Origin of the sequence: Mycetohabitans endofungorum (genome assembly GCF_002927045.1) — a bacterium.
Taxonomy (GTDB): domain Bacteria; phylum Pseudomonadota; class Gammaproteobacteria; order Burkholderiales; family Burkholderiaceae; genus Mycetohabitans; species Mycetohabitans endofungorum.
This window is the reverse complement of record NZ_PRDW01000005.1, coordinates 115,344-171,935: the sequence shown is the minus strand read 5'-3', so window position 1 is coordinate 171,935 and position 56,592 is coordinate 115,344. Positions and strand designations below refer to the sequence as shown.

51 protein-coding genes, 1 tRNA gene and 5 pseudogenes (2 of these 57 running past the window's edge) are annotated in these 56,592 nt (G+C 62.2%); 32 read left to right on the top strand and 25 right to left on the bottom strand.

Translation table 11 applies throughout. The annotated features are described in order from the left end of the window. Positions 1 to 443: the 5' portion of a gamma carbonic anhydrase family protein gene (locus B0O95_RS06865; protein WP_076795579.1), read on the bottom strand. It extends 82 nt beyond the left edge of the window; only the first 443 of its 525 coding nucleotides appear in the window; the start codon lies at positions 441 to 443; the stop codon falls past the left edge of the window. Between the two features lie 191 nt (positions 444 to 634). Here B0O95_RS06865 and B0O95_RS06860 point away from each other — a divergent pair, with 191 nt between their 5' ends. From B0O95_RS06860 to B0O95_RS06815, 10 genes are all read left to right on the top strand, one after another. Then, positions 635 to 1,462: a ferritin-like domain-containing protein gene (locus B0O95_RS06860; RefSeq protein WP_104077228.1), complete on the top strand. Its 828-nt coding sequence runs from the start codon at positions 635 to 637 to the stop codon at positions 1,460 to 1,462. Positions 1,463 to 1,618: 156 nt separating this feature from the next. After that, positions 1,619 to 2,500, top strand: coding sequence for an alpha/beta fold hydrolase (locus B0O95_RS06855; RefSeq protein WP_199180447.1), 882 nt, complete (start codon positions 1,619 to 1,621; stop codon positions 2,498 to 2,500). A gap of 88 nt (positions 2,501 to 2,588) precedes the next feature. After that, on the top strand, positions 2,589 to 3,419 hold the full coding sequence (locus tag B0O95_RS06850) for a 3',5'-nucleoside bisphosphate phosphatase (RefSeq protein ID WP_076786729.1): 831 nt from the start codon (positions 2,589 to 2,591) through the stop codon (positions 3,417 to 3,419). A gap of 7 nt (positions 3,420 to 3,426) precedes the next feature. Further along, positions 3,427 to 4,056 carry an L-threonylcarbamoyladenylate synthase gene (locus tag B0O95_RS06845; RefSeq protein WP_104077226.1) on the top strand — a complete coding sequence of 210 codons (630 nt, stop codon included), beginning with the start codon at positions 3,427 to 3,429 and terminating at the stop codon, positions 4,054 to 4,056. 72 nt (positions 4,057 to 4,128) lie between these two features. Next, positions 4,129 to 4,797: a site-2 protease family protein gene (locus B0O95_RS06840; protein WP_076786733.1), complete on the top strand. Its 669-nt coding sequence runs from the start codon at positions 4,129 to 4,131 to the stop codon at positions 4,795 to 4,797. A 52-nt stretch (positions 4,798 to 4,849) separates the two neighbouring features. Continuing rightward, a complete protein-coding gene (locus tag B0O95_RS06835) occupies positions 4,850 to 6,052 on the top strand; it encodes a tryptophan--tRNA ligase (RefSeq protein WP_104077225.1) in 1,203 nt (400 codons plus the stop codon). Then, complete coding sequence (locus B0O95_RS06830) at positions 6,052 to 6,672, top strand: class I SAM-dependent methyltransferase (RefSeq protein ID WP_104077224.1); 621 nt, start codon at positions 6,052 to 6,054, stop codon at positions 6,670 to 6,672. The genes B0O95_RS06835 and B0O95_RS06830 overlap by 1 nt, the downstream gene beginning before the upstream one ends. A gap of 23 nt (positions 6,673 to 6,695) precedes the next feature. Further along, positions 6,696 to 7,598, top strand: coding sequence for a 4-hydroxy-tetrahydrodipicolinate synthase (gene dapA / locus B0O95_RS06825; RefSeq protein WP_104077223.1), 903 nt, complete (start codon positions 6,696 to 6,698; stop codon positions 7,596 to 7,598). A 65-nt stretch (positions 7,599 to 7,663) separates the two neighbouring features. Further along, on the top strand, positions 7,664 to 8,806 hold the full coding sequence (gene bamC / locus B0O95_RS06820) for an outer membrane protein assembly factor BamC (RefSeq protein WP_104077302.1): 1,143 nt from the start codon (positions 7,664 to 7,666) through the stop codon (positions 8,804 to 8,806). Between the two features lie 37 nt (positions 8,807 to 8,843). Then, on the top strand, positions 8,844 to 9,620 hold the full coding sequence (locus B0O95_RS06815) for an MBL fold metallo-hydrolase (protein ID WP_104077222.1): 777 nt from the start codon (positions 8,844 to 8,846) through the stop codon (positions 9,618 to 9,620). 80 nt (positions 9,621 to 9,700) lie between these two features. Here the strand turns inward: B0O95_RS06815 and B0O95_RS15815 are convergent, their stop codons facing one another. Then, complete coding sequence (locus tag B0O95_RS15815; protein ID WP_158249455.1) at positions 9,701 to 9,961, bottom strand: hypothetical protein; 261 nt, start codon at positions 9,959 to 9,961, stop codon at positions 9,701 to 9,703. 231 nt (positions 9,962 to 10,192) lie between these two features. Beyond that, positions 10,193 to 11,455, bottom strand: a complete 1,263-nt coding sequence (locus B0O95_RS06800; protein ID WP_104077221.1) for a cupin domain-containing protein — start codon at positions 11,453 to 11,455, stop codon at positions 10,193 to 10,195. 32 nt (positions 11,456 to 11,487) lie between these two features. On the opposite strand from B0O95_RS06800, the gene B0O95_RS06795 reads away from it, so the two are divergent. Next, positions 11,488 to 12,033 (top strand): FKBP-type peptidyl-prolyl cis-trans isomerase, encoded by a 546-nt coding sequence (locus B0O95_RS06795; RefSeq protein ID WP_104077220.1) that lies wholly within the window; start codon positions 11,488 to 11,490, stop codon positions 12,031 to 12,033. Between the two features lie 158 nt (positions 12,034 to 12,191). Here B0O95_RS06795 and B0O95_RS06790 read toward each other — a convergent pair whose 3' ends face one another. From B0O95_RS06790 to B0O95_RS06780, 3 genes are all read right to left on the bottom strand, one after another. Further along, positions 12,192 to 13,511 (bottom strand): hypothetical protein, encoded by a 1,320-nt coding sequence (locus B0O95_RS06790; protein ID WP_158249454.1) that lies wholly within the window; start codon positions 13,509 to 13,511, stop codon positions 12,192 to 12,194. Positions 13,512 to 13,566: 55 nt separating this feature from the next. Further along, entirely contained in the window at positions 13,567 to 16,287 is a 2,721-nt protein-coding gene (gene mutS, locus B0O95_RS06785; RefSeq protein WP_104077300.1) for a DNA mismatch repair protein MutS, read from the bottom strand. A 307-nt stretch (positions 16,288 to 16,594) separates the two neighbouring features. Further along, on the bottom strand, positions 16,595 to 19,096 hold the full coding sequence (locus B0O95_RS06780) for a hypothetical protein (RefSeq protein ID WP_146064012.1): 2,502 nt from the start codon (positions 19,094 to 19,096) through the stop codon (positions 16,595 to 16,597). 79 nt (positions 19,097 to 19,175) lie between these two features. Here B0O95_RS06780 and B0O95_RS15435 point away from each other — a divergent pair, with 79 nt between their 5' ends. Beyond that, positions 19,176 to 19,379: a hypothetical protein gene (locus B0O95_RS15435; protein ID WP_146064011.1), complete on the top strand. Its 204-nt coding sequence runs from the start codon at positions 19,176 to 19,178 to the stop codon at positions 19,377 to 19,379. 269 nt (positions 19,380 to 19,648) lie between these two features. On the opposite strand, the gene B0O95_RS06775 is transcribed toward B0O95_RS15435, so the two are convergent. Then, on the bottom strand, positions 19,649 to 20,449 hold the full coding sequence (locus tag B0O95_RS06775; protein WP_104077217.1) for an inositol monophosphatase family protein: 801 nt from the start codon (positions 20,447 to 20,449) through the stop codon (positions 19,649 to 19,651). A gap of 388 nt (positions 20,450 to 20,837) precedes the next feature. Between B0O95_RS06775 and B0O95_RS06770 the strand changes: the two genes are divergently transcribed. Together B0O95_RS06770 and cysE are read left to right on the top strand one after the other, a co-directional pair. Then, the gene (locus B0O95_RS06770; RefSeq protein WP_104077216.1) at positions 20,838 to 21,620 is read left to right on the top strand and encodes an RNA methyltransferase; all 783 of its coding nucleotides are present in this window, start codon (positions 20,838 to 20,840) and stop codon (positions 21,618 to 21,620) included. A 76-nt stretch (positions 21,621 to 21,696) separates the two neighbouring features. After that, a complete protein-coding gene (gene cysE / locus B0O95_RS06765; protein WP_104077215.1) occupies positions 21,697 to 22,494 on the top strand; it encodes a serine O-acetyltransferase in 798 nt (265 codons plus the stop codon). On the opposite strand, the gene B0O95_RS06760 is transcribed toward cysE, so the two are convergent. The 4 genes from B0O95_RS06760 to B0O95_RS06745 all read right to left on the bottom strand — a co-directional run bounded on the left by B0O95_RS06760 (position 22,478) and on the right by B0O95_RS06745 (position 25,271). Next, a complete protein-coding gene (locus tag B0O95_RS06760; protein ID WP_104077214.1) occupies positions 22,478 to 23,266 on the bottom strand; it encodes a UDP-2,3-diacylglucosamine diphosphatase in 789 nt (262 codons plus the stop codon). The two genes, cysE and B0O95_RS06760, sit on opposite strands and share 17 nt — an antisense overlap. Positions 23,267 to 23,282: 16 nt before the next feature. After that, positions 23,283 to 23,774, bottom strand: coding sequence for a peptidylprolyl isomerase (locus B0O95_RS06755; RefSeq protein WP_104077213.1), 492 nt, complete (start codon positions 23,772 to 23,774; stop codon positions 23,283 to 23,285). A gap of 63 nt (positions 23,775 to 23,837) precedes the next feature. Then, positions 23,838 to 24,434 carry a peptidylprolyl isomerase gene (locus tag B0O95_RS06750; protein WP_104077212.1) on the bottom strand — a complete coding sequence of 199 codons (597 nt, stop codon included), beginning with the start codon at positions 24,432 to 24,434 and terminating at the stop codon, positions 23,838 to 23,840. Between the two features lie 87 nt (positions 24,435 to 24,521). Beyond that, positions 24,522 to 25,271 (bottom strand): tetratricopeptide repeat protein, encoded by a 750-nt coding sequence (locus B0O95_RS06745; RefSeq protein ID WP_104077211.1) that lies wholly within the window; start codon positions 25,269 to 25,271, stop codon positions 24,522 to 24,524. 234 nt (positions 25,272 to 25,505) lie between these two features. Between B0O95_RS06745 and cysS the strand changes: the two genes are divergently transcribed. The 8 genes from cysS (at position 25,506) to B0O95_RS16060 (ending at position 34,960) form a co-directional block, all read left to right on the top strand. After that, positions 25,506 to 26,906 carry a cysteine--tRNA ligase gene (cysS, locus tag B0O95_RS06740; RefSeq protein ID WP_104077210.1) on the top strand — a complete coding sequence of 467 codons (1,401 nt, stop codon included), beginning with the start codon at positions 25,506 to 25,508 and terminating at the stop codon, positions 26,904 to 26,906. A 41-nt stretch (positions 26,907 to 26,947) separates the two neighbouring features. Then, complete coding sequence (locus B0O95_RS06735) at positions 26,948 to 27,808, top strand: DNA-3-methyladenine glycosylase family protein (protein ID WP_233203189.1); 861 nt, start codon at positions 26,948 to 26,950, stop codon at positions 27,806 to 27,808. A gap of 160 nt (positions 27,809 to 27,968) precedes the next feature. After that, entirely contained in the window at positions 27,969 to 28,940 is a 972-nt protein-coding gene (locus B0O95_RS06730) for an acetyl-CoA carboxylase carboxyltransferase subunit alpha (protein ID WP_013435654.1), read from the top strand. A gap of 46 nt (positions 28,941 to 28,986) precedes the next feature. Then, positions 28,987 to 30,417: a tRNA lysidine(34) synthetase TilS gene (tilS, locus tag B0O95_RS06725; protein ID WP_104077208.1), complete on the top strand. Its 1,431-nt coding sequence runs from the start codon at positions 28,987 to 28,989 to the stop codon at positions 30,415 to 30,417. Positions 30,418 to 30,636: 219 nt separating this feature from the next. Next, positions 30,637 to 31,887, top strand: a complete 1,251-nt coding sequence (locus B0O95_RS06720; protein WP_104077207.1) for an aspartate kinase — start codon at positions 30,637 to 30,639, stop codon at positions 31,885 to 31,887. Between the two features lie 135 nt (positions 31,888 to 32,022). Next, positions 32,023 to 32,116 (top strand) — tRNA-Ser (locus tag B0O95_RS06715). Positions 32,117 to 32,960: 844 nt separating this feature from the next. Continuing rightward, positions 32,961 to 34,232 (top strand): F-box domain-containing protein, encoded by a 1,272-nt coding sequence (locus B0O95_RS06710; protein ID WP_233203187.1) that lies wholly within the window; start codon positions 32,961 to 32,963, stop codon positions 34,230 to 34,232. Positions 34,233 to 34,762: 530 nt separating this feature from the next. Then, positions 34,763 to 34,960, top strand: a complete 198-nt coding sequence (locus B0O95_RS16060; protein ID WP_199180446.1) for a hypothetical protein — start codon at positions 34,763 to 34,765, stop codon at positions 34,958 to 34,960. Between the two features lie 19 nt (positions 34,961 to 34,979). Here the strand turns inward: B0O95_RS16060 and B0O95_RS06700 are convergent, their stop codons facing one another. Further along, positions 34,980 to 35,567, bottom strand: coding sequence for a hemerythrin domain-containing protein (locus B0O95_RS06700; RefSeq protein WP_233203185.1), 588 nt, complete (start codon positions 35,565 to 35,567; stop codon positions 34,980 to 34,982). A 555-nt stretch (positions 35,568 to 36,122) separates the two neighbouring features. On the opposite strand from B0O95_RS06700, the pseudogene B0O95_RS06695 reads away from it, so the two are divergent. The 4 genes and pseudogenes from B0O95_RS06695 to B0O95_RS17015 all read left to right on the top strand — a co-directional run. Next, positions 36,123 to 36,248, top strand: a pseudogene (locus B0O95_RS06695) (transposase); the annotation flags it as partial. Positions 36,249 to 36,272: 24 nt separating this feature from the next. After that, positions 36,273 to 36,383 (top strand): annotated as a pseudogene (locus B0O95_RS16915) (IS3 family transposase); the annotation flags it as partial. 721 nt (positions 36,384 to 37,104) lie between these two features. Beyond that, positions 37,105 to 38,337 carry an RICIN domain-containing protein gene (locus B0O95_RS15420; RefSeq protein WP_146064008.1) on the top strand — a complete coding sequence of 411 codons (1,233 nt, stop codon included), beginning with the start codon at positions 37,105 to 37,107 and terminating at the stop codon, positions 38,335 to 38,337. A gap of 166 nt (positions 38,338 to 38,503) precedes the next feature. After that, positions 38,504 to 38,737, top strand: a pseudogene (locus B0O95_RS17015) (DDE-type integrase/transposase/recombinase); the annotation flags it as partial. 246 nt (positions 38,738 to 38,983) lie between these two features. Here the strand turns inward: B0O95_RS17015 and B0O95_RS06685 are convergent. Next, a pseudogene (locus tag B0O95_RS06685) lies at positions 38,984 to 39,240 on the bottom strand (FdhF/YdeP family oxidoreductase); the annotation flags it as partial. A gap of 397 nt (positions 39,241 to 39,637) precedes the next feature. On the opposite strand from B0O95_RS06685, the gene B0O95_RS06680 reads away from it, so the two are divergent. After that, positions 39,638 to 40,132 carry a YciE/YciF ferroxidase family protein gene (locus tag B0O95_RS06680; protein WP_104077204.1) on the top strand — a complete coding sequence of 165 codons (495 nt, stop codon included), beginning with the start codon at positions 39,638 to 39,640 and terminating at the stop codon, positions 40,130 to 40,132. Between the two features lie 203 nt (positions 40,133 to 40,335). Here the strand turns inward: B0O95_RS06680 and B0O95_RS06675 are convergent, their stop codons facing one another. Further along, entirely contained in the window at positions 40,336 to 41,535 is a 1,200-nt protein-coding gene (locus B0O95_RS06675) for an SIR2 family protein (protein ID WP_104077203.1), read from the bottom strand. Positions 41,536 to 41,851: 316 nt separating this feature from the next. Between B0O95_RS06675 and B0O95_RS06670 the strand changes: the two genes are divergently transcribed. Beyond that, positions 41,852 to 43,282, top strand: a complete 1,431-nt coding sequence (locus tag B0O95_RS06670; protein ID WP_104077202.1) for a saccharopine dehydrogenase C-terminal domain-containing protein — start codon at positions 41,852 to 41,854, stop codon at positions 43,280 to 43,282. A 43-nt stretch (positions 43,283 to 43,325) separates the two neighbouring features. Here B0O95_RS06670 and B0O95_RS06665 read toward each other — a convergent pair whose 3' ends face one another. Genes B0O95_RS06665 through B0O95_RS06650 form a run of 4 tightly spaced genes read right to left on the bottom strand, consistent with a single transcriptional unit; the run spans position 43,326 to position 47,445 of the window. Further along, complete coding sequence (locus tag B0O95_RS06665; protein WP_104077201.1) at positions 43,326 to 43,985, bottom strand: DUF2894 domain-containing protein; 660 nt, start codon at positions 43,983 to 43,985, stop codon at positions 43,326 to 43,328. Next, positions 43,966 to 44,634, bottom strand: coding sequence for an OmpA family protein (locus B0O95_RS06660; protein ID WP_104077200.1), 669 nt, complete (start codon positions 44,632 to 44,634; stop codon positions 43,966 to 43,968). The genes B0O95_RS06665 and B0O95_RS06660 overlap by 20 nt, the downstream gene beginning before the upstream one ends. Further along, positions 44,631 to 46,715 (bottom strand): DUF802 domain-containing protein, encoded by a 2,085-nt coding sequence (locus B0O95_RS06655; protein WP_104077199.1) that lies wholly within the window; start codon positions 46,713 to 46,715, stop codon positions 44,631 to 44,633. The genes B0O95_RS06660 and B0O95_RS06655 overlap by 4 nt, the downstream gene beginning before the upstream one ends. A gap of 10 nt (positions 46,716 to 46,725) precedes the next feature. Beyond that, positions 46,726 to 47,445 (bottom strand): DUF3348 domain-containing protein, encoded by a 720-nt coding sequence (locus tag B0O95_RS06650; RefSeq protein ID WP_104077198.1) that lies wholly within the window; start codon positions 47,443 to 47,445, stop codon positions 46,726 to 46,728. A gap of 484 nt (positions 47,446 to 47,929) precedes the next feature. Between B0O95_RS06650 and B0O95_RS06645 the strand changes: the two are divergent. From B0O95_RS06645 to B0O95_RS06630, 4 genes and pseudogenes are all read left to right on the top strand, one after another. Beyond that, positions 47,930 to 48,076, top strand: a pseudogene (locus B0O95_RS06645) (transposase); the annotation flags it as partial. A 65-nt stretch (positions 48,077 to 48,141) separates the two neighbouring features. Further along, complete coding sequence (locus tag B0O95_RS06640) at positions 48,142 to 48,387, top strand: AbrB/MazE/SpoVT family DNA-binding domain-containing protein (RefSeq protein WP_104077197.1); 246 nt, start codon at positions 48,142 to 48,144, stop codon at positions 48,385 to 48,387. Continuing rightward, positions 48,384 to 48,779, top strand: a complete 396-nt coding sequence (locus tag B0O95_RS06635; protein WP_104077196.1) for a PIN domain-containing protein — start codon at positions 48,384 to 48,386, stop codon at positions 48,777 to 48,779. Before B0O95_RS06640 ends, B0O95_RS06635 begins: the two co-directional genes overlap by 4 nt. Positions 48,780 to 49,565: 786 nt before the next feature. Then, positions 49,566 to 51,740 (top strand): M1 family metallopeptidase, encoded by a 2,175-nt coding sequence (locus B0O95_RS06630; RefSeq protein WP_104077195.1) that lies wholly within the window; start codon positions 49,566 to 49,568, stop codon positions 51,738 to 51,740. Between the two features lie 157 nt (positions 51,741 to 51,897). On the opposite strand, the gene B0O95_RS06625 is transcribed toward B0O95_RS06630, so the two are convergent. The 7 genes from B0O95_RS06625 to B0O95_RS06595 all read right to left on the bottom strand — a co-directional run. Further along, a complete protein-coding gene (locus B0O95_RS06625; RefSeq protein WP_104077194.1) occupies positions 51,898 to 52,317 on the bottom strand; it encodes an ExbD/TolR family protein in 420 nt (139 codons plus the stop codon). A gap of 13 nt (positions 52,318 to 52,330) precedes the next feature. Beyond that, on the bottom strand, positions 52,331 to 53,065 hold the full coding sequence (locus tag B0O95_RS06620) for a MotA/TolQ/ExbB proton channel family protein (RefSeq protein WP_104077193.1): 735 nt from the start codon (positions 53,063 to 53,065) through the stop codon (positions 52,331 to 52,333). Between the two features lie 97 nt (positions 53,066 to 53,162). Continuing rightward, complete coding sequence (locus B0O95_RS06615) at positions 53,163 to 53,915, bottom strand: energy transducer TonB (RefSeq protein WP_104077192.1); 753 nt, start codon at positions 53,913 to 53,915, stop codon at positions 53,163 to 53,165. 272 nt (positions 53,916 to 54,187) lie between these two features. Then, positions 54,188 to 54,436: a (2Fe-2S)-binding protein gene (locus B0O95_RS06610; protein WP_104077191.1), complete on the bottom strand. Its 249-nt coding sequence runs from the start codon at positions 54,434 to 54,436 to the stop codon at positions 54,188 to 54,190. 104 nt (positions 54,437 to 54,540) lie between these two features. Then, positions 54,541 to 55,404, bottom strand: coding sequence for a glutamate racemase (gene murI / locus B0O95_RS06605; protein ID WP_104077190.1), 864 nt, complete (start codon positions 55,402 to 55,404; stop codon positions 54,541 to 54,543). Between the two features lie 27 nt (positions 55,405 to 55,431). Further along, positions 55,432 to 55,911 carry a bacterioferritin gene (gene bfr, locus B0O95_RS06600; protein WP_104077298.1) on the bottom strand — a complete coding sequence of 160 codons (480 nt, stop codon included), beginning with the start codon at positions 55,909 to 55,911 and terminating at the stop codon, positions 55,432 to 55,434. 110 nt (positions 55,912 to 56,021) lie between these two features. Then, positions 56,022 to 56,592, bottom strand: partial view of a fumarate hydratase gene (locus tag B0O95_RS06595; RefSeq protein ID WP_104077189.1) — the 3' end only. 953 nt of this gene lie beyond the right edge of the window; 571 of the gene's 1,524 nt are visible here — the last part of the coding sequence; its start codon lies off the right edge, out of view; its stop codon occupies positions 56,022 to 56,024.

Here is a 56,592-nt window from a genome sequence, read left to right as displayed (position 1 = left end):
TCGTCATCGTCGAGCTGACGTACCACGCGCGCCGGCGCACCGAGGATCAGCGAATTGTCCGCAAACGTCTTGCCCTCGGTGACCACCGCGCCGGCGCCCACTAGGCAATGGCGGCCGATCACCGCGCCGTTCATCACCACGGCTTGGATGCCGATCAACGTGTTGTCATGGACCGTGCATCCGTGCAACATCGCCTGGTGCCCAATCGATACGTTCGTGCCGATGGTCAGCGCAAAGCCCGGATCCGTATGCATTACCACGCCGTCCTGCACGTTGCTGCCGGCGCCGATCGTCAACGGCTCGTTGTCGCCACGCAACACCGCCGAGAACCATACGCTGGTGTTTTCGGCGAGCACGACCTGGCCAATCACCGTTGCGCTGTCGGCGACGAATGCAGATTCATGGATCGTCGGCGCGTCCTCGCCGAGCTTGTAGATCGCCACACTGCCTCCTTGTCGAAGTCCGGCCCCGCCGGCCAGACCGTCCGTGACGCGCGAGCGCGCCGGTAAAATGCATGCCACGGGACATTGCCCAAAACGATATTGTACCGGCGCGTCAGCGGCGGCGTCCGGGCTGCGCGCGGCCCGTTACCGCGGTTGCCGTCTGAGCGCCGCCAGCATGAGGAAACATCAATATGGTCGAGTCGCTCGTTCAGTCCTGCTTGCGCCAGCGTGCACTGGAGACGCTCCTGCTCACCGATCCGCGCCGCAAGGTCGATGCAGTGGCTGCGCTCGGCACGCATTGGCGCTCGGGCGGGGTTGTCATCGATGCGAATCGCACGCTCGGCGAGCCGCCGGGCGTGCCGGGCCGCCCGGCGCGTCCGCAGCGCGTCGCGCCCGAGCGCCTGGAGCGGCGCAGCATGCATACGGAGCAGGGACGAGCGGCGCTGCTGCACGCGCTGGCGCATATCGAGTTCAACGCGATCAATCTCGCACTTGATGCGATCTGGCGATTTCCGGCGTTGCCCGAGGCGTTCTATCGCGATTGGCTGACCGTGGCCGAAGAGGAAGCGTATCACTTCACGCTGTTGTCCGATCATCTGGGCACGCTCGGGTATGCGTACGGAGACTTTCCGGCGCACGACGGGCTGTGGGAGATGGCCGAGCGCACGCGTGCGGACGTGCTCGCGCGTATCGCGCTGGTGCCGCGCACGCTGGAGGCACGCGGACTCGATGCGTCGCCGCCGATTCGCCGCAAGCTCGAGCAGGCTGGCGACCTTGCCGCCGCGCGCATCCTCGACGTCATTCTGCGCGATGAGATCGGGCATGTGCGGATCGGCAACCATTGGTTCCGTTGGTTGTGCGAGCGCGCCGGCATCGCGCCGCTGCCCACCTACGCCCGGCTTGCGCGTGCATATCGCGCGCCGCGGCTGAAGGGCCCATTCAATGTCGATGCACGTCGCGCGGCGGGCTTTGACGACGCGGAGCTTGCCGCACTGAACCATCCCGACGCGTTTTTGTGACATGAGCCGAGCCAACGCGACGAACCGACGAGCCGATGAGCTGAGCCGACGCGTGACGGAGCGGGACAGCATCATGCCACATGAGTCAGCATCACGATGCACTGCAGCGTAGGCGCCGCTATAATCGAACGATCATTCGTTTTTTGGGGCGGTCAGATGAATGCTTCAACCTCCAAGTTCTTCACGGTGCGCGGCGTGAATCTGCATGTGCGTTGCTGGGGCCCGGATGACGCGCCGGTATTGTTCATGCTGCACGGCTGGATGGACGTATCGGCATCGTTCCAGTTTGTCGTCGACGCGCTAGGCGGGAACTGGCGCGTGATCGCACCCGACGCACGGGGATTCGGATTGTCGGACTGGCCCGTGCAGCAGCACGGCGGACATTATGGGTTCCATGACTACCTGGCGGATCTTGACGCGTTGCTGGATTGGTACGCTCCTGAAAGGCCGGTGAACCTGGTCGGCCATAGCATGGGGGCGAATCTGGCTTGCCTGTACGCCGGCGTGCGGCCGCACCGGGTGCGTCGCGTCGTGGACCTGGAGGGATTCGGCCTGCCGGCGTCCAACCCCGCCCATGCTGGCGCGCGTATCGAGCACTGGCTCGATGAATTGCGTCAGCCGCCCACGCTGAAGACCTATGCGTCATTGGATGAGGTGGCGGCACGGCTGACCAAGACTAACCCGCGCCTGGCGCCGTCGCGTGCCGCATTCCTGGCGACACACTGGTCGCGCCAGCGCACGGATGGGCGCTTCGAGTTACTGGCGGATCCCGCGCACAAGCTGCGGGGGCCGCTGCCGTACCGCCTCGACGAGGTGATGGCGGTGTGGGCGCGCGTGAGCGCGAAGGTGTTGCATGTCGAGGCTGTCGATTCGCCGACATTGCACGCGCTGGCCGGCGATGTGCCGATCCCGGTGTTCAAGGCGCGGTTCCGGGCGTTCACGCACTGGCAGCAGAAGACCATCGCGGACGCGGGCCATATGCTGCATCATGACCAGCCGGAGCAGGTGGCGGCGTTGATCGACGCGTTTTGCGCCTGATCCGTCACGGCGCTGCACCATGGCGCGCGGTGGCGCGGACCGCTGCGCCGCGCTTGCAGTAGAATGGTCGGACCTGCCGTGAACGACCATGAATGCTGATCTACATTGCCACTCGACCCTTTCTGACGGACGCCTGTCGCCCGCCGACGTTGCGCGCCGCGCGGCTGACGGCGGCGTGCAGTTGTGGGCGCTGACCGACCACGACGAGGTGCGCGGCATCGCGCAGGCGCGCGCGGCCGCCGCGGCGCTGCAGATGCGCTATGTGACCGGTGTCGAGATTTCGGTGACGTGGGCGTCGCGTACTATCCACGTGGTGGGGCTGGGCATCGATGAAGGCAACCGCGCGCTGGTCGATGGGCTGGCGGTGACGCGCAGTGGCCGGCAGGCAAGGGCGGTCGAGATCGGCCGGCGGCTCGCCGAGGTCGGCATCGATCACGCGTACGAAGGCGCGCTGCGCTATGTATCGAATCCGGACTTGATCTCGCGCACGCACTTTGCGCGCTTTCTCGTCGACGCGGGCTATGCGGTGTCCACCGCCGACGTATTCACCCGTTACCTTGCTGAGAGCAAGCCGGGGTATGTGCCACATCGCTGGGCCACGCTCGAGGATGCAATGGGATGGATTCTCGGCGCGGGCGGCGTGGCAGTGCTCGCGCATCCGGGGCGCTACCAGTACACGCCGTTAGAATTTGACACGTTGCTCTCGACGTTCAAGCAACTCGGTGGCGAGGCGATCGAGGTGGTGACCGGCAGCCATACGCCGGACCAGTACCGCGAATATGCGCAAGTGGCACGGCGCTTCGGCTTGCAGGCCTCGCGCGGTTCCGATTTCCATGCGCCTAGCGACGGCGCAACCGAGCTCGGCACTCTGCCGCCCTTGCCGTCGGACCTGACGCCGGTGTGGACCCGCTGGCTCTAACCGATCAATGTCCCAATACTTCCGCATCCACCCGGACAACCCGCAACCGAGGCTGATCAAACAGGCCGCGCAGATCATCGACGGCGGCGGCGTTGTCGCGTTGCCGACCGATTCGAGTTATGCGCTTGCCTGCCATCTCGACGACAAGGCTGCCGTCGAGCAGTTGCGACGCATACGCGGTCTTGACGAGCGCCGGCATTTGTCGCTGATGGTACGCGACCTGTCCGAATTGGCGACGTTCGCGATGGTAGACAACCGACAGTATCGTCTGATCAAGTCCGTCACGCCGGGCCCCTACGTGTTCATCTTGCAGGCGACCAAGGAAGTGCCGCGGCGCCTGTCGCATCCGTCGCGTAAGACCATCGGGCTGCGCGTGCCGGATCACGCGATCACACTTGCGCTGCTCGAGGCGCTTGGGCAGCCGGTGATCGCGTCAACGTTGATCTTGCCCGGCGACGATGAGCCGCAGAACGAACCCGAAGCGATCCGCGCGCGGCTGGAAAAACAACTCGACCTTGTGATCGACGGGGGCGCGTGCGCGGTCGAGCCGTCGAGCGTGATCGACTTGACCGGGGACGAGCCAGTGCTCGTGCGGGCCGGCCGCGGCCCGTTGGAGCCTTTCGGGCTCGTGCGGTGAGTCCTGGCCGGCACGGCGTGCGGCACGTCGCGTGCGCGCGGTTGGCTATCAGCGCCTTGTTACAATAGCGTGATGGACTCTCTCGTACAGACAATCTTGGTCAGCGCGTTGCCGCTGCTCTTCGCGATCACGTTGCATGAAGCGGCGCATGGCATCGTCGCCCGCCGCTTCGGTGACAATACCGCGTACCTAATGGGGCGTATCTCACTCAATCCGATGCGTCACATCGATCCGATGGGTACGATCTTGATCCCGCTGATGATGTTGTTTGCGACCAGCGGTGCGTTCATTTTCGGCTATGCGAAACCGGTGCCAGTCGATTTTGGTCGCTTGCGTAATCCTCGCTGGGACAGCCTCTGGGTCGCGCTCGCGGGTCCCGCATGCAACTTGCTGCAAGCGCTCGCGTGGGCCTGTATTGCGATCGGACTGCGCGGCTTCGGCGTCGAGGAGCCGTTTTTTGTGCGCATGGCGTCAGCCGGTGTCGCGGTGAACCTGGTGCTATGCGCGCTGAACCTGTTTCCGCTGCTGCCGCTCGATGGGGGCCGCGTGCTCGCCGCGCTGTTGCCGGTGCGCGCCGCGTACCGCTTCGCGAAGATCGAGCCTTACGGCTTTTTCATCGTGATGGCGCTAGTGATGACGCGTGTGCTCGATACATTGTGGCTGCGTCCGCTGGTGAACGTGGGCTACGATGTCGTGTTTGGCCTATTGCGTCCGATCGTTTCTTTGTTCAGCCACGTCTGAGCGGGCATTGGCCAGACTCCGACGATTTCCTCACATTCGACCTCTCGATACCATGTTCCCCGACCGTATCTTCTCCGGCATGCGCCCGACCGGCTCACTGCACCTTGGCCATTACCACGGTGTGCTGAAGAACTGGATCAAGCTGCAATCCGAGTATCCGTGCTTTTTCTGCGTGGTCGATCTGCATGCGCTGACGACGCACTATGAAACACCGGATGTGATTGAGAACAATGTGTGGGAAGTGCTGATCGACTGGCTCGCGTCTGGCATTGACCCGGCGCAGGCCACGCTGTTTATTCAGAGCCGCGTGCAGGAGCACGCGGAGTTGTCACTGCTGCTGGGCATGAGCACGCCGCTTGGCTGGCTCGAGCGGGTGCCCACCTACAAGGAGCAGATCGAGAAGCTGCGCGACAAGGATCTGGGCACGTACGGCTTTCTCGGCTATCCGGTGCTGATGGCCGCGGACATCCTGCTGTACCGCGCGTCGCTGGTGCCGGTGGGCGAGGACCAGGTGCCGCACGTGGAAATGACGCGCGAGATCGCGCGCCGCTTCAATTACCTATATGGGCGCGAACCGGGCTTTGAGGACAAGGCCAACGAGGCAGCGCGCAAACTCGGCGGCAAGCGCTCCAAGCTGTACCACGAGTTGCGCAATGCTTATCAGCAGGAGGGCGACGAAGAGGCGCTGGAGCAGGCGCGCGCGCTGCTGCAGGAGTCGCAAAGCCTGTCGATGAGTGACCGTGAGCGGCTGTTTGGCTATCTCGAAGGCTCGCGCAAGATCATTCTGGTCGAGCCACAGGTACTGCTGACCGAGGCATCGCGGATGCCGGGGCTCGATGGACAGAAGATGTCCAAGTCGTACGGCAATACGATCAGGCTGCGGGAAGACAAGGTGTCGATCGAGAAAAAGGTCCGCACGATGCCGACCGACCCGGCGCGCGTGCGCCGCAGCGATCCGGGCGATCCGGACAAATGTCCGGTATGGCAGTTGCATCAGGTCTATACGGATCAACCGACGCACGAATGGGTGCAGCGCGGTTGCCGCAGCGCCGGGATCGGCTGCTTAGAGTGCAAGCAGCCGGTGATCGACGGCATTCTGCGCGAGCAGCAGCCGATGCTCGAGCGGGCACAGAAGTATATGGACGACCCGTCACTGCTGCGCGCGATTGTCGCGGACGGCTGCGACAAGGCGCGCAAATTGGCTCATGAGACGATGCGCGACGTGCGCGAGGCAATGGGGCTGTCGTACAGCTGATGGCGATCCCCGCTGCCTCCGAGTGGGTCCGCCGATGGGCCCATCTGGTGCCGCGCGATGGCGTTGTGCTTGACGTGGCGTGCGGCAGCGGCCGGCATGTGCGCTGGTTTGCCCAGCGCAACCATTCGGTCGTCGCGCTGGATCGCGATGCGCAGGCATTGGCCGCGCTGGCCGAATTGCCGACGGTGCGCATCGTGCATGCCGACCTGGAGCCGGATGAGGATAGCGCGGCATGGCCCTTCGAGGCGCACCAGCGCTTCGCGGCTGTCGTCGTCACGCAGTATCTGCATCGCCCGCTGTTCGATGACTTGACCGAGGCGCTGGCGCCGGGTGGCGTGCTGCTGTACGAGACGTTCGCGCAGGGCCACGAAACGCTGGGGCGGCCCTCGAACCCGCGCTTCCTGTTACGCTCGGGCGAGCTGCTGGAAGTGGCGCGGCACGCTGCGTTGCGCGTCGTTGCGTTTGAGGACGGCTTTGTTGCCGGGCCCAAGCCCGCGTTTGTGCAGCGGCTATGCGCCGTTCGAGAAAGCGGCGGTGACGTGCGTGACCGCGAAACGGGGTCATATGACGGGCCAACGAGATACGATTTGCCCGGTCAATCCGCTACAATCCCAGTTTAACGATTGATTTTTCAGACAGTTTCATGAGCCAAGCAACGCAAGCAACATCGATTGGCGGTAGCATCCCGGCGATCGTCACGCCGATGCTCGATGACGGGGCGCTGGACCTTGCGGCGCTGCGCGCGCTGATCGACTGGCATATCGAAGAGGGTAGCGATGCACTGGTCGTGGTCGGCACGAGCGGCGAGTCGGCGACGGTATCGGTCCCGGAGCATGTGTTGCTGGTCGAGACGGCGGTCAAGCATGCGGCGCGCCGCATCCCGATTATCGCCGGCGCGGGCGGCAACTCGACTGCCGAAGCGATCGAGTTGACCCGGGCGGCCAAGGAGGTCGGCGCCGACGCGTCGCTGCAGGTTGTGCCGTACTACAACAAGCCGACGCAGGAAGGGATGTACCGGCATTTCAGGTCGATCGCCGAGGCGGTAGACCTGCCGGTGATCCTGTACAACGTGCCGGGCCGTACCGTCGCCGACATGAGCAACGAGACGATCCTGCGGCTCGCTCAGGTGCCGGGCATTGTGGGCGTGAAGGATGCGACCGGCAATATCGATCGCGCGGCGCATTTGATCAACGCAGCACCGGCCGATTTCTCGATTTTCAGCGGCGACGATCCGACCGCGATCGCATTGATGCTGCTGGGCGGACACGGCAATATCTCGGTCACAGCCAACGTGGCGCCGCGCGCGATGAGCGAGCTGTGCCGCGCCGCGATCGCCGGTGATGCGAAGACCGCGCGGGCAATCCACCTGAAGCTGTTGTCGCTGCACAAGCACCTGTTCGCCGAGTCGAACCCGATTCCGGTCAAGTGGGCATTGCAGCAGATGGGCAAAATCCGCGGCGGCATCCGCCTGCCGCTGACACCGCTGGCCGATCAACATCATGAAACGGTACGCGCCGCGCTGCGCGACGCGGGGCTGGCCAGTTGACCGCGCCCTGCCGGGACGGTTGCATGGCCGGGTCAGCAGATATCGTTCGCATCACGAAGGATTTCATGGAACGTTTTGATTTCTCCGCGCGCAGGTTGCGCGTGACGGTATGGGCGGTTGCTGTGTTGTCGCTGGCAGGTTGCGACACGCTCAATGACGTGCTCGCTCCGGATCGCGTCGACTACCAGAACACGACTTCCGCGCCGCGGCTCGAGGTGCCGGCGGATTTGAAGGCTGCGCCGCTGGACCAGCGTTATGTCGCTCCGTCCACGACCGCGAGCCTGGGCGGGCAGCCAACGCGGGCCACGACGCCGGCCGGCAATACGACCGAGGGCCTGCCCACCGCGCAGGATCCCTATGGGATGCACGTGGAGCAGGATGGCACGCGCCGCTGGCTAGTGGTCAACGGGCGCACGCCGGACGAATTGTGGCCGCAACTCAAGGCGTTCTGGGAGCAGAATGGCTTCGTGCTGAAAACGGATTCGCCGGCAACGGGGATCATCGAGACGGACTGGGCCGAGAACCGCGCGCAGATCCCGGGCGACTGGTTCCGCAACTCGGTGGGCAAGCTATTGGACTTCGTGTACTCGTCGGGCACGCGCGATCGCTTCCGCATGCTGGTCGAGCGCAATGCGAACAGCAACGCCACCGTGATCACGATATCGCACACCGCGAGGGAAGAAGTGCTGACCGGACGGGACAAGACGTCGTCGCGCTGGGTCGAGCGGCCGCGTGATCCGAAGCTGGAGGCGGCGATCTATGCGCAACTGATGCAGAAGTTTGGGTTGACTGACAAGCAAGCCCAGCAGTTGATCGACGGCGCGCGGCATACCGGCCCGAAGGTGGAGGTGGCGGTCGGCAGCGCAGGCGCATCGATGCTCGACTTGGCCGAGTCGTTCGATCGCGCGTGGTTGCGCGTCGGCCTGGCGCTCGATCGCACGGACTTTGCCGTCGACAACCGCGATCGTGAACGCGGCATCTATTACGTCCGTTTTAATGATCCAGTGCAGGAGATCAAGCGGGAGGGTTTGCTTGGCAAGTTGATCTATGGCGGCAAGCCGAATGTCATCGCTAAGGAGTACCTGGTCAACGTGCGCCCGAAAGGCGACGGCGCCACGCAGGTCGCGGTGATCGACTCGAGCGGTCAACTTGATACGTCCAGCGATGCACAGCGGCTGGTGGCGGCCTTGCATCAGCAGTTGAATTGAGCCCGTCCGGATTGCAACCTACTGATCGCGTGATGCCGTGCGTTTTGCGAGCCTAGGCAGCGGCAGTGACGGCAACTCGCTGCTCGTCGAGGCGCAAGACGGCGCCACGACGACTCGCGTGCTGCTCGATTGCGGGTTTTCCGCGCGTGAACTCGAGCGGCGACTCGCCCGCTTGGATGTCACGCTCGATGCGTTGCACGCGATCGTGATCACACATGAGCACGCTGACCACATCGGCAGCGCGCTGACCGTTGCTCGGCGGGCTTCGATTCCGCTCTACATGAGTTGGGGCACGGCGCTGGCGGTCGGCGCAGACGATGCTAGGGGCGTCGAATGGCGAGTGTTGTGGGGCGGGGAGACAGTTGGCATCGGCGACTTGGAATTGCTGCCGTACACTGTGCCGCATGACGCGCGCGAGCCGCTGCAGTTCGTGTTCGGCGATGGACAGCAGCGCGTTGGCGTGCTGACTGACGTGGGCACGTCGACGCCGCACATTATCCAGATGCTGGATGGCTGCGACGGCTTGGTACTGGAATGTAACCACGACGTGCGCATGCTCGCGCAAAGCCGCTATCCGCCATCGCTGAAGGCCCGGATCGGCGGCATGCACGGACACTTAAACAATGACGAAGCGGCGGCGATCTTGGCGGCGATCGACCGCTCGAAGCTGCGCTGCATTGTCGCCGCCCACCTGTCGCAGCAGAACAATTTACCCGAGCTTGCGCGCGATGCGTTGGCGACGGTCCTCGGTGCGTCCTCGGCCGATGTGATCGTCGCGACACAAGATGACGGATTCGGCTGGCAAGCGCTTTAAGTGCGGTGCGTGTGCCGCTGCCGTGCGGCGCCAAGACAAAAAAAAACCGGCCCGCAGGCCGGTTTTTTCGCTGACGGCGATTACTGGCTTGCGCCCGAAGCCGCGGCAGCAGCCGAAGCAGCGTCGATCGCAGCAGCCGCAGCGCCCGAAGCAGCGTCGACGGCCGCAGCAGCAGCGCCCGAAGCGGCAGCGGCCGCGTCCGAAGCAGCCGAAGCAGCAGCCGGAGCCGATGCGGCAGCAGCGTCGCTCGCAGCAACCGGACCTGCGCTTTCGTCCTTCTTGCCGCAAGCCGCCAGAGCCATCACTGCCAACAGAGATGCTACGAGGAGGGATTTCTTCATGATCACGTCCTTTTATGGTTACAGGTAAGCAACAGCGCGAATAATACCGGTATTGTGTGCTTCAACACCCACCTATGGCCGCTGGTGGGTCGCATGCTTGTCGCATCCCTCACACCTACGGCTTGGGCAGGAATTATATGCACTTTCATATCGACCGTCGATAAATCTAGGGCCGGTTCGTTGTCTTTTCCAGACAAAATTTCACATCGCGGAATACCGAAGGCCAGCCGCCTATGGCCTGCCAATCCGTATCCAGCCCGCACGATACCATTCGTACAACAACTGTGTCATGGACGAATGGTGAGAGAGTGTTACAAATTTTTTCCCTGGAAGAGCTCGCTGATCGGCTAACGTGGTAATGGTTTTACGTAAGCTTCGTACCAGCGTCGCTGATTCCCCGTTCAAGTAATAGCGCGTGTCGTCGTATAGCAAAATCGTTTTCGGATCGAGTTCGATGCCGTTTTCGATGATGCGCGAAACAAACGCATGACGCGACAGTAAGCGCACCGGTGGATCAAAAAAAACACTCGACTTCGGGTCGCTCAGGTAGCTGCCGACAAATTCCGCGATGTCCGCACGCGACCAACGCATCCGCTCGACCAGTTCCACGACGTGGTCGACCAGCGCCGGGGGCAGCGCGGCCGGATGCTCGCTCACGGGCGGCTGATTCGGATCCGCGTAGCGGCGCGATGCGCCACGTGCCTGCGCTGCGCGTTCAGCAGCATGATACAGGAATTGCTCAGATAGCTCGCCGTTAAGTGGCGCGCGAAAGCCGATTGAACAGGTCATGCACTCGCCCAGCGCGATACCATCGTGCGCGATGTGTGGCGGCAGATAAAGCATGTCACCTGGCTCAAGGATCCAGTCCTCGCTTGGCTCAAAATGCTGCAGCACTTTCAGCGGCAAGCCCGGGCGCAGCGAAAGGTCCCGCTGCGTGCCGATACGCCAGCGTCGTCGGCCGTGCAGCTGAAGCAAGAACACGTCGTACGAGTCGAAATGCGGTCCTACGCCACCGCCATCGGTCGCATACGAAATCATCACATCGTCCAGCCGCGCATCCGGCAGGAAGCGGAACCGGCTCATCAGCGCGTGCGCGGCCGGCACGTGCAGGTTCACGCCCTGCACGAGCAGCGTCCATTGACGCTGACGCGTGGACGGCAAGCGTTCGAATGGCCCATGTTCGAGCTGCCAGCGCACCTCGCCGCGCAACGCACGCTGCCGGATCATGCGTGACTCGACATCGTCACGTTGCGCGAGGTCAAATAGGCACTGCCGGGTGATCGGAGAATGGATGTCGAGCAGCGCCTGTCGAACCAGCAACGGCTTTTTCTGCCAGTAGCGGCGCATGAACTGTGCCGGTGTCAGGCCGCCAAGCAGTGGAATTGGCACGTCGGGGCGGGGTGGGGGGACAAACGCGGGCGGGGTGGCCGGCATACGCGTCGAAACGGCGCGCGACAACATCCGCGGCGCCGGTGGGGAGGGCCGCACAGGCATCGTATAATGGAGCTTGTATTCTGGAGAGTCGAATGAAAATCGCGAAGAACACCGTCGTTTCTGTCGCCTACAAGCTGTCGGATGCGCAGGGCAACCTGATCGAGGAAAGCGACGAGCCGATGGTTTATCTGCACGGCGGCTATGATGGCACGTTCCCGAAGATCGAGGAAGTGCTAGAAGGCCACGAGGCGGGATTTTCGACGCAGATCCAGCTCGAGCCTGCCGACGCGTTCGGCGACTACGATCCTGAACTGGTCAAGATTGAGCCTCGAGAACGCTTTCCTGAGCCGCTCGAAGTCGGCATGCAGTTCGAGGGCACGCCCGAAGGCGGGGACGACGACGTCGATACACTGATCTACACGGTGACTGATCTCGCCGAGGACAAGGTCGTGCTCGATGGCAATCATCCGTTGGCCGGCATGGCTTTGCGCTTTTCGCTGACGGTCAGAGACGTGCGCGAGGCCACTGCCGATGAGGTCGAGCATGAGCACGCGCATGGCGCCGATGGACTGGAAGTCATCGACCCGGACGCGGATGACGACCAGGACGATGATGGCTCGTCGCCGACGCTGCATTGACCGTCGAGTGTTTGCCCCGGTGCGAGGCGGGCCGTCAGCCGGCGTCCTGACACGCCTAAGGGCGGATGGGATCGGGGTCGGGTCGCGGCGCGCCGGCTGATGTGCGTCCTGAAGGTTCGGTGCGGGGCCGAGCTGAGGGCTTCTCGTCTGGCGTGTCGTCATTCGATGAGCCGGCTGGCGCCGCGCCGGATGTTGGTATGGCCGGAGCGCGCGGAGCCGGTGCGCTGCGCAGGTACTGGCCAGAGTCCGGTGGGCGGCGCCGTGGTTCTGCCCGGCGTCCATAGCCCATTGGCCGGCGTCGTGGTTCTGCCCGGCATCCACAGTCCGTTGGCCGGTGCCGCGTCCGATCCTCGTTCGGGTGCGGTGATCGCGGAGCCCGGCGTCGGCGCCGCCGCGGTGGCGCCGACGTCGCCGGGTGGCGATACGGTGCCCGGCAGGCAAGAGGCGGGCGGTATTGCCGCGAACCGGGCTGCATCAGGCCATGCACGTTCGCTGACGTGGAACACCGGCCAATGTGCCGGTTCGGCCCGGATATCGAGCCACTGTGGATGACGGCCGGCTCGCGCGATCGCAATTCGGGTGAAGTTCTTGACACGCTTGCCGCGGTCATCGTGCAATGGCTGGTCGATTTGCACGCACGGCAACGTGTCATGGCTCGCGTTGTGAATCAGCACGACCGCGCCGCTGAAGCTGCGCGACAGCTCGACCAGCGTCCGCTTGAACTCGACATACCCATCGCGCGGCAAGCCGCGACCCCATCTCAGCCAGGCAAAGCGCTCGCGTTGCTCGTAGCGCTCAAAGTGGGGATCGGCGTCGATCAATACGCCGATCGCCTTAAGCTTGCGGCGCTTTGCATATTCCCCGGCGTGTCGCAACCAGAACGCATTGGCGACCGCCCGATCCTCGAATTCGCCGTTGCGTCCGCCGGCACTCGAATAGTGATTGTTGCCGTCCGGCACGTTCAGTGTCACGAAGGCGATCCTACCTGTTTCCCAGCGCAGGTTCTCGCGATACTGTCGGAAACGCGGCAGGTCGCTTTGCCGCACGACATGCATCGCCCTGTTGCCGAGCGAGTGCGGTTGGTCGAAGAACGTTTGACGCACGAAGTCGAGTCGCTCGACCGGATCAAAGCCTCCGGCAGGCTGGCTGTCGCAGTCCTCCCAGTCGTGGCGGCCCGGTATCACGACGAGGGGTATCGGAGACGTGTCGAGCAGCGTGCGGCGCGCGGCGAACAGCGCGTCGACGCACGGCTCGCCTGACCGGCGCAGCGCGCCGTCCCATACCGCGAACTGCAGCCTCGGGGTGCGTCGCAGCATGTCGAGTAGCGCCCGTGTGGCCGCGTCGCTCGACAGCGACGGCGGCAGGCCCGCGATCACGGCGAAGCGCACGCCATCGACCATGGGCGCATCAGGAGCCGCCTGTGCGTCCGGCCCACGCACAGCAAGCAGCACGACTAGCGCGGACGCGAGCGTGTGCATCGCCACCGCCGTGCAGTGCTTTCGCGCGTGATGGGGTGGCATGCGCGGTGACAACTCAGCGGGACTCACGATCCGCGCGCTCGACAAGCGCGCGCAGTTCATACAGCAATTCGAGTGCATCACGTGGGCGCAGCGCATCTGGGTCGAGGCTGCGCAACCGCTCGACTGCGGCGTGGGGCGCTTCGGGCCGCGCTTGCGGCGTGGCGAGGTCCGCCGCGCCTACCGGTTGCTCGCAGCGCGGCTCGGTCGTTTCATCGACCGCGAGCGACGCCGGGGCAAACAAATCGAGTTGCGGCGCCGGCTGGCCGGCCGTTTGCTGTTCGAGCAGCAATAGGTGACGGCGGGCTGCGCGAATCACCGGCTGCGGGACGCCGGCCAGTTGCGCAACCTGTAAGCCGTAACTTTGGTTTGCCGGACCTTCGTTGACCGCGTGCAGGAACACGATCCCATGGTCATGCTCGACCGCGGACAGGTGTACGTTTGCCGCCGTTGGGCATTGCGCCGGCAACTGTGTGAGCTCGAAGTAGTGCGTGGCGAATAGCGTATAGCTCTGGTTGTGCGAGATCAAGTGGCGCGCGATGGCCCACGCGAGCGCGAGCCCGTCAAAGGTCGATGTGCCTCGACCGATTTCGTCCATCAACACAAGGCTGTGTGGCGTCGCATCATTCAGAATCGCGGCGGCTTCGGTCATCTCGACCATGAACGTCGAGCGGCCGCCCGCGAGGTCGTCGGCGGCGCCGATCCGCGTGAAGATCCGGTCCACGGGACCGAAGCAGGCCTGCTTTGCCGGCACATAGCTGCCGACATACGCCATCAGCGTGATCAGCGCCGTTTGCCGCATGAACGTCGACTTGCCGCCCATATTCGGTCCGGTGATCAACAGCAGCTTGCGTGTCGCGCCGAGCCGGCAATCGTTTGCGATGAACTGCTCGACTTGGGCCTGGACGACTGGATGCCGTCCTTGTTCGATCTCGATACCGGCCTGTTCGTCGAACGATGGCGCGACCCAGTCCAGCGCACGTGCGCGGTCGGCGAGTGAGGCAAGCACGTCGAGCTCGGCCAGCGCGCACGCCACGCGCTGGCAATCGCCGATGTGGGGTAACAACGCCTGCAATAATGCGTCGTACAACGCACGTTCGCGTGCGAGCGCGCGTTCTTGCGCCGACAGCGCCTTATCCTCGAACGCCTTGAGCTCCGGCGTGATATAGCGCTCCGCGTTCTTCAATGTCTGGCGCCGCCGGTAGTCGTCCGGCACTTTGTCGGTCTGCCCGCGCGTGACCTCGATATAGAAGCCATGGACCTTGTTGTATTCGACACGCAGATTCGCGATGCCGGTGCGGGTACGTTCGCGGCTTTCTAGATCGACGAGGAACTGTCCGCAGTTCTCCGAGATGTCACGCAACTCGTCTAATTGGGCATCGTAACCGCGGGCAATGACGCCGCCATCGCGCACCATCGCGGCGGGCTCGGCCGCGATCGCCTGCTGTAGCAGGTCGGTGCATTCAGGCGGAGCGTGCAGCGATGCATCGAGCTGCTGCAGCGATGTCGAGTGCGCGATGACCGGCGCGATTCGCTCGCGCAACTCAGGCAGCTTGCTGAATGTGTCGCGCAGGCTGGCCAGATCGCGAGGCCGTGCGCTGAGCAACGCGAGTCGGCCCGTGATGCGCTCGACGTCGGCGATCTGTCGCAACGCGTGGCGAAGCGCGTCCAGATCGTTGCCTGGCGGGCCGTCGAGCAACGCGCCAATCGCTTGCTGGCGGGCACGCGCGACAGATGGATTGCGCGGCGCATGATGCAGCCAGTGGCGCAGTAGGCGGCTGCCCATCGACGTGCAGCATACGTCAAGCAGCGAGAACAGCGTCGGGGAATCCGTGCCGCGCAGTGTTTCGGTCAACTCGAGGTTGCGCCGTGTTGCCGGATCGAGCCCGATGTACTCGGACTCGTGCTCGATCTTCAGCGAGCGGATGTGCCGCAACTGCTGCCCCTGGGTCTGTGCCGCGTACAGCAGCAACGCGCCGGCCGCGCCGCATGCGGCGCCCAGCGTTTGCGCGCCGAATCCGTCGAGACTGGCGACCGCCAACTGTTCACATAGGCGTTGCGCGCCGGAGGCGGAGTCGAAGTGCCATTCAGGGACCCGTGTCAGCGTGCCGACGCTTGCGGGCAGCGTGAGCGCTTGCGCGGCGCTGTCGCTCACCAGCGTCTCGGCCGGCCGGATGCGCTCGATCGCGGCCGCCACCTGGTCTGCGCCGACCTCGGTCAGCCGCAGCGCGCCACTTGCCAGATTCAACCACGCGAGCCCGACCCCGGTTAACGTGCCGCGACGGTTGTGCGCGGGCGCGAGTGCGAGCAGGTACGCGTCACTCTTATCGGCGAGCAGCGCCGCGTCAGTTAGCGTGCCGGGCGTGACGATGCGTACGACCTTGCGTTCGACCGGACCCTTGGAGGTGGCCGGATCGCCGATCTGCTCGCAGATGGCCACGGACTCGCCGAGCTTCACGAGCTTGGCCAGGTACTGCTCGAGCGAGTGGTGCGGCACCCCGGCCATCTTGATCGGGTTGCCTGCCGACGCGCCGCGCTGCGTGAGCGTCAAATCGAGCAGTCGTGCCGCTTTTTCCGCGTCCTCATAGAACAACTCGTAGAAGTCGCCCATTCGGTACAGCACGAGCGTGCCGGGGTGCTCGGCCTTGATGCTGAGGTATTGGCGCATCATCGGTGTGTGGTTGCCGATTTCCGCGAGGGCGGCCGGTTTCGGCGCTTGGCCGTTACTCAAGTCCATGTTGGCCATGTTGGATTGGCCCCCGGGCGATTCGGGGTGGTTCCGCGTGTGTTCACCAACGGGCACGTTTTCCATCAGTCATGCAAGCAGTCTGTCAAATTTCAGAATATCGACCATGCGGCGGTTCCCTGCCGTGTCGACGCGACCTTGAAGACGCTAGTTTACGTGTATTCCGCCAGTGACGGACGACGAAGTCCTAATCCGTTTGGGCAACGTGCGTGTGTCAGTGCGATGGCTGCCGGGCGGAAACATCGGTACGCCATCTCGTGTCCACCGCCGGCGACGCGACGCACATCGTGGTGATTTTCTAGCCGCGCCGGCTCACCGCTGCACGATGATGCCGCCGGCGCGCACGATCGGAGGACGGCTGCGCAGCGGCATGGCGTTGAGCGGCCCGGCCGGGTTCGTTCCGGCCCGCTCTTTCGACTGTTTCGTCCAACTGGGCCATGAGCGCGTGCAGTATGTCGGGCGGGATAATGCCGCGATGTTCGGGATTGCCGTCAGTGCGTTCTTGCCAAGTCTTAAAATGACCGACGCGCACCGCAGCTTTGTTTGGCGTCGGTGAATGCAGATGAAGCACCCATTTCGGCGTCTTTGTAAGTGAGCCAAGCCGTTGATCCAACTCGTTGACCAACTCCGGCGACAGGCTGAGCTCATATTCCAACATATAGTTTTCGTGCACGGTGTTCTTCGCGACTTTTGTCCAATTGTGCCCGCCCGCCACCGTTATCCCGCCTGCGTCCCAAAGACCCTTGAATGCACTGAACGAAGGTGCGAGTAGGCATTCGATGGCGTGCGCCTGCTTGAACAGTGAGTCGATCTCGTTGCTGATGCGCTCCAGATGCCGAATATCGGTATCCGTGACCGTGAGCAGATGACTGAGCCGATGACGCAACATTTGCTTGGACTTGTCGTCCAGGTCCAGCGATTCGAGTTCGGCTTCTTTCTGCTCGAAGTCCTGCCGGCGTGCGCGAGCCACTGTGGCCATGCCAGTGCATTGCTGTTGGGCCAGGCGAAGCTGTGCAATGTACTTGCCAGTCGTATCGCGTGAGTCAAGGGCCGTATCGGCAGCCGTTATTGTCGCAAAGGCGTGACCAATTTCATCTATCAAGCCCTTCATTCCTTCGCGATGTTGATCAATTTGTTTTCGCGCGTTGGCCGGAATGTCATCGGGAAGCTGCTTTTTGAATGCGTCGAATTCGGCGCGTTGCCGCTCAGCCGGGGTGGGCGTCGTAGCGGCATTGTCCATGCGTGTGGGCTTGGCTTTACGCGCTTTTTTCTTCTTGCCTTTGGATCTGGACGTTGGCGCGGACTGCTTGCTTTGCTCCAGTTGGCTATTCTCCAGCCAGTCGTGATCAGCCGATCCGGCATCTTGTACGTACACGATGGTTTTAAGTACTGTCTGGATCCCGGCCTCGATATTTTGCACGGAGCGATCGGCAAAATACACATCCTTGAAAGGCTGCAGCCATCGCCTGAGCATCACGGTTTCGGCTTCCTCGTCGCGTTTGCCGACGCTGCTCCGGGCCGTGCTGACACGGCGCGCCGACTGGCCGGGCCGCGAGAATACTTGTTGTTCTTCGATCCATGCTTGTAGCTTTTGGCTGGCGGCATGCGTGTGGGTGGCGATGCCATCGAGCATTGCCGTGCAAAATTCGGTATCCTGGCCCGGCTCGTCGTTCTTTTTATCCCGGTTGGCGGCGACGTGCTCCAATAGCGCTGACGCCACCTTGGTTTCCTCGATCAGTCGCAGGACGAACTGCTGTTCGGATGTGGGATCCAACAGGGGCGGGCGCAGCGGGTTTTCCCATAGCGAGTCCATGATCGAACATAGCAGCGCCGCGTAGCCGGCGCTCCATGTCTCGAGCGAAAGTCCGTCATATCCGTTCGATCTCTTATGTGCGTCGTCTCGCGCGCCGAGATGATAGGCGTGCCAGTACCGAGTCACCATTAGCGCGTTGTGCCGTATCGTGCCAAGGCGGGCGTTGCGATAGCGTCCCATTGACGGTTCACGATTGGCTTGCCCGCGCTGCATCCTTAACGGGGGACGTTGGCTCGTACGCTGAGGCAGTGCAGATTGAGCTATTTCGTCCAATGCAAGTGTCAGCTCCTTCACGCACGCCGAGTGGTGGGCGAGCCATATTTGTAGCTTAGGCCGTAAGGGCGTCGGTAACCGGATGTTGCTGTAGGGCGGTTGTACTTCGGCAGAGGCGGCGGGCTTGTGTTCAGCCTGAGACGTTTCGGAGAACGAAAAATTGGGCAGTTTCCAGTGACCATCGAGTGCCCGGGGTGGTGTGGACGCACTGAGGGAAAACGATTTTGCCCAAATTTGAATCGATACCTGGTCGATTTCCTCCGCTGCGCGGCGGATCATCTCGTCTTTGCCCATGTACAACGGTGTTGCCGCGAAGGGAGGGCGAAACGGGTCGGCGCTTGCCATGGCTTGCCCAACCATTGCTTTCCAAAATGTTGGCGGTAGTTCGCTAAGTAGACGTTGCGCTTCGATCAGGCTTTGTCTTCGCGCCCGCAGCGCGCTGATCTGCGCCTTTAGGTTTTCGTCTGCAGCTGGGATTTCCCGAGCGGGAAATAGACCGCTCATGGGCAAATGCCTTTCCAGACTTGGGCGCGAGATCCCGACTTCGTCCTGAAGCGAGGCTATCGCGGCCTGGGTCAGCGTCAGGTATGCATGCGCGGCGTTGGTAATATCCTTCAGTTGCAGCGCTTTTAGTGCTTTCGCGGTGGACGGGCCGGCGCAAAGCTTGATGAACGTGTGTATCGATTCTTCAGCGCGGCTGATCTCTGCCTTCATGGCGAAAAGATCGTTTGTCGGCGCGTGGGCGCTCAGGAACACGCGTGCGGCATTTCGCTGCTTTTTGCGTAACAGTTCTATGTCTCGCAGCACAGTCAAGCATGGCGACAGCTCGCTCGCCAGTTTTTTTGCTGCATCATCCAGCATGCTTGGCTTAGGGCCGCCGGCGGTGTTCGCCACGCGGGACGAAGAGGGCGGTATCGAGCCGATATCGCGAAGCGCCGGATTGGACATGGGCGCGCGATTAGTCGTGATGCGACCCGGCGTCTGGTTTGAGGATTGAGCGACGCAGGGAGGAGGGCTAGTGGACTGCGTTGCGTCGGCAAGCGAGTGTCGGCGAATCGTCATGGTTTAGGGGCTGCGGCGCGTGCGGTGCGACGTCGAGGTACGGAAGCATCAAAGGATGTAGCATGGATGCTCTTCGCGCAGTCGATATCCGAAGCGGTTGGCCGGGTCGCGAACGGGTACTTTTTCGATCCAGCGCAACGCGCCGACGGCAGAACGCCGGAAGCAGCGGGTGTACGCGCACCCGCGACTGTTCCCTTTTACGGTTCAGGCCGCCGTTCCCACCCGGCTGTACGGCTTCAGGATCTGCACCATCTGCGCATACTGCTTCGGGTTGCCGGCGACAATTTCGTGCTGGTACAGGAAGTCGGAATCACCCGTGTAGTTGCCGACCAGGCCCCCCGCCTCGGTGACGAGCAGGCTGCCGGCCGCGACGTCCCACGGTTGAATGCCTTGCTCGAAGAAGCCGTCATAGCAGCCGGCGGCCACATACGCGAGATCTAACGCGGCCGCGCCCGGCCGACGCAGGCCAGCGCACGCACGCGTCATTTCGCTGAACAGCTTCAGGTACTCGTCCAGGCCGCTCTGATCGCAGAACGGAAAACCGGTGCCGATCAGCCCGTCGGCCAGGCGGTCGCGCCGTGACACGCGGATGCGCCGGTCGTTGAGGAACGCACCACGGCCACGTGATGCGGTGAATAAGTCATTGCGTGTCGGGTCGTAGACTACCGCCTGCGTGACGACACCGCGATGGGCAAGCGCGATTGACACGCAGTATTGCGGGAAGCCGTGGATGAAGTTCGTCGTGCCGTCCAGCGGATCGATGATCCACAGATACTCGGATTCGCTGGCGCTGGCGCCGGATTCCTCAGCGAGGAACCCATGGTCTGGATACGCGGTGTGCAATGTCTCGATGATCGCCGTCTCGGCTGCCTTGTCGACCTCGGTGACGAAATCGTTGTGCTGCTTCTTCGTTACTTGCAGCAGGTCGACGTCCAACGATGCGCGGTTGATGATCTGTCCGGCGCGGCGCGCGGCCTTGACAGCGGTGTTGAGCATCGGATGCATGGGCTTTTTCCTTGGGCACGGGGCAACTGCCGCGGCGCGATACCGCGCGGCCAGAGCTGACGAATTGATCAAGAACGACACGCGCCAGCACGTCGATCGTGCGGCGGCATGATGATTCCGTTATTTTATCAGCAAGCGTCACTGCGCGTTGGCGCATGTTCCGTGCCGCCGCACTCGCGATACCATTGAAGTCCTTGGTCATCGAATCTGAACCGTGAATCACAGTGTCACTCCACTCGGCTCGTCCCTGGCAGGCTCGTCCTCAGTAGGCCCGTCCTCAGTAGGCCCGTCCTCAGCAGGCTCGTCTCCAGCAGGCTCGTCTCCAGCAGGCTCGTCTCCAGCAGGCTCGTCTCCAGCAGGCTCGCGCTCGGCCGGCACGCCTTCGCGCATGCGCGGCGACTCGACGTCTTTGGCGGGCGGCTTTACGTCGGTGCGCTTCGTGCTCGTCGAGCCAAGCCATCCCGGCAATGTCGGCGCGGCGGCCCGCGCGTTGAAGACGATGGGTTTCTCCCGGCTTGTGTTAGTCGCCCCGCGGCTCGAGGCGGTACGCACCGATCCCGACGCGCAGGCGATGGCCAGCGGCGCGGGCGACGTATTAGCGGCCGCGCATGTCGTGCCCACCCTGGCCGATGCGTTGGCCGGCGTGCACTGGTCCGTGGCGCTGACGGCGCGCGAGCGCGAGTGGGGGCCGCCGACGCTGGCGCCGCGCGCGCTCGCGTCGCGTGCTCGCGGTTTGGCAGCGGCCGGCGATATCGCACTGGTGTTTGGCAACGAGCGCACGGGGTTGTCCAATGCCGATGTCGAGCGCTGCAACGCGCTGGCACATATTCCGGCCAATCCCGCCTACAGCTCGCTGAACCTCGCGCAGGCGGTCCAAGTGCTCGCTTACGAGTTGCGGCTGGCGCTATTGGACACCGCGCAGCAGACGCCGCCCGCCGGCGTGGCCTCGTCGCTGGCGTCACACGACGAAATCGAGCGCATGTTCGTGCATCTGGAGAATGCGCTGATCGCGCTGGATTTCCTCGATCCCGCCAGCCCGAAGAAGCTGATGCCGCGGTTGCGCCGGTTGTTTGCGCGGGCCGGCCTGGAGCGCGAGGAAGTCAATATCGTGCGGGGTATCGCCAAGCATATCCTGCTGAAGTCGCAGGGCTTGCGTAGCGACGATCGGTAGTGGCCGCGTGTCGGATCTGGCGCGCTGCCGGTGCGAAATCTCAATACAATGACCCGCTTATGCTCTGTGAGTCGCCATGTTTGACAGACTTCGCGAAGACATCGCCGCCATCCGCCAGAAGGACCCTGCTGCGCGCAGCACTTGGGAGGTACTGACCTGTTACCCTGGGTTGCACGCGTTGCTGTTCCACTCGCTCGCGCACCGTTGCTGGCAAGCGGGGTGGCGCTGGCTCGGGCGCTTCGTGTCGCACCTAGGGCGGTTTTTTACCGGTATCGAGATTCATCCAGGCGCGATCATCGGCCGACGAGTATTCATCGATCACGGGATGGGTGTGGTGATTGGCGAAACGGCCGAGGTGGGTGATGATTGCACGATCTATCAAGGCGTCACGCTGGGGGGCACGTCGTTGTCGCGCGGCGCCAAACGACACCCGACGCTGCAAGCTGGCGTGATCGTCGGCGCGAACGCGCAAGTGCTCGGTGGTTTCTCGGTCGGCGAGGGCGCGAAGATCGGATCCAATGCCGTGGTGGTGAAGTCGGTGCCCGCCGGGGCGACGGTGGTCGGCAATCCGGCGCGCGTGATCGTGCCCAACGTGCCATCGCCCGGCGCCACGCCCGTCAACGGGGTGGGCGGCAAGCATGAAGACATGCCGCTGAAACAGCCCTTTGCTGCGTATGGCCTGACGCCGAACGCCGACGACCCGATGTCGCTAGCCATTCACGGACTCATCGATCACGCCGCGCAGCAATCGAGTCGGATCGATGAGTTGGTGGCAGCGCTCGAGCGCCTGGGGGCGCGTTTGGAGCAACTTGACGGGTGCCAGTCTAGCATCGCAGATCTGCGTAAGCTCGGCGAGGTTATTCAGAACAAATAGCCCGCGTCGGGCCGCCGCAGACATCGAGCGGCAGTGCGTGGATGCCGTCTGCGTCGATCCTCAGATAGCCGCCACGCGGCGCACCATGGTCCAGCTCCCAGTCCGGCAGCACCCAGCGCGCGGTGCCATGCTGATGATGGCAGGCGGGCAAATGCGTGTGGCCATGGATCATCGTGCGGGTATGGGTCGCGGAGAACAGGCGTGCGAGCGCGTCGGGTGTCGCGTCATACCGCGGCGACGGTTGCGCCGGTCGAGCGAGGCTCTTGCGCCGCATGCTCTCGCCGACCCTTTCACGCCAGCGCAACGGCAGCGCGAGGAATAGGCTCTGCGCGACTGTAGTGCGCGCGATGCGGCGAAATCGTTGATAGCCGACATCGGCCGTGCACAGCGCGTCGCCATGCGTGAGTACGATGCGCTCGCCAAAGGCGGTGATGACGAACGGATCGGGCAGCGGCATTGCGCCCGCAGCCGCCATGAAACGGCGGCCGAGCAGGAAATCGCGGTTGCCGTGCATCACATACAACGCGATGCCGCGTTCGGACAGCGTATGCATCAGCTCGGCGATATGTCGTGCAAACGGCGACGCGAGCATGTCGTCGCCGATCCAATACTCGAACAGGTCGCCGAGAATGAATACCGAATCGGCATCGCGCGCGGTGACGCGGATGAAATGCTCGAACGCATCGACGGTGCGCGGCAGCGCCTCGCTCAGATGCAGGTCGGATATCAGCAGCAGCGCGCGCGACGCGGCGCCGTTATCAGCGGGATTCAACGCGCGCGTTCCGGTCTCAGACGATGACGGCCTTTTCGATCACGACGTCTTCCAGCGGCACATCCTGGTGAAAGCCGCGCGTGCCGGTGCGCACCGCCTTGATTTTGTCGACCACGTCCATGCCTTCGACCACCTTGCCGAACACGGTGTAGCCCCAGCCTTGCGGCGTCGGTGCGCTGTGATTCAAGAAGTCGTTGTCGTTGACGTTGATGAAGAACTGGGCGCTCGCCGAATGCGGATCGTTGGTGCGGGCCATCGCAATCGTGCCGACCTCGTTCTTCAGTCCGTTGTTCGCCTCGTTGTCGATCGGCGCATCGGTTGGCTTTTGCTTCATGCCGGGTTCGAACCCGCCCCCCTGGATCATGAAGCCGTTGATCACGCGGTGAAACACCGTGTTGTCATAGTGGCCCTTCTTCACATAGTTCAAGAAGTTATCGACCGTCTTGGGCGCCTTGTCGGCGTTCAACTCCAGCTTGATGACGCCGTGATTCGTGTGTAGTTCGACCATGTTCGTTCCTTGTGCGTGTTGGTTGAATGAGGGGTTAAGTCCAAGTGCGCTGTAACGGCGTTCTTACTTAGACACCACCGTGGCCGATTGGATCACGATGGGCTTTTGCGGCACGTCCGAAAAGCTGCCGCGCGCGGTGGTGGGCGTCGCCTCGATCTTCTTGACGACGTCCAAGCCGGAAATGACCTTGCCGAATACTGTGTAGCCGTGGCCGTCAGGATTCGGGTAATCGAGATTTGGATTATCCACTGTATTGATGAAGAACTGGGCGCTCGCCGAGTTTGGGTCGTTGGTGCGTGCCATCGCGATCGAGCCGGTCGTGTTCTTCAGCCCGTTGCGGCTTTCCAGCGGAATCGGCGCCCGCGTGGGCTTTTGCTTCATCTCCGGCGTGAAGCCGCCGCCCTGAATCATGAATCCGCGAATGACGCGATGAAAGATCGTGTTGTTGTATTGGCCCGATGCCACATACTTGATGAAATTATCGACCGTGCGTGGCGCTTTTTCCGGATACAGCTCGACGCGAACCTCGCCCATCGACGTTTTGAATAGCACGTTCGGATGGTTTGCGTCCACCTGGCGAGTTCCGGCATTGGATTGCGCATGCACCGGCGCTGACGCGATGAGCGCCGCGCCAAGCAGGGCAGACAGCAGCAGTTTCATGTTTCGGTTCCTGTGTTGGGAGCATCGGTTGAAAAAACACCTTGGGCGCCGCGTGCAGCGCAACACGCTCGCGACGGCGCGGATGGATCAAGGTTGTGTCGTCTGCGGCGCCATGTAGGGCGCGAGTGCAGGCGCCGCGCTGGTGCCCGGGACGATCGTCGGGAAGTTCGGCGTCGCGTCCTGCGGCGGCGGCGTGGTCGGCACCGCTGCCGCGCGTCCGGCCGGCGCATCGCCGTTGCTGCTATGCAGTGCATCAGCGGCGCTAGGCCGTGCATCGGCTGCGCCAGGCCGTGCGTCGGCGTGCGCCGGCGGGCTCACCAGTTGCACGATCTGCCGGCTGCGCTGCGCCGAATACGCATCACGTGGATCGAGCGCGCTGGCGCGCTTGAACGACTCCGCCGCCAGTCGCAGGTAGAGATCGCCCAGGTTGGCTTGCGCGAGCGCATAGCCGGGACTGGCGCGCACCGCCGTCTCGAGCGCCACGCGGGCTTCGTCCAGTTTGCCGCGCTTCGCATACAGCGCGGCCAGGTTATTGTACGGCTCGGGCAATTCCGGATAGGTCTGTGTGAGCGCCGTGTACGCGGTCATCGCGTCGTCGTCGCGGCCCAACTGCGCGAGCACATTGGCACGCTTGAAGCGTGCCTGCGCATCGCGCGGGTGCGAGCGCACGCGCTCGTCGAGTTGCTTGAGCACGCCGGTCCAGTCGTGCTGCGCGATCGCGGTGTCGATTTCGGGCGTGCCGTCGGCGACGGCGGGCGAAACCTGCGCGTGCGTTGTGCCGGCGGCGAACAAGAAGCTCATTGCCGCAAGCGCGATGCGACCGCGGGTCGTGTTCATAGGCTCTTTTCACGGTGTTATACTTCAGTCCATTCTAACAAAACGTCCGGCTGTTCCCGAGAACAAGAACAGTCAACGGTCTTCGCGCCACTCGCGGTCGCATCCGACCCAGTCGACTCCCCGAACGAATCACGTCGGCGGCCGTACGTCGCCCTCGCGCGAAGCGGGTGGCGTACTGCGTGAGTGTCGCGGCCGGCTGCGTTTGGCAGCGCTCGGCACACGCAACGTTTTCCTATGGATCAGCTCCGTCTATACAATACGCTCAGTCGCAACAAAGAGACCTTCGTTCCGCTGCACGACGGCGAAGTACGCATGTACGTGTGTGGTATGACCGTCTACGACTATTGCCACGTCGGTCATGGTCGACTGATGGTCGTGTTCGACATGATCCAGCGATGGCTGCGCACGCTCGGCTATCGTGTCACCTATGTGCGTAACATCACCGACATCGACGACAAAATCATTCGTCGCGCGGTGGACAACGGCGAGCCGATCCGCGCGCTGACCGAGCGCTTCATCGAGGCGATGCACGAGGACGAGGCGGCGCTGAACATCCAACGCCCGGACCATGAGCCGCGCGCCACGCAATTCATTGCGCAGATGCTGGGCATGATCGACGCGCTCGAGCGCAACGGCTATGCGTACCAGGGCCGTGATGGCGACGTCAATTATTCGGTGCGCAAGTTTGCCGGATACGGCCAGTTGTCCGGCAAGTCGCTCGAAGACCTACGCGCGGGCGAGCGCGTTGCGCAGAACGACGCTAAGGAGGACCCGCTCGATTTCGTGCTGTGGAAGCGTTTCAAGGAGGGTGAGCCGCCCGACACCGGCTGGGATTCGAAATGGGGGCGAGGGCGGCCGGGCTGGCACATTGAGTGCTCGGCAATGAGTTGTGCGTTGCTCGGCGAACGGTTCGACATCCACGGTGGCGGGCAGGATCTGCAATTCCCTCACCACGAGAATGAGATCGCGCAGAGCGAGGGCGCGACCGGCCAGCATTTCGTCAACTACTGGTTGCACAACGGGTTTGTCAACGTCGACAACGAGAAGATGTCGAAATCGCTTGGCAACTTTTTCACGCTGCGCGACGTGTTGCAGCGCTATGACGGCGAAGTGATCCGAATGCTGATCCTGCGTGCGCATTATCGCTCGCCGCTGAATTATAGTGATCCGCATCTGGACGACGCGCGCGCGGCGCTCACACGGCTCTATACGGCGCTCAAGGATGTCGCGCCGGACGATCGCGCGCTGGACTGGAGCGAGCGTCATGCGGCGGCATTCCGGGCCGCGATGAACGACGATTTCAACACACCAGTTGCGTTCGCGACGTTATTCGACTTGGTCACAGACTTGAACCGTACCGGCGATCCCGCGCTGGCGCGCCAGCTCAAGGGGCTAGCCGGCGTACTGGGTATGCTCGGGCGCGATCCGCGCGAGTATCTACAGGGGCGCGCGCCCGCTGCGGATGGGCTTGCACAGCTCGATGCCGCACAGATCGACGAACAAATCGAAGCCCGTGCGCAGGCCAAGCACGCGAAGAACTATGCCGAAGCAGACCGGATCCGGGCGGCATTGCTCGATGCCGGTGTCGTGCTCGAAGACAAACCGGGCGGAACGACCGAATGGCGACGCGTGTGAAGCGCGGCGGCGTCGGCATGAGTCCGCAGTCAGGAGGCGAGATGGCAACGGCCAAGAGAGCGGCGCGCAGCACTGAGGCGAAAGCGCCGCCGGATGCGGCGACAGCGGCGGCAAAGCGCGGCGCTGCCCGTGCGCGTGTGGCGCGCGCCAATGGGCTTGAAGAAGACGCTACGCTGCGCCACGTCGCTCGTGCAGCCTCGAACGCGGAGCCGGCGCGCAAGGCGACTGCCCCAGCATCCGAGGCGTCGGTCCCGGCCGCATCGCAGGAGCGGGGGGCCGCCGTGTCGCGACCCGAATATTGGGACCGTGCGTGCGCGGACCTGGTCCGCCGCGATCGTATACTGAAAAAGTTGATTCCGCAGTTTGGGCCTGTTCACCTGATGGCGCGCGGCGATCCGTTTGTGACGCTTGCCCGCTCCATCGTCGGCCAGCAGATCTCGGTCGGCGCCGCGCAGGCGATATGGGCACGGCTTGTGGCCGCATGTCCGTCGATTGCGCCGTCGCGCATTGTGAAGCTTGGGCAGCCGCGATTGATCGAGTGCGGATTATCCAAGCGCAAGTCGGAGTACATCCTCGACCTCGCGCAGCATTTTACGTCCGGCGCGCTGCATATCGCATCATGGGCGTCGATGGATGACGAAGCGGTCATTGGCGAGCTCACGCAGATACGCGGAATTGGCCGCTGGACCGCCGAGATGTTTCTGATTTTCAACCTGATGCGCCCGAACGTGCTGCCGCTGGATGACCTCGGGCTGATCCGTGCGATCAGTGTCAATTATTTCAGCGGCGAGCCGGTCACGCGCAGCGAAGCCAGGGAAGTCGCGGCGAATTGGGAGCCGTGGCGTACTGTCGCGACGTGGTACATGTGGCGCAGTCTGGAACCGTTGAGCGCGCAGGCTTAACCCGCGCCATCGGGCGCGAGTCGGGCATGGTGGCGTAATGTCCGCTTTCGGCATCGCACCGGCAACTATCAAAACGCCGATGCGATAGTTCAAAGCCGGTTCCAGTAGTGCAACACGCGGTTAGAATACGCGCTGCCGGATAGTTCAAGGATTCGAACAAATGAAGACCACCTTTCTGGATTTCGAGCAGCCGATCGCGGAGCTCGAAGCAAAAATCGAAGAATTGCGCTTCGTGCAGGACGATTCGGCCGTCGATATTTCGGAAGAGATCGAGCGGCTGTCCAAGAAAAGCCAGCAACTGACGAAAGACCTGTATGCGCACCTGTCGCCTTGGCAGGTATCGCAGATCGCGCGGCATCCACAGCGCCCCTATACGCTCGACTATGTGAACGAGTTGTTCACGGATTTCCACGAATTGCACGGTGACCGATCGTTTGCCGATGACCTGTCGATCATCGGTGGCCTGGCACGCTTCAATGGTCATCCGTGCATGGTGATCGGCCAGCAGAAGGGACGCGACACGAAGGAGCGCGCGTTGCGCAACTTCGGCATGTCGCGTCCGGAAGGCTATCGCAAGGCTGAGCGACTAATGCGGGTGGCCGAGAAATTTAACTTGCCAATTTTCACGTTCATCGACACGCCGGGTGCGTATCCGGGCGTGGGCGCCGAGGAGCGTGGCCAGTCCGAAGCAATCGGTCGCAATCTTTATGTAATGGCCGAGTTGAAAGTGCCGACGATCGCGACGATCATTGGCGAAGGCGGCTCCGGCGGCGCGTTGGCCATTGCCGTCGCCGACAGCGTGTTGATGCTGCAGTTCTCGACCTATTCGGTGATTTCGCCGGAAGGGTGCGCGTCGATCCTATGGAAGAGTGCGGCAAAGGCGCCCGAGGCGGCGGAGGCGCTGGGCTTGACCGCGCACCGGCTCAAGGCGCTCGGTCTGATCGATAAGATCGTCAACGAGCCGCTGGGTGGTGCACACCGGGATCCAAAAGGCATGGCTGCGATGCTGCGCCGTGCGCTGGCCGACTCGCTGCGACAGTTCCAGGGCATGAGTTCAAACGATCTGTGTGCCCGCCGCTTCGAGCGGCTGATGAACTACGGCAAATACAAGGCCGGCCCGTTCGGCAACTAACGGCGCGGTGCGGCACGCGCCAGGTGGCATCCATACGGGTAAGCGGATGACGAGTGCGGACGAATCATCGGTCGAGCGTCTGGTTCTCGGGGCGGTGGCAGCTCAGGCCACGGCGCTGCATCGCGGTGAGTCCGTTGCGATCGCTTTCAGCGGGGGCATCGATTCCACGGTGCTGCTGCATGCGGCGACCCGCGTGCTGGGCGCGGGCCGGTGTGTCGCGTTGCACGTTCATCACGGGCTCAGTCCTCATGCCGATGCCTGGCGCAGCCATTGCGCCGATGTGGCGTGCCGGCTCGATGTTGTTTTCGATTGCCGCGCCGTCGCGATCGCGCGCACGCCGCAGCACAGTGTCGAAGCGCTTGCGCGTGACGCCCGCTATGCAGCGCTCGAGCAGATGTGCGTGGCTCATCGCGTGCGCGTGCTGTGGCTTGGCCATCACGCGGACGATCAAGCCGAGACCGTGCTGCTGCAATTGCTGCGTGGCGCGGGGCTGCCTGGGCTCGCCGCGATGCCGCTGCATCGCTTGCTGCCGAACGGGCTCATTCACGTGCGACCTTTATTGTCGGTACTGCGGGCTTCTCTCGACGCGTATGCGCGTCAGCATGCACTGCGCTGGATCGACGATGAATCCAATGCAGACACCCGGTATGCGCGCAATGCGGTGCGGCGGCATGTGACGCCGACACTGGCCGTTCATTTTCCCGGGTATCGCGACGCGCTGGCGCGAACGGCCCGGCATGCCGCTGCCGCGCAGCGTCTGCTCGAGGACTTGGCCATGATCGATCTGCGTGCATGTATGTTCGCCAGCCGGCGTGCCGCCGTCGTGAAGCGATCCGATGCCCCGGCACCCGCGGAACCAACGTTATCGCGGCGTGCGCTGGTTGAACTCAGTCATGAGCGCGCGGTAAATCTGCTGCGCTTCTGGATGCGCAAGGCGGGGCTGGCGACGGCATCCGCAGCGCGCGTCGACGAAATACTGCGCCAATTGCGTGAGGCCGGCGACGATGCAGCGCTGCGGATCGAGCACGACAAACATTGCCTGCGCCTGTATCGCAACCGGGTCTGGTGGGAGCGCCAGGATGACGGGGCGGCCAGCCATGACGCGATGCCGCCGAGCGCCGAGTTGCGATGGTCGGGCCAGTCGGTCTGGCGGCTGCCGGCGTGGCGGGGATCGATCGTTTTCGTGCCGTGTGGAGCCGACGATGAACAGGGGGTGCAGCGCAGCGTTCTCGAATGCGCGCCGCTCATGGTACGCGGCCGGCGCGGCGGCGAACGCATGCGCTTGCGCGCCGGCGGGCCGCTGCGCACGTTGAAGAACCTTTTCCAAGAGGCGGCGGTGCCGGCTTGGCGACGCGATGTCCCGCTGTTGTTCGTCGGCGACACGTTGCTGTGGGTGCCCGGGCTGGGCGTCGATCCTAACGTTGCGGGCGGCGGCCGGGTGCGGATCGAATGGCGCCCGGACATACTGCTCGCATGACCCTCGGTCGCAGGCGCACGGCGCATGCGGCACGCATTTTCGCTTGTCAAGCGCACCGGCATACGGTAGGGTTACCGGTTTGCTCGTCTGGCTTTCCCCTGATTTTCGTCGATCGGGCAGGCGCGCATGCGCTGACTGCGCCGCTTCTCGTTTGTGTCCCTTTTGTCGAACGACCCCGCGTGCGCGCCGGCGTGGTTTCCCCTCTAGTTCATAACGACAATGGCACTCATCGTACATAAATACGGCGGCACCTCGATGGGCTCGGTCGAGCGCATCAGGAATGTCGCGAGGCGCGTCGCGAAGTGGCACAAGGCGGGTCACCGGTTGATCGTCGTGCCGTCCGCGATGTCCGGTGAAACCAACCGCTTGCTCGCGCTTGCGAAGGAAATTTCGGCGCAGCCTAGTCCGCGCGAACTCGACATGATCGCTTCGACGGGCGAGCAGGTCAGCGTTGGCCTGTTGTCGATCGCGCTGCAGGAAGAAGGCGTCGACGCGGTTAGCTATGCAGGCTGGCAGGTCGCGGTCAAGACGGACAGCGCGTTCACGAAGGCTCGCATTAGCGAGATCGACGATAAACGCGTGCTGGCCGACCTGGATGCCGGCAAGGTCGTCGTCATCACGGGTTTTCAGGGGGTGGATCCCGACGGCCACATCACCACGTTGGGCCGGGGGGGCTCCGACACGTCGGCAGTCGCGATCGCGGCCGCGATGCGCGCGGACGAATGCCTGATCTACACCGACGTCGACGGCGTGTACACGACCGACCCGCGCGTTGTCGAAGAGGCGCGCCGGCTCGATCGGGTCACGTTCGAGGAGATGCTGGAGATGGCCAGCCTTGGTTCCAAAGTGCTGCAGATCCGTTCGGTTGAATTTGCCGGCAAGTATCAGGTAAAGACGCGCGTGTTGTCGAGCCTGACTGATCCGTTGATGCCGCTGGACGACGAAATGCGTTCGGGCACCCTGATTACCTTTGAAGAAGACGAGAAAATGGAACAAGCCGTTATCTCCGGCATCGCCTTCCAGCGTGACGAAGCACGCATCGCGGTCATGGGCGTGCCCGACAAGCCAGGCATTGCCTACCAGATCCTTGGGCCGGTCGCCGACGCCAACATCGACGTCGACATGATCATCCAGAATACCAGCGTGGAGGGGAAGACCGACTTCACGTTCACCGTTGGCCGTGGTGACTACCAGCGCGCGATGGACATTCTGACCCAGCAGGCCAACGGGCATGTGAACGCGCAGACGGTGCTGGGCGATCCGAAGGTGTCGAAGGTATCGGTCGTCGGCGTCGGCATGCGTTCGCACGTAGGGATCGCCAGCAAGATGTTCCGCACGTTGTCGGAGGAGGGCATCAACATCCAGATGATCTCGACGTCCGAAATCAAGATCTCGGTGTTGATCGATGAAAAGTACATGGAGCTTGCCGTGCGCGCGCTTCATAAAGCGTTCGAACTCGACCAGGCGTGATGGCGCGGTGGCTGTTGCATCGGCGGCTGCCGATCGTGGCACGCTCGTTGTAGTGTCTTATGAATTGACGTGATCGTGTAGAGCCGCTATTATCTTGCCTTCGTCGCGTGGACTCCCTACGCGAGCGAAGTTTCGGGAGACGTGGCCGAGAGGTCGAAGGCACTCCCCTGCTAAGGGAGCATCTGGGCCAAAACCTGGATCGAGGGTTCGAATCCCTCCGTCTCCGCCAGTACTTCGGTATATGGTGGTGGAAACCCCGGTTCTTCACGGAGAACCGGGGTTTTCTTTATTTGTAGCCTGTTCCGACTGCCACACAAACCACGTGCGTGTTACACGTGGGCTAGTGGAGAGTCGGATGGCAACACACCTGACGCGGCGCAGCGGCGTTTACTATCTGTGCCGCAGCATTCCCCAAAACCTAATCGACGGCTTCGGCGGCGATCCGCTGCGAGCACTGTGGGGCGGACCTCATGGCGGCGGAGAAACAGGCCAAAGTCGCTAAGATTGGAAAATCGATTAGAAGGCTGCGGGTAGGTTCTGGAGCGTGGTCGGCGCCCTTATCTTCGGGGCGCTTGCTTGACCTACCTCCGGTTTTAATCCAGACCGCAGTGAGAGTCTGAGGTTAAAAACCGCTGAGCTGCTTCAGTGCTCGGGCGAACGGCTCGGGCGTCAGGTAACCAATGGCATGATCCGCCATAAATCTAACCATTTTTGTTTGCCACTGCGCTGACCCAACCGCTTTGGGCTAGCCTGCTGTGCAGCATCGCTTCGCGTTGCGCTTGCCTCATGCCTTATCCCTTATCGAGCTTGCCATGGACTTTGATCCGAACGCCGCATCGCACAGTGCTCAAGTGGCCCTATATGCTATGGAGAGTCGCCAAGCCGGCCATCATGCCGCGGCGGCGCCGCCTCATTCCCCAAAGTCGGCAGCGGCTGAAAGCGCACGCATGTCGCAACACCCGACGACAGGCTTGTTGGCCAGCGCAACGAATAGCTTGACGGATGGCTTAGCAACGGGCCGAACAAGCCGTCCGACAACGTACCACGATCTGCCGCCAGAAGTCCTTCAACAAGTGGCTGACCATGTGCCATTCGACGACATCGGCAACTTGTCGGCTGTGGACAAGCAAACGTACCACGTGCTACGGGAAAGGTGGCTGAGCCGGCGTTGCTGGCAACGTGCCAAGGCTGCGCGCAACGTACCGCTCTCTCCGTTAGAGAGCAGAGATGATCCGGGGATGAACGTGCTCGATCTCGCGTCGATGCAACAGCTGCTCACCGAGATCGAGCGTATCCGCGTCGAGCCGGCGCTGCGCGCTGAGCCGCTCAAGGCACTGTGGCCCGCAATAAGGGCTATGCGCTGGGAGCAGCAGCAAGCAGCGTTCGAACAAGTTTTTGAGGCCGCAGGTCGTGTGCCCAGGCAAGGCTTGCAGATACAAAATGACATGATCCGGGCCATACATCAATTTTCACGCTCGCAGCCGCGATGCAATGTGTACGAGTTTGTCTATGGGCTATACAAGTTTGTATATGCTCAAGCCGAGCGCCGTAGCGCTGAGCAGGGCAGCACGTGGGCTGCGGTTGCATCGCTGCTCGGATGTTTGGACAACGACGCGTCACAGTCGTGGTATGAAGGCGAATATCAGGCTTTTTTGGGCCGGCTCCCCGCGTTGCACACAGCCGAACAAGCGGACCTGATCGCGGAACTGGCGATACTGTTGCCCCACGTTTTCCGCCATGGCAGTGATAAAGGCGCAAAGACCGCCCAGTATTACGAAACGTTGCTGGCATGGGTGCGGCGCTTACCGCCATCCTATCAGGGTGCACCGATCGGCGCATTGGCTCGTTCGATACGGTTGCTGCCGGACGCACACCGGCCCATGCACTATGCCAATCTGCGGCATTTGACACTGTCACTGCCGGATCACCAATTAGATAGCGCGCTACGTTGCCTACCGTTTGGGTTGACGGCACTGCCGCCGGCTCAATACGCGCACGAGCTTTCGCTACTTGACCCCGTCTTTCAGCGCGTGCTGCCCACGCAACGTGCCCCGGTGGCGCTCGGACTGCTCAAAAGCACGAAAGACTTTAACGAAACGTTGTCAAAGCAGATATGGCAGTGTGCACTGCGCCTGCTCGAGAGCGGCGATGAAACGGATGTACAGAGCGTGCTCAAAGACATGCAGCAGGTAATGTCCTCTTTACCTCTCCAGCATTTGGAGGACGCAAGGATTGAAATTAGAGCTTTTGTCGATCGCACTCGATTTAGTGAGGCAACTCGTCAAGAGCTGCTCGACTATAGTAATCCTAATGTACTGTGGGTCATTCCAGAAAGAGTCTATTAACTATTAAAATTGCATGGTCGGAGGTGTGGACGATATGACAGACCTGCTCGCTGGGCGCGCGTGACACGGCGGCGTGCGAGCATCGTGACCGCGGCGGCGGCTCAGTAGCGCGTCGCCGCGGACAGGATACGGGAACGCGGTTGTCCATAGTTGCTGGCCCTTGCCGCACAGCATATGTGCATACGTTGTCTTCTTCGGCACGCTCAGTGCTTTTACCTTTAATTCTTGAACCAGCCGAGTGCAGGGGCGAATGTATCCCGTGTCGCCCAACGCATGGTTGACCGCGACCGCGTCAGCGTAGCCGACCAACGCCGACGTTGGGACTCGAGGGTTGAGCCCGCCATACTATGCCGTAACTAAGGTATCGCTTGCTATGGGCATCGCCGTTGCTAGATTTGCGTGTCAACCCGAAGGAGACGCATATGGCTAAGGTCACCACTGATCACGACACTATCCGCAAATGGACGCAGTAGCACGGCGGCAAGCCAGCCGCGGTCGAAAGCACGCACCAGGACGGCGACGTTGGGATCGTGCGCATCATGTTTCCCGATGCGCCGCATTCCGAGCACCAAGCGTTGGTCGAGATATCGTGGGGCGAGTTTTTCGACGAGTTCGAAAAGCGCTCGCTGGCGTTGTTGTATGAACCCGACAGCCTGTTCAGCAAGCTGGTGGGCCGGGATACCGCCGAGCACCGTCAGCACGGCGACCGTCACTTGGCGCGGCATTGAATGGGCATGCAGCGGGCCGTCATCGGCGGCCCGCTGTACGGGGTGCGCAACCGCTTACGCGACCGCCGCATAGCAGATGGCCCATTGCGCAGGCGGCCACGCCAGCAACCACTGCACTCGCAAGCGGGAATGTGAGTACGGTGTGGGTGACCACTTGCATTGGGCGTTCGCACAGCAGTTCGATGCGGCGGCGCGTCATCGATGCACCGAGGGTTTGCAACTCGGACTGTAGCTGCCGCTCAGCCAGAGGGAGCAGCACAGTCTCCTCGTCCGCGACATGGTGCAGTGTTTCGCGAATCAACTGCATGAAACAGGAGTCATAGTCTGGGTGATTGACGCCCATGTTGCGCAGTGACCGGATCGTCTCGCGCATCTGGTTGTGCTCGGGTTCACTTTTGTGCAATACATCGTTGTCCGGCGCAACTCGTGACAGTGCAGGGTAGAAGATTTCATCCTCGAGTTGGGCGTGGATTTCCAGCGCAATGCAAGCGGATTCGACAATCGATCGTTTGCGCCATTTGGGGCTATTGGGATGATAGCGGCGAAAGGCCGCGAGCACGTGGCTGTGGTCTAGCCGGATCATTGCCGTGATCGGCGGGGAAGTCATTGTTAAAAAACTTTTCATTGCACAGAGCCTCATATCGTCGCTGCTTTTCGGGGCGGCGAGTGTCACCTTGCGTGCGGCATGCCCCAGCTAACTAAGCACGTAGCGTTCCTCCCTATGCCACAGCATCGCTTGCAGGTATGACGCGTGCTGAGTGTCGTTCTGACGCTGGGCAGTAGGGCCGAACACCCCGCCACTTGGGCGATCCGGTGCACTTGCGTGACATCGAATGTCCGGTGGTACCGCCAAGTCGGACCGTGCCGAGGCACTGTTGAGGCGTCGACCGACCATCGGTATGCAAGAGCTGAACGAGGTCACGAGCGTCTGTGTCCGCAAGCTTGGCATGGCGTGGCGGGAAGTCGTGCAGTTTCTCGAGCGGGTGCGGTAGTTCTGCATGGTGGCACCGCTCACGATCGACTGCACGATCTGGCGCAGCGTATTGCTGAACGCTATGGGTTGGCGTTCTACGATGAGTGCATCGTGGCGGCTGCGTCGATCGAAGGCTGCGACGCGCTTGACACGGAGAGCATGCATCACGGATTGATCGTCGAGGATATTGTGAAGAAGAGCCGATACACTGAAGAACAGATGGCATTTGCGTTGGAACAGGCAGCGCTGGGCACGCCGGTAGCTGAGGCGTGCCGCAAGATGGGCATCAGCGATGCGACGTTTTACAACTGGCGGTAGAAGTATAAGGGCTTGGGCTTTGTCAAGGTAGACAATGGCAGCGAATTCATCTCCAAGGTGCTCGACAAGTGGGCGTATGAGAGCGGCATCAAGTATCGATTTTCTCACCCCGGCAAGCTAACCGATAACGCGAAGAATGAGTAGCTCAACGGCGACTTGGCTGTGCATAAGCACATTCTACACAAATGGTCTTAGGCGGAGCGAAGCTGCAAATGGCGGCACACTTGAACGTCGGGCAGCTGTAAGGCGGTGCTGTCCCCGCCGTGTTTTTTGCAAACGAGACCGGTTTCATCCAGGGTAAGACAGTATGATTTTGCGTGAGAGGTGTAAATAAACACTGTGTTCATGCGATCATCAAACGTGCGAATGAGGTTCGATGTAGGGGGAACAGGTATTGCTTTTTTAAAATTTGTCGGTTCAACCAAAGATGACAAGCTTGCGTTTGTCGTACCGGGCGCCTATAGTCAAAACAACCTTATTCAACGACGCGGCGCACGGTAGCTAAGCATCATGCTTGGACATGGTGTGAGTGGATCGCACAATAGGTGCTCTGACAGTGAACGGATGCATTGTAATAGCCGTTTTTGTTGGTTATCGCAGTAAGCGTGTAATCAAACGATGAAGTGTCCGTCTCGTGAGAGCGGACGCAATAAAGTTCAATTTGCGATATATAGAATTTACAGTGCGAGCGTAAAAATGAAGAAGAATCTTGGTTCCAAAGGATTGCGCAGGGCCATACATATTCACGAACCAGCTGGCAGCGTGATACCCAGATACTCCGCTTGAAGGCCTCAGGCGATTGTCTAAACAAGCGGGCTACTTCTAAACTTTAAAATTTAAAAGGATAGATATCATGCATCGAATAACCATCGTTACAATGACGTTTGCTGCCACTTTAGGTTGCGTAACATGCGCATCGGCCGTTGAAACGAGGGAATCCGCCTATGGGCTGATAGAAAGCAAGTACAAGCAGGAGGCGAATCAGGCTAGTTGCATGCGCACATTCGAGAACAGCACATCCGTACAGATCGGTGCCTGCGAGGCTCAGGGAGGACCAAGTGATTACACCTCCATGAGGCAATGGCGGCTCGTGGAACAGGAAGACGGCACTTATCTAATCCAAAATAAGTATCGCAACGATATGGGGGCTGGCAGCTGCCTACAAGCTCTCCCACAGTCGACAGACCTGATTGTGGGAAGCTGTAACGGTGATACATCTGCTCCATTATCGACAAAGCAGTGGAGATTGGAAGGCGATACCTTTCGACTCGCAAAAAATCTCTACAAGGACAGTGCGCCGCCAAGCCATAATTGTGCCCGTGTCTATGCCGGCAGCAATGCAGAGATACAGATTGGCGCGTGCGATGCGCAAGGCGGGCCCAGTGATTACACCTCCATGAGACAGTGGCAATTCGCTATGTTTCCCCCGCCTGTGACACCGGGTGGTATGGCATCGCTCTCTTACCACATTCCTACTACCCCGCCGATCACCCAAATCACCTTTCCCATCACCGTGGTCCGTGCTCCCGATGCGGCTGGCTACTACTTTGCCCAGCAGTATGGTTTTTCGGGCGGCAGCGCAGGTTACATGGGTGTGCGCCCGCGTCCGGGTGGAAAGTCGCTTGCGGCTTTCTCGGTGTTCGGCAGGGGAACAGAAGTCGTCGATACCACTCGTTGCACAGGCGGCGCAGATGGCGGAGAAGGCGTTAGTTGCTCGGCCGAGCACGAGTTGGTTCATGGCCGGAAGTATCTTCTCACCATTACTCGGGATTCAGCTGACCCACGCGTATGGCGAGGCAGCATTACCGACTCTGTAACGCATCAGCAAGTCGTTCTTGGCGCCTATAAAGTACCAGCGACATGGGGTTCACTGTTTTCTAGCCAAAGCGGATTTATTGAATACTATGCAAAAGTAAGCTCCTGCGCGAGCATTCCTCTGGCTGAAATACTCTTTTCACCCCCTTATGGCTCCGATGGGCGGGCCGGCTCGCTCTATGCCCAAAAGGAATATGGGCGGTGCCAGGGCAAGATGAATTATTTGCATGAGGTACGAGGCGAGGATTCTTATTTCAGGGTAGGTTTCTAGAATCAATCGTAAAGAGAAAGTTCGCGAATGTGGATTTTCTCACAGAATGAATTTCTGGTCTTGGTGTCAATAGTGAACGAGTTTTCCTAATCACCCAATAAGGATTTCAGATAAGTTGGAGTACTCTCAAGAGACTGGCCGCGATGGCTGGGCGACGCGAGCGCTGGTGCTCGATTGCCGTACGCGTGAGTTGCTGGGCTGGCATCTGTCGCGCAGCGGTAAGGCCAGCACAGCCTTGAGCGCGTTGGAGCATGCTTTGATCGCCCAGTGCGGCACGCTCGGGCACGTGCCGGCGCCGTTCCGGCTGAGAAGTGACAACGGGTTGGTCTTTACGAGCCGCGACTACACAGCCCTGGTACGCAGCTACGGTCTGCGTCAGGAGTTCATCACGCCGCACTGCCCGCAACAAAACGGGATGGTCGAGCGCGTCATCCGCATGCTCAAGGAGCAATGCGTACGCCGCCACGCTTCGAGACGCATAACATGCTAGCCGCGTGATTGCCGACTGGATCCAATTCTACAACCATCAACGGCTCTATCAGGCGCTGAAGATGAAAACTCCGGCTGAAGAATTCGCTTTAGCTGTTTAACCCGAGCAGGTTTCGCTGGAGCATTACACGCTCGCCCAATCAGTACATTGCCTGATCAGGTCGTGGTCATGCCAGGTGGATAATTCGCTTACCGTGTGCACGTCGAAGAAGTCCGGCGTCACGCGCTTTTCGTCGTATCCCACGCAGTGGCTTTCGCACTGCTTTCACAAAACCCGGCCAGGTGCGGCCGTGCAGGCTTTGCCCATGAGCAGCCCACGCACATGTAGCTATTGGGTTTGTTCTGATGGATCAGCAGGCCGCTGGCCTTGAGCACGACTTTTTCCTTCGTAAGAAATTCGGCGACCGTCTTCAGCGAGCCTCAGCCGCCCGATGTATAGGGAGTAAGCTGCGCGCTTGGATTCCGGTGCGTCTGGCGTAATCGACTTTGCTATGCATCGCGGGGTGCAAAGCAGCGCAATACGGCGCTGCCGGCCAGCGTGCCCAGCAGCGCCATGGCCACCGGGAACGCGCCGGCCTGTGCGACGTGCCGGCCGGTGCGCCCTGAGCAACTGTATGCGCTGGCGCGCCCTCGTGGGCGGGTGGCTTAGCGGGACGGCTTGGCGCGGTGAACGGGCGCGAGCGTCGCCGCGGCGGCCCTGTCGAAGCCGTGCGGCGCCGGTGGCCGGGCACGAGCGTTGCGCGACAAGCAGGGCCGGCGCAGGCATGCTCGTCCGGCGTATCCCTGATGAGTTCGACGAAGGAGGCTCAAAATGGCACGCAAGACCCTGGAAGACCTGTTTATCTATTCGCTATCTGACATTTATAGCGCGGAAAAGCAATTGACACGCGCGCTCGGTAAGCTGTCGCGCGCCAGCACGAATCCTGAACTCGCCCAGGCTTTTGAGACGCACTTGCAGGAAACGCATGAGCAGGTCGCACGCATTGATCAGGTCGTTGAGAAGTGTGGCCTCAAGCTGAAACGGATCAAATGTGTGGCAATGGAGGGGTTGGTTGAGGAAGGCGAGGAACTGGTGGACGAAATCGAGAAGGGGCCAGTTCTCGATGCGGGGCTGATTGGCGCAGCCCAGAAAGTGGAGCACTACGAAATTGCGGCTTACGGCACGCTGTGCGCGTTCGCGAAACAGCTCGGCAAGGACGACGCGGTGCCGTTGCTGAAGGCGACCCTCGATGAGGAGAAGGCGACCGATCAGAAGCTGACGCAGTTCGCCGAGAAGGTCGGCAATCCGCAGGCTCGTCAAGCCTAGCGCAAGCGTGCCACGCGCCGGGGCGGTGTGGCCGTTTGCGCGTGGCGGTGCTGAGACGGTGCCGGTTCAGGGTGGGCGCGTCGCACGTACAGGCCGGACGGTACCGTCGGAGGGCAACAGCCCACGCGGGCCGGGCTTGGGGCGCAGGCAGATGTATTGGCGGGCGGCGTATTATCGGGCGGACGTGTCAATCGACGAACGTATCATAATGAGCGGGCGGCAATACTGCACCATTCGCTGAAACTCCCCCGCCATGGCAATACTGTGAGGCCGCCGGACGCGCTGGCATGCGGAAAGACGCTTCTTGCATGGGCGAGTTGCGTCTGAACATCGTCCAGATCGATGCAGTACAGCGCACGCTCACGTCCGTCAGCCGGCGCTTCGGCAAATTGACGCAGCAGTAGTCGCACCAGCGCGTCCTCGTCCGGGAAACTATAGCCGACTAGTACGACGATCCGGGACTCGCGCAGCAGCCGTACGGCCTTCGGGAATAGCGCCTGGAAGTAAGGTTGGTCGTAGTCCTGTGCCCGCGACGGTAGCATAATATCCGGTGGATTGCTGCGCAATACCTGTGGATCGCGTTGACGGTAGTCGACTTCGAAATGGCCATCACGCCGGTAGATCTCGAACCCCCCATTGAGTTTCAGCAGATGGCCGCCTGCAAAGGGCACCGTCACCGCACGCCTGTCCGTTTCGCCGCACCAGGCAAATGGCGTGAAGCCTCGATACAGCTCGCGCGAACGCGCACGTTGAAGTGCTGTGTCCACCATCGCCTCGATGACAAAGTCGTAGTTCGTCGTCAGGAAATTCACGCCGATGCAGTGTGCGGGCCGCTCGCCAGCCGATGTCGCACCCGCATGCTCGTGCAGCGCGGCAAACAGCGAACTAATCGCTGTTTGTGCGTCGGTCAGTGGTCGGCCGAACGATAGCGTGTCCCGGACCAGGGCGGGAGGCGTCACGCACTGGTGGAACTTACGAAGCACCGCGTAGCGCAATTCGCGCTCGACCAGTTCTAGGTAGAACTCATCGACGTAACGGTTGCGAATTAGCGGATATTTTTTCAGCATGCCTACCTGATAGACGATGTCGAGAAACGCGGATCGGTCCAACCCGATGGTGCGATCGATCTGCGTCATACGCAGGAAGTCCTCCAGGAACGGAGATTCGCTCGCCCAGTCGTCATCGGTAAAGTCGAATAGATCAGTGCCGGTCGGATAGCGGGTGTCCCATGCATGGGAGAAACCGGCGCCGAGCACGAACGTCACGTTGCTCACCGCGGGATTGCCGTGCCGCGCCAGCGCATGTACGGTCTGCGCGAAATTTACGGGTGCCTGCTGGGCTTGTGACGGTGGTTGGCCGCTGCGCCGCCGCGTATCGCGTTGCTTGTCGATGTAGTCCGTCATGGGCTGAAAAGTCGGGGACGGTGGCCGACGTCGGACGGCGTGCTACCACCCGGCCGCGTCCGCCGCCGTTCTTGTTGCGTGCCTGGTCGGTCGCAATCCCTGTGCCCGCCGCAGGGTACTGGCGCGGGTGGGCTTGCCGCTTGCTTGCGGGTCGATGACGGTGTTCGTCGGCCCAACTTCGAGCGTCTATGCAGCATGAGGGTGGGTAGCGCGGCGCGGAAGATGCGAGCAAGACATGGCGCGACGAGCTAGACGGATAGGATTCGTGCGGCGACGATGTCAGCGATACCGCCTGCGCTCATGACAGGAGAGCTAATTGAGCACACAAGCCAAGTCCAATGAAAAATGCGCACAGTTGCCCGGCCGGCTCGTGATTGTCGGTTTTGGCAGCATTGCCAGTGCTGCGTTGCCTGTCCTGCTGCAGCGGCTCGACGTGGCGCCGGAAGCTGTCACGGTGCTGTGCACGCCATCCGATGATACGGCCATCGCGGCGGAGAACGGCGTGCGTGTCGTTCGGGAGCCGTTGACAACGAGCAATTACGAGGCGGTGCTCCAGCGGTTTGTCGATACCGGGGATTTTTTGTTGAATTTGTCCGTTGGCGTGTCAAGCGAAGCACTGGTCCGGTATTGTTGGAGCCGCGGCGCGCTGTACTTGGATACGTCGATCGAGCCGTGGGGCGAGAGTGCGTCCGATGTGCAGCGTCCGTTGTCGCACCGCTCGAACTACGCGCTGCGGGAAGCGTTGCTCGCGTTCCGACTGGACAAGCGCGACGGCCCCACAGCGCTTGTCACTCAGGGCGCGAACCCAGGGCTGATATCGGCGCTGACGAAACAGGCGTTGTCGGAGATGGCCGGCCACCATCATGTTGACATCGGCCGTCCCGTCAGTTCCGGGGACTGGGGCCGCATCGCGCAACAACTCGGCATCCGGGCGATTCACGTGGCCGAACAGGATACGCAGTGCTCGGCGCAGCGCAAGGCACGGGGCGAATTCGTCAATACGTGGTCGGTGGATGCGTTGATCGAGGAGGGCATGCAGCCCGCCGAACTGGGCTGGGGAACTCATGAGCGGCATTGGCCGGCGGATGCCAGGCGCCATGGCTTCGGTTCGGATGCGGCCATCTATTTGACGCGTCCGGGATTCGCGACGCGCGTGCGCAGCTGGACACCGCTCGGCGGCCCCTATCATGGTTTTCTCATCTCGCATGGTGAGTCGATATCGATCGCGGATCACTTGACGCTGCGCGATGAGGGCGAGGTGGTCTATCGTCCGACGGTGCACTACGCGTACCGGCCGTGCGACGACGCCCTGCTGTCCATCGACGAGCTGGCGGGACGAGGCTGGCGCGCGCCGGACCGTCGCCGTATCCTACGCGCGGATATCGTCGGTGGGCGGGACGAACTCGGGGTGCTGCTGATGGGCAATGAACGAGGCGTGTACTGGTACGGCTCGCGCCTGTCGATGGACGACGCGCGGTGCCTTGCACTGCATAACACCGCGACGACCCTGCAGGTGGTCGCCGGTATCCTGGGCGGCATGGTCTGGATGCTCGAGCATCCGCGGGCGGGCATTGTTGAACCGGATGATATCGACCATCGCACGATCCTGGACGCAGCGCTGCCATATCTTGGTGAAATGGCGGGCACTTACGGCAGCTGGACGCCGCTGGCACATCGCTTGCCGCTGTTCGACGAACCGCTGGATCCCGACGACCCGTGGCAATTCCTGAACATTCGCGTGCCGTAGCGCACGTCCATTCAAGGTGCCACGCGCGGACCGGCACGCCGCTTCAGCGCGGTTGGCTCCGGACGCTCTTGCGGGTAGCAGCGGGACGCGCGGTGTCCTTGGTCGATGCCGGGCCCCCGCTATTTAATTGCTCCAACCACGATAACTTGTCCGTGTACGCGAGGAACTGCTGTAGATATCCGGGCGACAATTCGCGCATCAACGAAAGCGACCGGTGCACGAGACTGCTGGAATTGAGCGGACCGGCATTTCTCGGCACCTGGTTCAGCGATTGCCGAAGCTGCTTTGCGATGCGGGCCCTGGCCCAGGTCTTTCTAAAATAATCCAGCGTGGCCGGCCCCAGATCGGGCACGGGGTGCGGCGCGGCGGCAAGGGCACCGGCGTCGCCGTGCGCGTGTTTGCGTGCGGCAATGTAGTCGAGCAACGCCGCGAGCGTAGGGCCCCCGGGCTCGCGTGATGCCGTTGCGGTATCGGCGTCGTTGGAGCGGGGATCCGCCCGCTCGAGATCGGCGGCATACGCGTCGAGTAACTCGCCAAGCCGGTGTTCCAGCTGGCGCCGCACCGCGCCGACGTGACCTGCCGTGCGCCGCTGCAGCGCGTCGATGAAGCAGAAGTGCACCGGGTCCAGGCAATCGGCGCCGGATGCTCGCCATGCGTCGAGCTGGGCCCGCGCATGCGTTTCGCTACGGCTCACGGCGTTCACCGTGGGTGGCGGAGAGCCTTGGCACGGCGGCAATCTCCACGCGTCGGTTCCGGGCCCGTCCAGCGTCGTCGGCATTCGAGCTGACCGGTTGTTCGGAGCCGAACGCAGCGGCGAACACCGACGATGCCGGCACGCCTTCCGAGATGAACGCGCGTGTCACCGTCAATGCGCGCTGTGCTGACAACTCCCAGTTATCGGCGAAGCGACGATTGCCCGCGTGCACTTGCTGGTCATCGGCGAAGCCGCTCACCATCAGGATCTCGTCACGGGCGCCAAGGTACGAGCGAAGCGGCTTGGCAAGACTTTTCAATAGCTCGCTGCCTTCGGGCTGCAACTGGTCCGAATTAAGCGCGAATAGCACGCTGCCGCTGATGCCGATACGGCCGTTTACCAGCGTCACGCGTCCGGCGGCCAGCGGCCCGGCCAATGCCTGTTCCAGCGTCTTGCGGCGCTGGGTTTCCATTTGCCGCTGTCGGACTTCGTTCTCAAGCTTGGACGACAATTGCAGTTGCATGCCGATGACGCCGACCAGGATCAGCACGAACGCACCCAACAATACCGACATCAAGTCGGCAAACGCGGCCCAGATGGGCGCCGCCGCTTCCACGCTGCCGTCGATGTCTACGCCGCCGTCGATGCCGTCGTTCATGGCGCTTCGGCTCCCGCACGAGCCTGCTGCGTGGCGAGCTGTTGCAACTCCTCGACGATCTGCTTCTGCGACATCATGCTTAGATCGATGACTTCCCGCGCCTGCGCGACGTAGTAAGCGAGTTGCTCGTCACTGCGCGTGAGCGATTTGGCTAGCGCCGCTTCGATGCGCTGCAGATGCTCGACCAGCGTATCGTTGGACGCGCCAAAGGACTGGACCGCCGCGCCGAACGCCTCACCCAAGCTGGCCACCTCGACCGCGCTGCTGGTGAGCTGCACTGCGGTGGTCTCCAGCTGCTGCGTGCCGGCCCGGACCTCGTCAGTGAACCGGTTGCCGACGCGCTCCAGCAGGTTTGCCGATGTCGCGACCAGTGCATCGATGGCCGAGCGCTGTTCGTTGGACGCATGGTTGATCGCGTCGAGTAGCGTCGCTAGCGTTTCGAGCACTTGGCCACGTTCCTGCAGAACCGCTGTGTCGCGCTCGAGGCTATCGGACAGTTGCTGGCGTAGCTCGGCGATCACCTGCGCTGCAGCCAGCGGCGCCTGCGACGCGGCCTGCACGAGCTTGCCGATCTCTGCGATCGTCTCGTTGGCCTGCGCCGAGATCTGTTGCGCCGTACGTGCCAGTGTGTCGCAGATCTGTTGCTGCTGCGCGGCTGCGCGCGTGCTGGTTTCATCCCATTGGTGGCGCAACGTGGCGGCCATCGACGTCAGTGTCGTGGTCCAGGTGGCCAACCGATGCTCGTCCTGCGATTGCAGTTCGGCGCGCAGCCGTGCCTGCGATTGCTCCATTGCATCCAGCGACGCCATCGAGCGCTGTGCGAGCGTCGCAGCAGCCGCTTCGAGCGCGTGCTGATAGTGCGCAGCGCGTTGCTCCGCGGCCTGCTCCTGCCGGGTTAGCGTCTGCTGACAAGTCTGGGCAAGCGTCGCCACGTTGGCTTCCAAGCGTGCCGACAGCGTCTGCAACAGGCTCGTGGCGCGTTGTTCGGCCGCCTCTGTGAACCGGTCAGCTGAGACGCGAAGGTGCTCGAGTAGCGCGTCATTGGATTGCCGATGGTCGGCCAATGCGTCGCTCCAGACCGCCGCCACGTTGCGCGTGGTCGCGTCCAGGCTCGTGGACAGCGCATGCAGCTGCTGCTGCACGGCGCCGGCGACGGTATCGTGCAGCGATGCCGTATCGCGCGCCAGGCCGGCCATTGTCGCCTGGACGACCGGCTGCAGCGCCGTACCCGCGGCGCGGGCGCTGTCGGCCACGCATTCTGTCAACGATTGCGTCACGGATGAGGTCAGGCGCGCGTGCACGTGCTCGACCTTATCGAGGAACGCTTGCTGCCCGGCGAGCTGTTGCTCGCTCAACGTCTGTGTCTGCCGCTCGATGTGCGTGATCATTGTTTGCAGCCGGTCAACCAGTGCAGGCAACGCATCGGCTTGCCGCTGCAAGACCTGCAAAGTCGTCTCGCGCTGGTGAGCGCTCGAATGGGCTCGCAATGTCGTCGCAATGGCGGTATCGAGCTGCTGCGCGGCCTCGATGCGCTCGCGTCGGCACAGGGCGGAAAGCAGGCCCAGCATGGCAGATGTCGCCACGCCCGCAATCGATGTGCCGAACGCGAAGCCCAGTGCGCTGACCGGCACGGCAAGCGACGCCCGGACGGCGTCCAGATCGGTCGCGCTTTGCAGCGCGGCGCCGGTGCCGCGCAACGTCGTCACCATGCCGAGCAGGGTGCCCAGCATGCCGAGCAGCACTAGCAATCCCACCAAGTAGGGCGTCAACACCGGGCCCGGCAACGCGACGCGCTGGCCGTCCAGTCGCTGGCGTACCGTGCTGCGCAAGCCGGCAGGCAACGGTGCCAGCCAGGATTCCAGCGTCGGCGGGGGGCCGGACAGGCCGGCCACGGCACGCGTCAACATGACAGTGGCCTGTTGGTTGCGGCGCAATTCCAATGCGCCCGCCAGATAACCGGCGCCGATCAGCAGCGTGACGGCCGAGGCCAGCGGGTTGGAGCCAAGGTAGCCGGCGCCGATCCAGCCTACGACAGCCAGGCCGGCCAAGAAGACAACAACATTAAGGCGAAAGCGGGTCATAGCATGTGGGTTAGCGGGTACGGTAGGCCGACAGCAGTCCTTGCACCGGTTGGAACCGGACATCGAGTTCGGCGATCAACACGCTGCGCATGTCGTTGCGGAATACGTCCAGCCATGTGTGCGGCGCGCCCGCGGGCAGATGCGCGGCGTCGCGCAAGCGGGCAAAATGCGCGCCGAGCAACGCGGGCACGTTGGCCAGCAGGTTATGCTCGCGTGCTGCCAGTGCCTGCTCCATGACGGTATCGACTGCGCACAGCCGCGCCATATCCGGCGCGCGCATCGCCAGCATCGCGCGCAGCCGCTCCCGCAGCGTACCGATAGCCGTTGCCATCGGGTGCTGCACGCCGACGTAGCGGTGGCGAAAATCGGCGTAATCGGGCACGGTGTCGCCGCTCGCTCCGCGCAGTGCTGCGGGCGTGGCCGCGTGGCGCGCCCCGGTGGCGAAGCCGCAAGCGGCATCGATGCGGCAGATCAGCGACGTGCGCACGGCGGCAATATGCGCCGACGCGTCGTCGCTCATGTTCGCCACTTCGGCCGCGTCCGAGGCGGCACCGTATGCATTGGCGTTGAGCGCGGTTGACAACGCAATGGCGTCGGTCCAGCCGAGCCATTGGCTCAATTGGTTCGGCAACGATTGTCCGGATTCGGCTATATCGAGTTGCGCGAGCCGCGCAAGCAGACGAACGAGCGTCGGAGCGCCGGACGCCGTTGGCCGGGGGACTTGCACCATACCACCAGAGTCAAAAAGACAGCAGTTTACACGTCTGTGGGACACGCGGGCCGCATCCGGTTCCCGCCTGTCATTATCATTGATGGACCGGGCGCCGCGCCGGTGGCGCGGCGCGATACAGCGCAAGCAGCTACGTGGGCGTGGCAACTCGATGCCTCTGTCGTTGAGCTGCTGTTCGGTCACGTGGCCGCGGCGCAGATCGATCACATAGCGCCACAGCGTGCCAACCGGGTTATCCTCAAAATTTGTACCATTGTTTGCCAGACGTAAGAACGCCGGTTAGCGCGTGGAGTTGTCAGTCGGCCATATGCAAGCCCGTGCTGTGGTGCAATCAATGCGCAAATACGTGTTTAAGCTGCATGGCCGCGGCGCCCTAGAAACGCTTTTAACGATCGTGTGCAGCGCCGCGCATGAGCAGCTTAATCGATCGGCTCAGTGGCAGCATCGGCCGGTGGCTTCGTGCGCGGCGGGCCGCACGAGCCCCAAGACGGTCCTGACGCCCGCCGGTGAGTTAAAGCTGAATATTGCGCACGATCGGCAGGCGACGTTCGAGCCACAATGGGCCGGCAATCAACGTCGCCTACCGGGCTGGGACGAGCATGTGATCAGCATGTATGCACGCGGCATGAGCGGGAAAATCCTTGCATTACGTTGCGCCTTACCTTAAAGTAAGGGAAGCAGGATTTAGGAGGTCATATGGCTGCTGCCACTGTGACATCGAAGGGACAAGTCACGATTCCCGTGGACGTGCGCAATCATCTCGGTCTGTCGATTGGCGACCGGATTGATTTTATTCTCAATGAAGGAACGGGGCGGTATGAGATGGTTCCGGTCACCCGTTCAGTCACTGCTCTCAAAGGTATTATTCGCAAGCCGGCGAAGCCGGTATCGGTCGAAGACATGAACGCAGCGATCGCGGAGCAAGCAGGCGCGGCCCGATGATCGGTCTGGATACCAATGTGCTCGTGCGCTATTTCGCACAGGACGATCCAGTGCAGGCGAGAAAGGCAACGGCGCTGATGGAATCGCTTACGGCAGATCGCCCTGGTTATGTTACGCAGGTTGCGCTAATTGAGGTTGTATGGGTACTCGGGCGGGCCTACGGTGTAGGTCGCCACGAGGTGGCCCAGGTAATCGAGACGTTGCTTCGCACGAAGGAGCTGGTGGTCGAGGCGGCCGAGAGGGTGTGGAAGGCGTTACGGTTGTACGCTACCTCGTCAGCCGATTTTGCCGATTGCCTGATTGAGCGAACGTGTCATGAAGTGCAGTGCCAATATACGGCTACCTTTGACGCGAAAGCGGCCAAAACAGCTGGCATGAAGCTGATCAAGTAAAAAAAAGCTTGTAGTAGTTTTATAGACGGAATGGTCGCCTCCTGTCCTAGCGACTGTTCCAGCAAGTGACCGGTGCTCTCGGTTTCGATGCAAACATGCGACAGTGTCTTAGAAGATTTTCCCACAGCCAGCTATCCAACTTTTGGATTCCTGCTGAACTACACGTTGCGGATCCACGCAGTGTCTGGCCTATGTCCGGGGGCGACAGTCTGACCAACCAGGAGATCCGCTACGCGAGTTCTGTCGTGCGCGATACCGCCCTAGAGGGCGGCACAGCGATGGCGGGCCTGCGGCTCCGGTTCTGATCAGCTAATCGAAGCAACCGCGCCGTGTTACCTATTTACCTTTCAAAATCGTAATGTGGTGCGAAGCGTGACAATTATTTCTGATAAAAACGGGTAGAGTTCTTTGCCCACCACGAAAGTAAAATTTTGAAAGGAAGTTGACACGCGAATGCGCGTGCTTTTAATCTCTGTACTGTCTCCAGGCGAGTCAGCCCGCGACAGCAGGGTAAACCCCGAGCTGGATGCGGCGCATTCCAGTGTCGAAGCCACGGTTGTTGATTCAGTGAAGCGACCTGTCCGTCTGTGTGATAGATTTTGTATTCCTAATTTTTAGTATTTCATATAAAAAGCATTTCTGAATGGCAATGCTAGGGGACGCATTACGTCCGGGATCCATGCATACGGGGCGACCGTGCGCCGGCGATATGGCGCAACGCGCGAGTGAGGGAGTAAGCAGCAGAAATGACATATCAACCCATTGCTTTCTCACTCGAGGTTTTCTATGTTCACTCGTTTTGGAGTACGGCTTCCGTGTGTGATGGTGGCTGCGTTGTTTGCGTTGAGCGGGTGCGGGGACGGAGACGGGCTCCAGAGTACGGCCAGCCGCGCCGCGGCCGTGTTGCCGCCGTCATCCGACGCGCCGCTCACGGCTCCCACCGCGCCGATCGCCGCCAACCCGGCGGTAGTCAAGACGGTCTCCCCGATCGAAATGCCCGATACTGTGGTGCCGCTGAACTACAGGCTGTGGTTCCGGCCGAATCCGGCGTTATCAGCGTTCCAGGGTCGCGCTGACGTTCAGATCAAGGTGCGTGATCCGGTCAACGCGATTGTCGTTGCGGGGCACCGGATCAGCTTCATTAACGGCTCGATCACGCTGCAGCCGGGCAATGTCCCGCTGACGGCGGTGCCGCAGGATAAGGGGGACTACTATCAGCTTCGTCCAGTGAGCGGGCAGATTGCGGCGGGCACCTATTCGCTGCATATGGAGTGGCAGGGCATCATCAACTTCAAGACCTATGACGATCCGGCCACTCACACCGGCGGAAGTTGCGGCGGCGACCCCTATCCCGGTTGCTCGGCCGCCGAAGGCGTGTTCCGCGTTGACTTGAAGGCAACGGATGGCACTACCAGCGGCGCGATCCTCACCCAGGGCGAATCGGACCTCGCGCGCCAGTGGTTCCCGGGTTGGGACGAACCGGCGTTCCGACCAACCTATGAGGTGAGTGCCGACGTGCCAAGCCATTGGCGGGTCGTGTCCAATGCGGCGGAGCTGCCGCCGGTGGACCTCGATGGCGGCTACAAGCGTGTGTCGTTCGAGAAGACACCGCCGATGCCGTCCTACCTGCTGTTCTTCGGCGGCGGGCAGTTCGATGTGCTCGAGGACGACTTTTCGAGCCCGCTGCCGGATGGTAAGGGGCTGCACCTGCGCATCTTCACGCCGCCTGGCATGAAAGAGTGGGCGCGTCCCGCGATGAATCAGACCAAGCAGGCCCTGGATTTCTACTACCGCTATACGGGTATCCCGTTGCCGCTGACCAAGTTCGACACGGTCGCCGCAAACGACGCGTTCAAAGAGCAAAAAGACTTGAACTTCGGCGGGATGGAAAACTGGGGCGCGATCTTGGAGTTCGCAGACGACATTCTGCCGCGTCCCGGCACGCCGATGTCGGACTATGGCCTGACCGTGCTCACGCATGAGGCCGCGCATCAGTGGTTCGGCGATCTGGTTACGCTGGACTGGTGGGACGACGTGTGGCTGAACGAGTCGTTTGCGACGTTCTTCGAGAACAAGACCAAGATTCGCTTCTTCCCGGACCGCTTCAGTTGGGCCGACGAGGTGAAGAATAAGTACCGTGTGATCGCGGCGGACTTGAAGTCATCGGCATTACCGGTTCAGCCCAACTTCAACGCGTACGCGTCCAATGATTTCGTGCTGGGTGCGGGCACGTTCGTCTATGATAAGGGCGGCCAGGTGCTCAAGATGATCGAGGGTTATCTGGGCGAGCAAGTGCTGCGCGGCGCGTTGCAGTCCTACTTGGCCGATTATGCGCTCGGCAACGTCACGCCCAAGCGGTTGTGGGACGAACTGGCCAAAGCCAGCGGCGAGCCGATGGCGGCGATCGGCGACAGCTTCGTACGGCAGACTGGCATTCCGCTGGTTTCGCTCGATACGCGCTGTGACCTGAATGCCAACCAGACGGTCGTGACGCTGAAACAGCAGCCGTTTCCGAACCAAAACCGGTATCCGGGCACGCAATGGACCATTCCGCTGACGTTGGCGTATGGCGATGGTTTGACCAGCCGCAAGACGCTCGCGATGAAGGCCACCGACATGCAGGTGCGGCTCGATGGCTGTGGCGCGGTGCTGGCCGACCCGAGCGGACAGGATTACTACGTGGTCAATTACGGCGACAACGCCTGGAGCCAGTTGCTGGCGCAGCGCACCGCCTTGCAGGATCCGGCGCGCCTGACCAACCTGAAGCTGGAAGCCAAGTTGCTCGTGGAGGCAGGATTGGCTGATGCTTCGCGCCAGACCAGCATCGATTCGATTGGGCCGGCGCCGGCGGCACAGCTGCGTATGCTGCGCCGTGACACGGCGGGCCTTGCGCAGCCGCGCGTTGAGCGTCGCGTGCCGCGCTTGCCGGGTCCGGTCAAGCCGCGGCCCAGCGTCCAATAGGCGGCAAAGTAGTCCTAGCCGTTGGCTGGGGGCTAGGGTTGGCCCGGGCGCGGTGGTCGAGGCCACACGCGCCGGCGCTCGCGCAGAGGCCGCCATGCAACGCGGCGGCGCGTAGCCAATGGCGAGGCTTCAAAGGTGACGTGATGGCGGACCGCACTCAGTGCGCCTTGGGCTCGGTCACGAACCCGATCTTGGCCACCCCCCCCGATTGCGCATAGGACATCACGTCGGCTACGCGCTCGTATGCGACCTTGCGATCGGCTCGCAAATGCAGCTCCGGCTGCGGGTTGGCCTGTGCGGCGGCGGCGATCTTGCGCTGCAACTCAGCGTCGGACACCTTGACGTCATCCCAGAACACGGTGCCATCGACATTGATCGACACCGTGACGTGCGCGGGCCGCACATCCTGCTGCTGGCTGCTTGCGTGCGGCAGGTCGAGCTTGACTGCGTGCTGGATCGCCGGAATCGTCACGATGAAGATGATCAGTAGCACGAGCATGACGTCGACCAGCGGCGTCATGTTGATCTCGTTCATCAGCCCGTCGTCGGCGTCGTGCGTAAAGGGAGTCATTGCCATGGTCGTACCCCGCTCATTTGCCGGCTGTTGCCAGTCGCGGGCCTTCGCCGCGCTGGAGCGTCGAGGACAATCGTTCGCCTGTCACGAAGTATGCGTGCAGCCCGTGCGCGAAGCGATTCAGCTTGGTCACCACGGCCTTGTTCGAGCGGGTCAGCGCGTTGTAGCCGAGCACCGCGGGAATTGCGACGAACAGGCCGAATGCCGTCATGATCAACGATTCGCCTACCGGCCCTGCAACCTTGTCAATTGACGTTTCCCCGGTCGCCCCGATCGTCAGCAGCGCATGATAGATGCCCCACACGGTGCCGAACAGGCCGACGAACGGTGCGGTGCTGCCGATCGATGCGAGGATCGCCAGCCCACTTTGCATCCGGGCGACGCAGTCGTCCATGGTGTCCTTTAGGCAGCGCGTTATCCAGTCCGAAATGTCCATCCGGTTATGCAGGTGAGGCTGGCTCTTGTGGTGATGGTCCGCGGCTTCCTTGCCGGACAGCGCGAGTGCGACGAACGGGTTATCGGCGGCACTGGAGCCAGTCGAGCCGAGCTTCACAAGGCCTTCGGCGAAATCGTCGGAATGCCAGAACTGCTGCTCGGCGTTGCGCGTCAGGCGCCGCAGCCGCAGCACGTTCCATCCTTTAATTAGGATCACGCTCCACGACAGCACTGACATGATCAATAGTGTGATCGCGATGCCGCGCGTGACGAAATCCCCTTGCGCCCATACGTGGGCCATACCGTAGTTCTGCATGGTGTTTCCTTCGTATCCTCGTTATCGGTGACGCTGTTGAGCGGGCGGACTCGGCAATGGCGCATCGGCGGCGCGGTATCAGCCGGCGCGGCGCTGCTCAGTCGCCCAGATTAAACACATACGGCTGATCGGCCGTGACCCGGATCGGTTGCCCATTTTCGATATACGGCCGGCACGTGCTGGCTAGCGCAGCGTTGCGCGCGGCGTCGTCCAATCGATCATAACCGCTGCTTTTCTTGATCGTGGCCCGTTCCACCTTGCCGTCCAGACCGACGACCAGGTTGACGATCACCGTGCCTGTTTCCTCGCGTCGTCTGGACAGCGCGGGATAATCGGGCCGCACGATCTGGCAGTCGAGCTTGGCGACGCCCTTGGGTGCGCCCTGCGCGACGACCGAGTGAGAGCTCAGCGCGGGTGACGCGGGCTCGGCGACTGGTGCCGGCGCGGGCGCTGCCGGGGACGCCGGCGGTGTAGGCACCGATTGCGATGGGGTATCACGTACCGGCATCGGCGGCGTAGGCGCCGGCGCAGGATTTTTGACGATGGGCTTGGGACTGGGCCGCGGCATGACCACGGACTTGGGTTTGGGCTTGGGTTTGGGTGCAGGCGTCGGCGTGGACTGCACTGCGACCGGCGCCGGCGGGGCCAGCAGTTCGGCCATAATCGGCCGGGACTCGACTGTTACGGTCGGGACGGTGTCGGCACGCCCATAAACCAGCCACGCGATCACGCCGGCATGCAGCAGTGCCACTACGGCGAGCGTAGTCGTGTAGTGGGCGACGGCGCGCGATTTCATCGGCGAGGCTGCACTGGAGCACAGCGCTCCAGCCGAACTGGGGGAAACCTGCATATTAGCGTGGGCCGATGGCAGAAGCACGGGGGGCGCGACGCGGACAATGGCCGACCTTGCTTCGACGCGGGCTGGCGTGTGCCGGGCTCAGCGTCGGAAAATCATAAAGGAGATGCATAACGTTGTCGCGAATCCAAGCAACAGTTCCATGAAGCCCTCCAGGAGCGAGGTACGGTAACGTGGCTGGCGCGCGTCGCGCTGGCTTGCACGGAGAAAGACGGAACCGGGCAGAACCGACGCAGCATCAGGGCCGCGGCCCGGTACAACCGGCGTCAGGCCGCCTTGCGTTCGTAGAATTCAACCGACGCCGGCGCCACATGACGCGCCGGGTGGGTGCCGGGGCCGCACAGGCTCGTGCACGCGCCGCAAGCGGCAACCAGGTCGCGCACGGTTTCCTCGCATTTGCCGCAGCACGTTGCCACGCCCAACTCGAATTGCAATTCGTCGAACGTCGATGCACCGGACTGCAGCGATGCACGGATAGTACGGTCAGAAACAGACTTGCACACGCAGACGATCATGATGCGCTGACAGCTAACGTTAATGCGAATTATTATCATTCTTTGTGGCGACGTGCGCAAGCGCGATCGATGATTTTTTGTAAAAGCAGTCGGCTGGCCCCGCGTCAGGCTGGTGCGTCGAAATAAATCGGTTCCGACGCTATTTCGACATGTTCGGCGGCCGCATCGACGCCGAGCAGTTGCCAAGCGATGCGGGTCAATTGCGGGGCGTCGCCTGTGGTGACGAGTCGCAACGGCGCTGGCGCAAGTGTCAGCTCGGCGTGCGCAGCAGCCGGGCCAGCGTCGATCAGCAACTGCAAGTCGGTCAGCCGCCGCACCAGTTGACGCGCGATCGCGTCGCCGGTGTCGATGATGTGGAGCCGGTCGGCGGTGATCATACGCACCGCATCCAGCAGAAACGGATAGTGGGTGCAACCCAGCACCAGCGTGTCGGCGCCGGCGTCCAGAATCGGCTGCAGGCACGCGGACAGGCGCTGCATGACGACCGGCGAACCGATGTCGCCCGCCTCGATGGCGTCGACCAGGCCATGGCCCGCCTGGCACACGAACCGGCAATCGCCGCCATACTGGGCAAGCAGCGCGTTGAAGCGTGCGCTCTGGAGCGTGCTGGCGGTCGCCAGTACGCCGGCCACGCGGGTGCGCGACTGCAACGCGGCGGGCTTGATGCCTGGCTCGACGCCAATGATCGGCATTTGCAGACGCTCGCGCAACATCGATACAGTATGCGCGGTGGCGGTGTTGCAGGCCACCACGATTGCCTTCACATGTCGCGACGCGAGCCACCGGCCGATGCCCAGCGTGCGCGCCGCGATGAACGCGTCGTCGCGCTCGCCATACGGCGCGTAGCAGGAATCGGCGCAATACAGCAGTGCCTCATCGGGTAACGCCGCATGGATCGCGCGCAGCACCGACAGGCCCCCGACTCCGGAGTCGAACACGCCGATCGGCGCCGCGTTGCGCATCGTCATCCTCACCGTGCTGGTGGCTGCCGCCGCTTACGATTGGACGGCCGTCATCACGGACTGCTGGTAATTCTGGATGCCCACCTTGTTGATCAATTCGAGTTGTGTCTCGAGCCAATCGATATGCTCTTCCGTGTCGTCCAAGATGCGGCGGAAGATCTCGCGCGACACGTAGTCCCGCACGGACTCGCAATACGCAATCGCGTCCTTACAGGTCGTTTGGGACGCCAGTTCGAGCTTCAGGTCGCATTCAAGGATTTCCTGCGTGGTCTCGCCGACCAGTAGCTTGTGCAAATCCTGCAGATTCGGCAAGCCATCGAGCATGAATACGCGCTCGATCAGCCAGTCGGCGTGCTTCATTTCACCGATTGACTCGTCGTATTCGTGCTTGCCTAGCTTGTCCAGCCCCCAGTGCTGGTACATCCGCGCATGCAGAAAGTACTGGTTGATCGCCGTCAGTTCGTTCTTCAACTGAGCGTTCAGATAGTCGATGACCTTCTTGTCGCCTTGCATGATCGGTTCCTTGTGGTGGGCAGGCACGGACGGTGCAAGTCACGGATCGAATAAAGTAGTCCGTTGCCCGCTAAATGTGAAGCCGCGCGGCTGCACGGCCTGCCGATCCGTTACGCGGCAGCAATCGAAATCTTGCCGATCCTGGCCTGCCATTCCTTCGGGCCAGTCTGATGGACCGACGTGCCATTGGAATCGACCGCCACGGTGACCGGCATGTCCTTGACCTCGAACTCGTAGATGGCCTCCATCCCGAGATCCTCGAACGCGACCACGCGCGAGCCGCGGATTGCCTTGGACACGAGATACGCGGCGCCGCCGACCGCCATCAGGTAGGCAGCTTTGTGCTTCTTGATCGCATCGATCGCGACCGGGCCGCGCTCGGCCTTGCCAATCATCGAAATGAGGCCGGTCTGCGCGAGCATCATCTCGGTGAACTTGTCCATCCGCGTCGCGGTCGTCGGGCCGGCAGGGCCGACGACTTCGTCGCGCACCGGATCGACCGGGCCGACATAATAAATTACACGGTTCGTGAAGTCGACCGGTAGCGGCTGGCCGTTGGCTAGCATGTCCGCAATGCGCTTGTGCGCGGCATCGCGTCCGGTCAGCATCTTGCCCGAGAGCAACAACGTCTGGCCCGGTTCCCAGCCGGCGACCTGCTCGCGCGTCAGCGTATCGAGGTCC

Excerpts from the sequence above, each read along its gene's own strand:
- B0O95_RS06860 (WP_104077228.1), top strand. The coding sequence starts at position 635 with ATGGTCGAGTCGCTCGTTCAGTCCTGCTTGCGCCAGCGTGCACTGGAG.
- B0O95_RS06855 (WP_199180447.1), top strand. The coding sequence starts at position 1,619 with ATGAATGCTTCAACCTCCAAGTTCTTCACGGTGCGCGGCGTGAATCTG.
- B0O95_RS06850 (WP_076786729.1), top strand. The coding sequence starts at position 2,589 with ATGAATGCTGATCTACATTGCCACTCGACCCTTTCTGACGGACGCCTG.
- B0O95_RS06845 (WP_104077226.1), top strand. The coding sequence starts at position 3,427 with ATGTCCCAATACTTCCGCATCCACCCGGACAACCCGCAACCGAGGCTG.
- B0O95_RS06840 (WP_076786733.1), top strand. The coding sequence starts at position 4,129 with ATGGACTCTCTCGTACAGACAATCTTGGTCAGCGCGTTGCCGCTGCTC.
- B0O95_RS06835 (WP_104077225.1), top strand. The coding sequence starts at position 4,850 with ATGTTCCCCGACCGTATCTTCTCCGGCATGCGCCCGACCGGCTCACTG.
- B0O95_RS06830 (WP_104077224.1), top strand. The coding sequence starts at position 6,052 with ATGGCGATCCCCGCTGCCTCCGAGTGGGTCCGCCGATGGGCCCATCTG.
- dapA (WP_104077223.1), top strand. The coding sequence starts at position 6,696 with ATGAGCCAAGCAACGCAAGCAACATCGATTGGCGGTAGCATCCCGGCG.
- bamC (WP_104077302.1), top strand. The coding sequence starts at position 7,664 with ATGGAACGTTTTGATTTCTCCGCGCGCAGGTTGCGCGTGACGGTATGG.
- B0O95_RS15815 (WP_158249455.1), bottom strand. The coding sequence starts at position 9,961 with ATGAAGAAATCCCTCCTCGTAGCATCTCTGTTGGCAGTGATGGCTCTG.
- B0O95_RS06800 (WP_104077221.1), bottom strand. The coding sequence starts at position 11,455 with ATGCCTGTGCGGCCCTCCCCACCGGCGCCGCGGATGTTGTCGCGCGCC.
- B0O95_RS06795 (WP_104077220.1), top strand. The coding sequence starts at position 11,488 with ATGAAAATCGCGAAGAACACCGTCGTTTCTGTCGCCTACAAGCTGTCG.
- B0O95_RS06790 (WP_158249454.1), bottom strand. The coding sequence starts at position 13,511 with ATGCACACGCTCGCGTCCGCGCTAGTCGTGCTGCTTGCTGTGCGTGGG.
- mutS (WP_104077300.1), bottom strand. The coding sequence starts at position 16,287 with ATGGACTTGAGTAACGGCCAAGCGCCGAAACCGGCCGCCCTCGCGGAA.
- B0O95_RS06780 (WP_146064012.1), bottom strand. The coding sequence starts at position 19,096 with ATGAAGGCAGAGATCAGCCGCGCTGAAGAATCGATACACACGTTCATC.
- B0O95_RS15435 (WP_146064011.1), top strand. The coding sequence starts at position 19,176 with ATGTCTCGCAGCACAGTCAAGCATGGCGACAGCTCGCTCGCCAGTTTT.
- B0O95_RS06775 (WP_104077217.1), bottom strand. The coding sequence starts at position 20,449 with ATGCATCCGATGCTCAACACCGCTGTCAAGGCCGCGCGCCGCGCCGGA.
- B0O95_RS06770 (WP_104077216.1), top strand. The coding sequence starts at position 20,838 with ATGCGCGGCGACTCGACGTCTTTGGCGGGCGGCTTTACGTCGGTGCGC.
- cysE (WP_104077215.1), top strand. The coding sequence starts at position 21,697 with ATGTTTGACAGACTTCGCGAAGACATCGCCGCCATCCGCCAGAAGGAC.
- B0O95_RS06755 (WP_104077213.1), bottom strand. The coding sequence starts at position 23,774 with ATGGTCGAACTACACACGAATCACGGCGTCATCAAGCTGGAGTTGAAC.
- B0O95_RS06750 (WP_104077212.1), bottom strand. The coding sequence starts at position 24,434 with ATGAAACTGCTGCTGTCTGCCCTGCTTGGCGCGGCGCTCATCGCGTCA.
- B0O95_RS06745 (WP_104077211.1), bottom strand. The coding sequence starts at position 25,271 with ATGAACACGACCCGCGGTCGCATCGCGCTTGCGGCAATGAGCTTCTTG.
- cysS (WP_104077210.1), top strand. The coding sequence starts at position 25,506 with ATGGATCAGCTCCGTCTATACAATACGCTCAGTCGCAACAAAGAGACC.
- B0O95_RS06735 (WP_233203189.1), top strand. The coding sequence starts at position 26,948 with ATGGCAACGGCCAAGAGAGCGGCGCGCAGCACTGAGGCGAAAGCGCCG.
- B0O95_RS06730 (WP_013435654.1), top strand. The coding sequence starts at position 27,969 with ATGAAGACCACCTTTCTGGATTTCGAGCAGCCGATCGCGGAGCTCGAA.
- tilS (WP_104077208.1), top strand. The coding sequence starts at position 28,987 with ATGACGAGTGCGGACGAATCATCGGTCGAGCGTCTGGTTCTCGGGGCG.
- B0O95_RS06720 (WP_104077207.1), top strand. The coding sequence starts at position 30,637 with ATGGCACTCATCGTACATAAATACGGCGGCACCTCGATGGGCTCGGTC.
- B0O95_RS06700 (WP_233203185.1), bottom strand. The coding sequence starts at position 35,567 with ATGACTTCCCCGCCGATCACGGCAATGATCCGGCTAGACCACAGCCAC.
- B0O95_RS15420 (WP_146064008.1), top strand. The coding sequence starts at position 37,105 with ATGCATCGAATAACCATCGTTACAATGACGTTTGCTGCCACTTTAGGT.
- B0O95_RS06680 (WP_104077204.1), top strand. The coding sequence starts at position 39,638 with ATGGCACGCAAGACCCTGGAAGACCTGTTTATCTATTCGCTATCTGAC.
- B0O95_RS06675 (WP_104077203.1), bottom strand. The coding sequence starts at position 41,535 with ATGACGGACTACATCGACAAGCAACGCGATACGCGGCGGCGCAGCGGC.
- B0O95_RS06660 (WP_104077200.1), bottom strand. The coding sequence starts at position 44,634 with ATGAACGACGGCATCGACGGCGGCGTAGACATCGACGGCAGCGTGGAA.
- B0O95_RS06655 (WP_104077199.1), bottom strand. The coding sequence starts at position 46,715 with ATGACCCGCTTTCGCCTTAATGTTGTTGTCTTCTTGGCCGGCCTGGCT.
- B0O95_RS06650 (WP_104077198.1), bottom strand. The coding sequence starts at position 47,445 with ATGGTGCAAGTCCCCCGGCCAACGGCGTCCGGCGCTCCGACGCTCGTT.
- B0O95_RS06640 (WP_104077197.1), top strand. The coding sequence starts at position 48,142 with ATGGCTGCTGCCACTGTGACATCGAAGGGACAAGTCACGATTCCCGTG.
- B0O95_RS06635 (WP_104077196.1), top strand. The coding sequence starts at position 48,384 with ATGATCGGTCTGGATACCAATGTGCTCGTGCGCTATTTCGCACAGGAC.
- B0O95_RS06630 (WP_104077195.1), top strand. The coding sequence starts at position 49,566 with ATGTTCACTCGTTTTGGAGTACGGCTTCCGTGTGTGATGGTGGCTGCG.
- B0O95_RS06625 (WP_104077194.1), bottom strand. The coding sequence starts at position 52,317 with ATGGCAATGACTCCCTTTACGCACGACGCCGACGACGGGCTGATGAAC.
- B0O95_RS06620 (WP_104077193.1), bottom strand. The coding sequence starts at position 53,065 with ATGCAGAACTACGGTATGGCCCACGTATGGGCGCAAGGGGATTTCGTC.
- B0O95_RS06615 (WP_104077192.1), bottom strand. The coding sequence starts at position 53,915 with ATGCAGGTTTCCCCCAGTTCGGCTGGAGCGCTGTGCTCCAGTGCAGCC.
- B0O95_RS06610 (WP_104077191.1), bottom strand. The coding sequence starts at position 54,436 with ATGATCGTCTGCGTGTGCAAGTCTGTTTCTGACCGTACTATCCGTGCA.
- murI (WP_104077190.1), bottom strand. The coding sequence starts at position 55,404 with ATGACGATGCGCAACGCGGCGCCGATCGGCGTGTTCGACTCCGGAGTC.
- bfr (WP_104077298.1), bottom strand. The coding sequence starts at position 55,911 with ATGCAAGGCGACAAGAAGGTCATCGACTATCTGAACGCTCAGTTGAAG.